A 57283-nucleotide genomic window follows, 5' to 3' on the forward strand; every position below is an offset into this window, starting at 1 on the left:
GACCTGGGGTCGTTGAAGGACGACGGGCTGGTGGTGTCGCCGGACGGCAAGACGGTCGAGCTGCGGCTGCCGGAGCCCCAGCTGGACAAGCCGAACCTGCACCACGACAGGTCGTACGTCTTCAGCCAGGAACGCGGACTCGTCAACGACCTGCAGGCGCTGGCCGGGCCTCCCGACCAGCAGCGGTTCTACGTCGCGGCCGAGGGGAAGCTGACGGAGGCCGCGAAGCAGTCGGAGCTGCTCGAGCGAGCAGAGGACAACACCCGCGTGATGCTCACCGGAATGCTGCAGTCGTTGGGATTCCAGGTGAAGGTGGTCGGGGACTAGCTCCGCGGACGGTCCGGACCACCGGGTCCTCCCCGTGCGAACTTCCAGCGGTGACCCCTTCGCTCCGGGATAGGATCCGCCGGTGGACGACGATCTGATGGCCTGGGCGCCCGCGCAGGGCGCCGCGCGGGCGCCCGAGATCGCGTTGCCCGGCTACAGCGGTTTCCGCGTGATCGCGCAGGGCGGGGAAGGCACGATCTACCGCGCCCGCCAGGACGGTCTCGGCCGCGACGTCGCGGTCAAGGTGCTGCAGGTGACCGACCCGGCGACGGTGACCCGCTTCCGCCGCGAGCTCGCCATCACCGTCGAGCTCGGCCGCCAGCACCCCCACATCGTCACGGTGCTCGACACGGGCACGCTGCCCGACGGCCGCCCGTGCATCGTCATGGAGTTCTACGAGCGCGGCTCGCTGCACGACCGTTTGCGCGCCATGGGCCCGTTGCCCGTGGCCGACGTGGTGGCGGCGGGCATCGCGGTGGCGGACGCGCTGGCGTTCGCGCACGGCCAGGGCATCCTGCACCGGGACGTCAAGCCGCAGAACGTCCTGGTGCTCCCGACCTCCTACGTGCTGGCCGACTTCGGCATCGCGCGCGGAGCCGACGCGGGTCACTCCGCGTCGCTGCAGATGGTCAGCTACCGGCACGCCGCCCCGCAGATGCTGGAAGGCGTCACGCCGTCGTTCGCCGACGACATCTGGTCGCTCGGCTCGACGCTGTTCACGTTGCTGGAGGGCAAACCGCCGTTCGCGTCGGACAACCCGGACGAGGACACGCTGTTGTCCTACGTCGGCCGGGTCGGCAGCGGGGAACCCCGTTCGCTCACCCGGTTCGACGTGCCGGCGCCGCTCGTCGCCGTCATCGACCGCTGCCTGCGCAAGGACCGCGCCGAGCGGTTCGGGTCGGCGCTGGAGCTGCGGGACGCGCTGATGGCGGCGAACTCCGGCACGACTCTGTCCACTGTGGACGCCGATGCGACGGCGATGCTGGGTGAACGCCCGCTGTTCTTCCCGGAGGGCCCGACCGAGGCTCCCGGCTTCGGTCCGCGCGGCTTCGTCCCGGAACCGGAACCGGAACCCGAACCGGAAGCCGAGCGCGACGACTCGTGGCGCGGGCGGCTCGAGGACCTGACCTACCGGCAGCACGACCTCGTTCCGCCCCCTCCTCCGCGTCCGGAACCGGTGGCCGTGCTGCCCGCGGTCGACCTGCCGCCCCCGGTCGAGCCGATGACCGGGCCTGTCCGCAGGCGCAGGCGCGGCGGCGTGCTCGCACTGCTGGCCGTGATCGCGGTGACGGGCGGTGTGGTCGCGGGCATGCTGCTCAACCGCGGTGGCGACGACCGGGAGCAGGCGCAACCTCCTGTGACGACAACGACACCGCCCGTGCCGACGTCGGAGTCGGTCGACGCGGGCCCGCCCCCGAACGCCGACCCGAGGTTCGTCCCGGTCCTCAAGCGCGCCGAGTACCGGGGCGGGGCGATCGAGCTGGAGTGGAGCGATCCGAGCGACGGCCAGGCCGAGTTCGTGGTGATCGACGTGACGGGCGCGAAGCCGACGGCCGTGACGAGGGTGACCGGCGGCGGCACGAAGTACGTGGTCGAGGACGGCGGCGGTGCGCGGCGTTGCTTCCAGATCGCCGCTTTCGGTTACAGCGGCGAACGTGGCAGCTCCGGGAAGGTCTGCGCCACCAAGAACTGACGGCGGCGAGGCCGCGTTGTTGCGGGTGCGCGCGCTGGCGTACGGTCCCCCGGTGCAAAGCGCTCGTTACGCCGGCCCACCGATGTTCGCCCGTGGAAGTAAGCGCCGTGCACTCGTGGCGTGGGCGGCGCTTCCCCTCGTCGTCGGCATCGGGATCGGCGTGCTGATCGGGGGCGACCTCACCCCTCCCGCTCCGGTGAACCCCACCCCCACCGCACCGGTGAACGAGCCCCCGCAACTGGAGTACACCGACATGCCCTGCGACCCCGGCTCGTCGGTGCTCGTCCTGCACTCGCTGGAGGGCGCCATGCCGGCGGCGGACGTCAAGGTGCTGCTGGACTACGAGACGTTGTGGGTGCGGTACCGGGAGAACGCGAACCCCGTCCTGCGCGGCCAGACTGCGTTGCTGACCAGGCGGGACGACGTCTGCGACGCGATCGTCCCGAACGACCCGAAGTTCACGCAGTTCGTGTGGATCGGGCCGTTCCAGTCGGACGTGGCGCCGTCGCTGTGCGAGGCGTTGCTCAAGGTGACCGGGAAGAACTGCATCCCCGCGCAGGTCGTCCGCTGATCGTTCCGGCCGGACAGCGGCCACCTGCCCGGGTCAGCGGCGGAACAGCGGACGCGGGTCGACCGCCCACAGCACCCTGCGCCACCGGGAAGCCTTGCGCCGCACCGCCTTCTCGACCTGCCGCGCCAGCCGCCAGCTGTCCTGGGCAGGTGCCGGTCGTGGCGCGAACGCGGCCTGGTCGACCATCGCCGCCAGCCGGGCACCCGCCTCGCCCCACTCGCGGCCGACGTCCGGCACCGTGCGACTCGGCTTCGGCCTCAGACCCGCGAGCTGCAGCGCGTCGAGCACCTCGTTCCACGCGCCCACCGGCCCTGCCGCGCGGAGCCTCAGGCGCCGCGAAGTCCGTGCCGCGTACAGCGCCACGAGCACCAGCAGCGGTGTGAACACCCAGAACGGGAAACCGCTGTCCGCCGGGGGCGCGGCCACCGCGTCGCCCCGCACGGCCGTCGGCTGCACCAGCGGCGGCACCGACGGCAGCGACGTCGGCGTCGGCTTCGCGGTCGTCGACGCGAGGCGGTTCAGCACCTCGCGCTTCGAGGCCGCGCTGGGCCCGCTCCCGTTGCCGGACACGGGATCGAACGCCACCCAGCCCCACCCGCTGAAGTACACCTCCGGCCACGCCGTGGCGTCCGCGGCCCGCACGATCCGTTCACCGTTCTCCTCGGGCACCGGCTGGAACCCGACCACCACCCGCGTCGGCAACCCGACGGCCCGCGCCAGCACCGCGTAGGCCGACGCGAACTGCTCCGCCGTCCCCGCTCCGGCACCGGACTCCCCGGGAGCCCCGAACAGGAACGTCTCCAGCCGCGCGTACGACGACCCGACCGGCGCCTCCGCGTCCGGACGCCGGTTGAGCCGCACGACCTGTTCCAGCGCAACGGCCTTCTCGTACGGCGTGCGCGCGTTCAGCGTGGCCTGCCGCGCGTAGTCCGCCAGCGTGAACGGCAACCGCGGCAACGCCGTGTACTTCGTCGCGTCCGCGGGCACCCGGGCCTCGGCGAGATCGGCGTCGGCCGGAGTCTCGACCACGCCGCGGACCGTGTAGCTCATCCCGGTCCTGAGCCCGTCCGCCACCACCAGCGACCCCGTGTCCGGGTCCACCATGGCGTTGCTCAGCGACACGGCCTGCGGCTTCCCGACACCGGGCAGCCACTCCCCCTGCAACCCGGTGATCCGCAGGTCGACGCTCGCGTCCTGGACCCTGCCCCCGGTCGGCAGGTCCGGCGGGTCCACGACGCCCAACGGCCCGTACGTCGACGCCGCCTCCCACGAGGCCCCCGTGTACCGGCTGAGCGTCACCAGCCGCACCGGCACCTCGGGCCCGCGCATCCGGAACAGCTCCGCCTCCCCCCGCGCGGCCCAGGCCGCGAGCTGCGGCAGCGGGTTGGAGATCGCGATGTCCGTGACCGGCGGCGTGACCAGCTTGCGCGGCTCGAACCCGTTGCTGGGCAACACGAACGCCACCAACGTCAAGGCCGCGAGCGCCGTCGCCGGCACCGCCGGCGGCACCACGGGCCCGCGCCGGTCGATGATCAGCCACCCCAACGCCAGCAACACGACCAACGTGAGCGCCACAAGTCCGTACTCGTCCGCACGCCCCGTGGTGAGCAACGCCGCCGACACGTACAGCGTGGCCGCTCCGAGCGCCGGCACGAACAACGCCGTGCCGCGCTTGCTCACCGACAGCACCGCGCCGGTCGAGACGCCGATGATCAGCAGAAGGCCCGGCACCAGCAGTTCCGGGGTCGCCGGGGCGGGACGCGCGGCCGTGAGGAGCCTCGGCACGGTGTCCAGCAGGACCCACGTGGGGTCGCGGTCCGGGGAGGCGCCTCTGGCGGCGAAGAAGCCGCCGGTCACGGCCACGACCATGACGGCGAGGGCGGCCAGGCCGGCGGGGACGAGCTTCTTGAGCGGCAGGGCGACGAAGCCGACGAGCGCGGCCAGTCCGAAGTAGAGGGTGGCGCCGTCCCAGGCCTGGGCCAGCTGGAGGGAGGCGACCAGGACGAGGGCGGCCACCCAGCCGTACTTGAGGAGTGAGCTGTTCACGCGGCCACCGCCGTCGCCGGCGCGCCGCACCGCTCCGTCCAGCGCCTCATCGCGCCACCACCGCGTTCCACGAGTCGACCAGGTCCTCCGCACGGCCGCCGCTGATCACCAGCACCGACCCCGCCGCGCTCACCGGGCGTTGTTCGTCCACCACGAGCACGACGCCGTAGGCGGCTCGTCCCGCCTCCAGGACCAGGGCCGGGACGGAGGTTCCGCTGACCACGGCCACCACGTCCAGGTCGCGCACGGGCACGGCCGGGCGGCCGTCGACGTCCCGCAGCTCCAGGTCCGCCAGGGCGGAGAGGATCGGGGCCGGGTCCTGCCGCTCCTCGAGGTCGGTGCCGCCGGAGGACGTCAGCAGGCGCACCGGGTGGCCCTGTTCCAGGGCCGAGGTGATCAGGGAGGCGGCCACCTCGACGGCCTCCTCGAAGCGCTGGGGGTCGGCGTACGAGGTGGTGCTGTCGTCGAGCAGCACGGCCAGGTGCGGGCGGGCCGGGTCGGCGTCCTCGCGGATCATCAGGGTGCCGGTGCGGGCCGAGGTGGCCCAGTGCAGTCGGCGGAGGTCGTCGCCCGGCACGTACTCGCGCAGGCCCACCAGGTCGGTGCCGCCGCGTTCCACCCGTTCGTCGGCGCCCACCTGGCCGCGGCGTGCGCCGGACGGCAGGCCGCGGACCGGGAGCACGCGCGGGACGACGCGCACCTGCACGACCTCGCCCAGCACCGTCCTCGCCTGCGCCAGACCGGCCAGGCCCCTGCGGCGCAACGTCAGCGGGCCCACGTCGAACACACCTCGGCGCTCGGTCGGGATGGCGTAGTCGACGGCCTCGACCGCTCCCGGCTCCAGCAGCGGCACGTCCACGGACATCGGGACCCCCGCCACCACGTCGACGGCGTCCAGGGCGACCGGCCAGCGGCCCACCGCGGACAGCTCCAGGCGGCCGTTGCAGCGGGCCAGGCGCGGAACGGTGCGGGGACGGACCGTGCGCGACACCGACAGCGGCGACGCGACCAGGACCGAGATCACCGACGCGACGACCAGGGCCGTCAGGGCCAGGCCGAACGCCGCCATGCCCGCGTAGCGCCACCACAGGCCGACGCCCAGCATCAGCACGCCCAGCACCGCTGTCCCGGTGCCGCGCACGGTGGGTCTCATTGGGCCGAGGGCTTGGGCACCGGCACGCGCGACAGCACGTCGGCCAGCACCTCGGACGTCGTCACGCCCGCCAGCACGCTCTCCCGCGTCAGCACCAGGCGGTGGGCCAGCACCGGGTCGGCGATGTCCTGGACGTCCTGCGGCACCACGAAGTGCCGGCCCTTCGACGCCGCGTACACCTGGGCGCAGCGGACCAGGGTCCGCAGGCCGCGGGTCGAGGCGCCGAGGCGCAGGCGCTCGTCGGACCTCGTACCCGCGCCCAGGCCCGAGATGTACTGCAGGATCGGGTCGGCCACGTGCAGCAGCGACAGGCGGCCGCTGAACGCGCTGATCTCCCGTGGCGACGACACGGTGTGCACGTCGGCGATCCGGCCGGCGCCGCTGCCGGGGCGCAGCACGTCGAGTTCGTCCTCGACCGACGGGTAGCCGATCGAGGTGCGCAGCATGAACCTGTCCAGCTGGGCCTCGGGCAGGCGGTACGTGCCGTCGAGGTCGATCGGGTTCTGCGTGGCCACGACGAGGAACGGGTCGGGCACCGCGTGCCCGACGCCGTCGATCGTGACCGTGCGCTCCTCCATCACCTCGAGCAGCGCGGACTGCGTCTTGGCCGCCGCGCGGTTGATCTCGTCCGCCAGCACGATGTTCGCGAACACCGGGCCCGGCCGGAACCGGATCTGGCCCGTCTGCGGGTCGTAGACCGAGGTGCCCGTGACGTCGGACGGCAGCAGGTCCGGCGTGAACTGCACGCGCCGCGACACCCCGCCGAGCGCGCCCGCGACGGCACGCGCGAGCGTCGTCTTGCCCGTGCCCGGAACGTCCTCGAGCAGCACGTGGCCGCCCGCGAACATGGCCACGAGGACCAGGTCGACCACGTCGCGCTTGCCGCGCACGGCGCCCTCGACCGCGTCACCGAGCCGGGTGTGCAGGTCGCGGAAGGCGGAAACCTCACCGGCGTCGATCACTTTTCCTCTTCTCTGCGAACACCGATGCGCAGCAGGAACGCACACGCCAGCAGGCCGAGACCCCCCGCGCCCATCGGCGCGGTCCCCGCTCCCGCCGGCTCCCTCCTGGGGATGCAACCGGGCTTTCCCTGGCACTCGTCGTAGGTGAACAACACGTTCCTCACCGCCGAGTCGACCTGGCCGGCACCGGTGGCCGCGTAGGCGCGCACCACGATCGCGTTGGTGCCCTCCTCCAGGTCGATCACGGCCGTCGTCGCGTTGCACGGGATGCCGGCGGAGTAGCCGTACGTCCTGTTCACGACCTCGCAGCGGCCGTTGTGGCTCGCCCAGTCAGCGGGCGGCGTCAAGGTCAGCGTGCGCCTGGGCAACGTCCGCCCACTGCTGACACCGGTGATCACCGTGACACCCGCGGTCGGCAGCGACGGCGGCGGTGGCGGCGGAGGAGGTGGGGGCGTGGTCGTGGTCGTCACGGGCGGCGGAGGGGGCGGCGGGGGCGGAGGTGTCGTCGTGGTCGTCACCGGCGGCGGGGGCGGAGGAGGCGGGTTGTTCGGCGGCGTCACCGTGAACGCCGCCATGCCCGCGGCACCCGCGGCCGACGCCGTGGACGCCCGCACCGTCACGTCGAGCCTGCCGCTCGTGCAGAACGTCGAACCCGCGCACGGCACCGACAGGTCCGTGGACGTCCCGGCCGTCTGCGCCGACACCGATCCGCCGGAGAACGAGCCGGAACCGGACACCGTGTAGCCCACGACCGGATCGGCCGACGTGGCCGCGTTCCAGCTCACCGTGACGACGAGAGCGGACGCGCTGCGCGACTTCTCCCGCACCGACACCCCGGCGGGCGCGGCGGGAGCCGTGCCACCCGTGGAGGACGGCACCGACGACGTCGTCGGCGGGGTGGAGACCTCCGTGGTCGGCCCGTGGCCGTTGTTGTCGCCGTTGTTGCCGTTGCCGGGGTTGCGCGGCGGCTTGGTCGGCTCGTTCGGGTTCGGTGGCGGGGGCGGCGGCACGGACGGCGGCGGCGAGCGGTCCGGGTCCTTCACCGGGAGCTCGGGGCTGCGGATCGTCAGCGAGCGCGTCGCGCCGTCCGGGTCGACCAGCACGCCCGTGGACGAGCCCGGCACGTTCACGAACAGCCGGCCGTCGTCGAAGACGAGCTCGGGGTCGGACCCGCCGGACGTCCGCACGTCGTCGCCACCGCGCCGGCCCCCGCGGTCGAGGACGACGACCTTGCCGGACCCCTTGCAGGGCACGTAGACCTTGTCGCGGAACACCGCGGGCCTGCCCGGCTTCGGGCACCCCATCGCGCCGACGTCGACGCGCAGGACGTCGCGGCCCACGACCAGCACCACGACCGAGGACGCCGGGACCGACGCGGGCACCAGGTCGAGCGGCGAGGACTGGGCGGCGATCACCTCGGCGTCGGAGCGGTCGGTCGACGAGTCGACGTCCTCCCCCGTGCCGTCGCGCACGACGACACCGCCGTCGAGGCCGATCAGCGTGACGCCCTGGTCGTGCGGCACGAGAACCGTGCGCGGACCGGCACCGCCGACCTGGCGCTGCGTGCGCTCCTCGAACCGCTCCTCGTCGTAGGACCAGTCGAGCGAGCGCAGCGTGCCGCCGTGGTCGACCAGCCACAGCACGCCCCGCTCGTCCACCACGGCGTCGGCGAGGGGCTGGCCCGCCTCCCACGTCTGGCCGACGTCGGCCAGCGTCAGCGGGTCGGCGGTGTGCACGGTGCCGCCGGCGCGGTCGACGACGAACACCATCCCGTTCGACACCAGCACCTTGCTCGTCGCACCGGGCGGCGCCTGCCGGCGGCCGGAGGCGAGCAGCGTGGCCAGGTCGATGACGGTGATCTCGCCGGTGCGGCGGTCGAGGACGATGAGCCGCCCGTCCTCCTGCGCGATCTCGAGCTGCGAGTCGGGGCCGCTGATCTGCAGGCGCGTCTGCGGCTTGCCCGACACGGGGTTGACCTGCACGACCTCACCCCGCTGGTCGTCGCCCAGCCAGGTGAGCCCGTCCGACACCGCGACCGACGTCCGGGAGATGCCCTGACCGAGCGCGGCGCCCGCGAGCACCAGGACACCCAGCAGTGCCGCGACGAAACTCGCCGATTCCCGCCCTCCACCGGAGATAATGCGTCTGATCCGGTGCCACCAAGACATAGTGCGCCCTCCCTCGCCCGCCGGGGATGCTAACCCCCGGCTCTGACCTGTTCGGGCGGCGCATGGTTCCCGGTTCGCCCGGTCAGCCGGCTGGCAGACATCAGGAACGGTAATCCGGAGGTCTGACAGTGTTGAAAACCGAATGGCGTTACCCCGAACCGACCAACGCTTAAGGCAGAGTGGACGCATGGAAATCCCCGGCATGGGACTTGCCAAGCAGGCGCTCGACACCGCCCTCGACACGACAGCGGCCGTCGCGGCCGTCCCCACCCGCTTGCTGGGTCTCATCACCGAGGTCGAGCAGCTCGTCCGCAAGGTCAACGGCACGATCGACGCCGTCGACGGCGTCGTGCGCAGGGCCGACGAGCTCGTCGGCCGCACGGCGGACGTCGTCGCGGACGCGGAGAAGGCGGTCGACGAGGTCCGCGCGATCACGGCGAGCGCCGGCGACGTCGCCCAGCGCGCCGGTCTGGTCGTCACGGCGGCCGGCCGGACCGCGGACACTGCCAACGAGCTCATCGGCATCTACGAACCGATCGCCAAGCAGGCCCAGCCGCTCGCGAAGCGGTTCGTGGAGGAGCTCTCACCGCACGAGATCGAGGCCGCGATCAAGCTGGTGGACGAGCTGCCGGTGCTGACCGAGCACCTGATCAGCGACATCCTGCCGATCCTCGCCACCCTCGACCGCGTCGGCCCCGAGGTGCACCAGCTGCTCGAGGTCACGAGCGACATGCGCCAGGCGATCCTCGGCATCCCCGGTTTCGGGTTCATGCGCCGCCGCGGGGAGAAAAAAGAGGAAGAAGAGGGTGTGAAGGAGGACGAGAACGGGTAACCCGGCCGCCATGACGGCCCACGCGCGCGAAGATCAACTCATCTGGTGGCTGCTGAGCGGCGTCTTCGGACTCCTGTCCGCGGTCAACGTCCTGCTCGCGGTCACCGAGAGCACGACCTGGCCCTACCCGCTCGCGGCGATGCTCCTCGCCGCGAGCGCGTGGTGCGGCAGACAGGCCCTCAGACCTTCCCCGTCCTCTGGTGGGTCAGGTTCGAGGGCGCCCCGAACCGGAACGCCCGCACCCGATAGGTCGCGGCTTTCTCGTCTGGGAGCGTGATCACCCCGTAAGACGTGGTGTCCGGGTCGAGCTGCACGGCGACGCGGTAGTCCGCCGCGCCCGCGGGCCTGACCTCGATCAGGTACCCGTCCTCGTCCGACGCCCTGTCCTGCCAGGTGAACAGGACCCCGTTGGCGTGCTTCACCTCCGCCTCGAGCTCGCGCGCCGCCGCCTCGGGTGACGCCACGGGGTGCGTGCCCCCGCCGCCCCCGCGCGGCGCCGTCCAGTCCGGCCCCTCGACCTCCGGCACGTCGTCCCCCGGTGGCAGAGCGACGTCCACGGTGGCCGAAGCGGTTCCCGTGTACGGCCGGACCCGGTAGTAGAACGGGGTTTCCGGGATCAGGTCCGGGTGCCGGTAGGAGTTCTTCGCCGGTGGGCTGAACTCCAGGACCGCGTACTCGCCGTCCGCCGCGTTCGCGTACTCGACCACCTGCCCGGCCGCCCCCGGCTCCGGACGCCAGTGCAGCGTCACGTCGACGGGCGAGGTCAGCTCGGACGTCAGCACGGGGTCCTGCTGCTCCCGGCCGCAGGCAGCCAGGAACAGCAGTTCCACCAGGGTCACCCGCCCGATCACTTGCGCCAGAACCGCACGTTGCTCCAGACGACCGTGGCAGGTCCTTGGCCGCTGGACGTCCTGTAAGCGCCGAACTTGTCGTAGAAGCTCGTACCCGAGCTCGCGTAGGTGTGCGCGCGCGAGCCGTTGATGTACGTGCGGTGTTCCGTGGCCGTGTTGTGCACGGTGTTCACGCGAACGGTCGTGCCCACGGTCGCGCCGGTGGAGATGGTGGCGCCCCCGTGCACGGCGTACAGGCGGCCGCCGCGTTCGACGGCGAGCATCCAGAACGGTCCCGCGGTGGGGGCCTCCCGGAACGTCTGCTTGAGACTGACGCGGGTGCCGCCGAGACTCGTGATCCGGAAGCTGCCCTCGAACTGGCGCGTGCCGCCGGTGTAGGTGGCGTAACGCCGCTCGGCACGCTGGTCACCGCTCGCGGTGGAGCAGGTGAGCCGGAACGTCAGGTCGCTGACCGTGCCGCAGCCGCGTTCCTGGACGGTGAACGACGGCGAGTAGCTCGTCCACGGTCCGGTTTCGACCTGGGCCCGCGCCGGGGAGACCGGCACGAGCAGACCGGCTGCCAGTGCGATCCCCGCGACGACGCGGAGTCGTTCGGACATACCGACACCTCCTCAAGACGTGCTGAGGACAGCACGTTTCTCAGGGGGCGGTAGCCGGACTGTACCGGATAATGATCCGGTGTTCGACCTCCACCGCCTGCGACTTCTGCGCGAACTCTCCCGAAGGGGGACGCTCGCGGCCGTCGCGCAGGCGCTGAACTACAGCCCCTCGTCGGTGTCGCAGCAGCTGTCGTTGCTGGAGAACGAGGTCGGCGTGCCGCTCCTGGAGCCCGTCGGTCGTCGTGTCAAGCTCACCCCGCAGGCCGAGATCCTGGTGCGCCACACCGAAGAGGTCCTCACCCGGCTGGACCAGGCCGAGTCGGAGGTCGCCGCCTCGCTGCACGAGATCACCGGCACGCTGCGCGTCGCGACGTTCCAGACGGCGGCCCTGGCGCTGATCCCGGCGACGCTGGCGCGCATGCGGGACGAGCACCCGTCGCTGCGGATCGAGTTCCAGGTGCTCGACCCCGCGGAAGCGCTGTCCGCCTTGAACGCCAGGGACTTCGACCTCGTCTTCGTGGAGGAGTGGCCGGACCAGCCGGAGGCGCGGTTCAGCGGTCTCGAGTACCGGGAACTGACCCGGGACCCGATCCGGCTGGCCGTCCCCCGCGGACTCCCGGTCTCCGAGATCGGCTCCCACCCGTGGATCATGGAGACCGAGGGCTACCCGCAGCGGATCTTCAACGTGAACTGGTGCCGCCACAACGGTTTCGAGCCGGACGTGCGCTTCTCCTCCACCGACGTGCTGGTGAAGCTGCGGTTCGTGGAGCGGGGTCTCGCGGTCGCGCTGCTGCCGGACCTCGTCTGGTACGACCGCGAGATCACCGTCGACCTGCACGAGCTGCCGGAACCGAGGTCCCGGCTGCTGTTCACGGCGGCACGGGCAGGACGAGGTCAGCATCCGGCCGTGCGGGCTTTCCGCGAGACGCTGGCGCTTTCCGTAGCGCCGCTCCGACCCCGGCCGTGATCACGAGCGCGATGCCGAGCAACGAGACCACACCGAGGTGCTGGCCGAGCAGCAACGCCCCGGCGAGCGCGGCGGCGGCGGGTTCGAGGGCGAGCACGACGCCGAACGTGCTGGGCTGCAACGTCTTGAGCGCCCTGATCTCCAGGGTGTAGGGAACCGCGGACGCCAGCAGCGCCACCAGCGTGCCGAGCAGCAGCATCTTCGGCTCGAACAACGCGGTGCCGGCCGTCGACAGCCCGTACGGCAACGTCAGCGCCGCCGCGATCACACTCGCGCCCGCCAGCCCGCCGGTGCCGAGCCCCGCCGTCGCGACCTCGCGCCCGGCGAGCACGTAGCAGGCCCAGAACGCGGCCGCGATCAGCGCGAGCGCCACCCCGACCAGGTCGAGCTCCGAGCCCGTGTACTCGCGCCACCCGAGGACCAGCACGCCCACGAGCGCCAGCCCGACCCACACGAAGTCCCGCGCCCGCCTGCTCAGCACCGCGGCGAGCCCGAGCGGCCCGAGGAACTCGATCGTCACGGCCACGCCGAGCGGGATCCGGTCGAGGGCGAGGTAGAACGTGCCGTTCATGCCGGCCATCGTCATGCCGAGCACGAGCGTCTCCTGCCGGAACTTCGGCCGTACCACCACCGCCAGCACCAGCGCCGCGATGCCGAGCCGCAGGGCCGTGGCGCCCGGTGCGCCGACCTGGCCGAAGAGCTGGTTCGCGAACGCCGCGCCGAACTGCAGTGAGATGACCGAGCCGAGGACGAGGAAGACCGACATGCGGCCAGTCTTCGTGCTGCCTTCTGTTCAGTACAGCGAATGTTAATGAGCGATGTCGTTCGGTTTCTCCGACGGATTAGACTGGTCGGGCGATGAGACGCAAACCCACCTCCCCCCTCCCCCAGCGCCACGGCCTGGACGCCGCGCGGCTGAAGCTGCCCTCGGAAGGCCCGTGGCTGTCGCTGCGCGACCACCTGGTGGAGCGCCTGCCGCGCGTGGCCTCCTCGCGCATCGACGAGATGCTGGCGGAGGACCGGATCTGGGGCGTCTCCGGACCGCTCGGCCTCGACGCGCCGTTCGTGCCCGACTCCTACATTTGGTTCCACCGAGACCTGCCCGCCGAGGTACCGGTGCCGTTCGAGATCGGGGTCGTGCACCGGGACGACGACATCGTGGTCGCGGACAAACCGCACTTCCTCGCGACGATCCCGCGCGGGCAGCACATCATGCAGACGGCACTGGTGAAGCTGCGCGACTCGCTCGGCCTGCCGGACCTCTCCCCCGCGCACCGCCTGGACCGCGTCACGGCCGGGCTCGTGCTGTTCGTCGCGCGGCGCGAACTGCGGGGCAAGTACCAGACGATGTTCCGCGACCGCTTGGTGCACAAGGAATACGAGGCCATCGCGCCGTACGACCCGGCGTTGTCGCTGCCTCGCGTGGTGCGCTCGCGGATCGTCAAGGAGCGCGGGATCATCACCGCGTTCGAGGTCGACGGCGAGCCGAACGCCGAGACGCACGTGTCCCTCGTGGAGCACCGCGACGGGTTGGGGCGCTACCGGTTGCAGCCGTTGACCGGACGCACCCACCAGCTGCGGCTGCACATGTCCGGGCTCGGGGTGCCGATCGTGAACGACGACTTCTACCCGGTGCTGCGGGACCGGCCGCTCGACGACTTCTCGTCGCCGCTGCAGCTGCTGGCCCGCGATCTGTCCTTCGTGGACCCGGTGTCCGGGGTGCGGCGGTCCTTCCGCTCCCGGCTGGAGCTGTCCGCCTGGTCATGAGACGTGTGTGCGCACGGTCCCGATCGGCCGCGGTTCCCACACCTGCCCCATCCGTTCGAGCAGTCGCGCCGCGAGCGCGCTCATCCGCGGGTGCGTCTCGGTGAACGTCGCGACCACCCGCGCGCGGTACATCAGCCGGCCGCGCGCCGTTGTGCTGTACCAGAACCAGTCCTCGTCCACGACCCTGGCGAGGTGGTCGGTGCCGTCGCGTTCGGCGCGCTGCACCAGGGCGTCGCCCTGCACGAACCACCGCAGGCACGCGTCTTCGAGCGGGGCCGTGAACCCGCGCTCCTCGAAGTAGGCCTGCTCGGCGGCTTCGCGCAGCTCACGGGGTGCCTCGGTGACCGTGGCGCAGGTCGGGAAGCCGATGCGGAGGTAGACGACCTCGGTCAGGCCGTCGCCCAGCGCGGCGCCTTCGAGGTCGACGAACCTCGCGCCCTGCGGTGAGTACATGTCGTTGCCGGCGCACGGGTCGCCGTGCAGGAGGTCGAACTTCCCGGTGTCCTCGAAGACCAGTTCCTCCTCGGCTCCGCCGATCTCGACCTCCATCGCCCGCACGAACCGCAGGAACGGCGTCGGGTCCGGGACCACCTGGCGCGGCAGCAGACCGGCGTGCTCGGGGCCGGTGGCGCCGTGCAGCCGGGCGAGACCGCGGGCGTAGTCGACCACCCAGTCCTCGCGCGGCGGATCGGAGCGCAGCTTCTCCAGCACCACGGTCCGTTCGGCGTGGTCCACGGACAGGACGCGCGGCACCACACCCGTGTGCGCGGCCAGTCGCAGCGCCGTCACCTCGCGCTCGAAAGCGGCCTGGTCCGCCACCACCTGCTTGACGATCCGGTCGCCGTCCGCCCACACCCGCGACCGCACACCGCTCGGAAGCCGTTCCACGGAACAACACTATTCCACACGTTCGAAGAATTGTGTAACAACGTCCGCGAACCATGCGAATCCACCGTCGTGCAGAATCATGGGGAGCAAGCGGGACGATTACCGTCGCTGACCGGCATGAGATTCATCGCCGCGTTCGCCGTGTTCGGGTTCCACATCAACGCGGCCGGCTTGTGGCCCTATCCGGACGTGCCCTTCCGCCAGGGCGCGACCGGGGTGAGCTTCTTCTTCATCCTGTCCGGTTTCGTGCTCACCTGGTCGGCGAGGCCGGGCACCCCGGCACCGGTGGTGTGGCGGCGGCGAGCCGCGAAGATCTTCCCCAACCACGTCGCGACCTGGCTCGTCGTCCTGCTCGCGGTGTCGGCGACGCCCGCGGCGGCGCTCGCGAACCTGTCGCTGCTGCAGGCGTGGTTCCCCAGCGAAAGCGTCTACTTCGGCCTGAACACACCCGCGTGGTCTTTGTCGTGCGAATTGGCCTTTTACGCGGCTTTCCCGCTGCTCGTCAAGTGGCGGATGCGCACACCCTGGCTGGTCGCGTCGGCAATGGTGGCCGCGATCACGGCAATTCCGGCAATCGCGCTGACGATGCCGGGACACGTCGAATACTGGCTCGTTTTCGTCTTCCCCCCGGTGCGCGCCCTCGAGTTCGTCCTCGGCATGGCGATGGCGCGGGTCGTGCAGCAGGGGAAGTGGATCGGGGTGGGGCTGTGGCCGGCGACGGCGCTGTTCGTCGTCGCGTACGTCGGGTCCTGGTACCTGCCGGCGTCGTTCCCGTACGTCGCCGGCACGGTGGTCCCGCTGGCACTGCTGGTCCCGGCCGCGGCGGTCGCGGACCTCACCGGCGCGTGGTCGCCGTGGCGGTCGCGGTGGATGGTGTGGCTCGGGACCGTGTCGTTCGCGTTCTACATGGTCCACCAGATCGTCATCCGGGTCGCGGAGAAGGCCTTCGACGTGCGCGCGTTCCCGCTCGCCGCGGCGCTCGGGATGTTCGCGGCGTCGACGGTCGCGGCCTGGCTGCTGCACCGGCTGGTCGAGGTGCCCGCGGAACGGTGGATCCGCGGGGCACCCCGACCGGCTCGGGTCAGGCGAGCGTCAGCGCGTACAGCTCCACCCGCGGGTCGTCGGGCAGCGTCACCGAGCGGACCGTCTTCGACGCGTCCAGCCTCAGCGACTGACCGAACAGCCGGACCGGTGGCCCGTCAACGCCCTGTCCTGCCTTGATGCGGTGCGGCATCTCCAGGACCGCCGGGCCGCCGCCCGCCCAGTCCGGCACCGACGCGGCGACCTCGGCCGAGGTGCCGTCGGTGTACCAGACGGTGAACGCGGCGGACACCGGTCCGTTGTGCGACGAGCCCACGACGTGCAGCCACGAGTACCGGCCGGCGGGCAGCAGCAGCCCCTGGCCCCTCGCCTCCACGAAGTTCGGCGCCGTGCCGGTCGGGTCCGGCGCCTGGTAGGTGATGCCGCCCCACGTCACGGGGCCGGCCGGGGGCAGCAGGGCGGCGTCGTAGCTCCAGCCGCCGCCGTCGAAGTTGCCCGCGGCCGAGTCCGCGACCGTGGCCGTGCCGTCGTGGTTGAGCTCCGGCGTGACGTCCACCGAGCACGTCGAGAGCGCGCACAGGGCGGCCGGTTTGACCTCGACCACCGCCTTCAGCGAGATCGACTCGACCTGCACGGAGATCTCGTACGACCCCGGCGCCACGCCCGCGGGCACCGTGAACGTCAGCGGCACCGTCTTCTGCGACGGCAGGTGCCGCGACACGATGACGAACGGCTTGGCACCGTTCACCTCCCACCCGGCGGGTGCCGTCACGGCGGGCCGCACCGAGGTGGCGCCCGGCGACTGGGCCAGCACGTCGAGCTGCACCGTCAGCGACTGCGGGGAGTCCGAGGTCGGCAGCACGACCTCGGTGTTGCGCAGCGACGCGGACAGGGCTCGGCGCGAGTCCTGCTTGCCGTCGTTGAGCGACGGCGGCTCGTCCGAGCGCCCCGTGCCCCACGACGAGGGCTTCGACGACACCTCGTGGGTCAGCTTGCCGCCGCGCTGCAACGACGACCACGTCAGGTAGGTCTTGCGGACGTCGCGGCCGCCGAACGACACGCTCTTGACGTACCGGTTGGTGTCCGACACGCCCTTCGCCGTCACGCTCAGCGTGCCGCCCTGCGCGCCGTGCTGTCCGATTCGGACGGTCGCGGACTCGAACTGCGGTGACGACAGGGCGAGGAAGTCCGCGCCGTTGAACGTCGGGTAGAGCCCCAGCGACGAGAAGACGTACCAGGCCGACATCGTGCCCAGGTCGTCGTTGCCGGTCATGCCGTCCGGGCCGGTCGTGAACAACGTCATGGCCGCCCGCACGACCGTCGCGGTCTTCGACGGCGCGCCCGCCCACAGGTACATGTACGGCGCGAGCAGGTCGGGTTCGTTGTTCGGGTTGTAGGTCGGCTTGCCGTAGTAGTCGTACGGCTCGGTGATCCAGTCACGCCGCGCGGTGCCGGCGGGGTCGACGAGCAGCTTGTCGTAGGCGAAGAACGAGTCGAGGCGCTTCTCGGTCTCCTTGCGGCCGCCCATCAGCGCCACCAGCCCGGCCGGGTCCTGCGGCACCAGCCACTGGTACTGGTACGCGCCGCCCTCGTGGAACTGGTGCGAGGCGTCGACCGGGTTGTACGGCGCCAGCCAGGTGCCGGCGGCGGTGCGCGGGCGGAACTGGCCGATCGAGGAGTCCCAGAGGTTGCGGTACCACTGGCCGCGGTCCGCGAACATCCGCGCGTCCGCCTTCTTGCCGAGCCCCTCGGCCATCAGCGCGAGCGACGCGTCCGCGGCCGAGTACTCGAGGGCCGCGGAGGCCGGGTGCACGCAGTCGTTGTCGCCGCCCTTGTGCGCGCAGTCCTCGCCCAGTTCGAGACCGGACGGGATGTACCCGCGGTCGGCGTAGTAGGTGACGCCGGAACGGCCGTTGTACGGGGATTCGGCGGGGGGCAACGACGTCGCGTTCGCGCGCAGGAGCCGGTAGGTCTCCTCCTCGTACCCCTTCAGCAGCCCCTTCGACCAGGCCTCGACGAGGAACGGCGTGACCGGGTCGCCGGTCATGATGTTCGTCTCGGACGACGCGAGCGCCCAGCGCGGCAGCCACCCGCCGTCCCGGCCGCTGGCCACGACCGACAGCGCGACGTCACGCGCGACACGGGGTTCGAGGATCTGCAGCAACTGGTTCTGCGGCCGGTAGGTGTCCCACAGCGAGAAGTTCTGGTACGGCGTGTAGCCCGACGCCGTGCGCACCTTGCCGTCGAAGCCCATGTACCTGCCGTCGACGTCGCCGGCGAGGTTCGGGTGCAGCACCGAGTGGTAGAGCGCGGTGTAGAACGCGACCTGCCGGTCTCGCGGTCCGCCGGACACCCGCACGGCGTCGAGCTGCTTCTTCCAGACGTCCTTCGCCGCGGCGACCGTGCCGTCGAAGTCGTAGGACGGCGCCTCGGCCGCGAGGTTCTTCCGCGCGCCCTCGATGCCCGTGTAGGACAGGCCGAGCTTCAGCACGACATCGCGGTCGGCGGTGGCGTCGAACGTCACCCACGCGCCGTTCCCGCCCGTGCCGGCGGCGTCCCGCGACCCCGGCGTGGGAACGTTGCCCCGCCACGAGCCGAAGGACGCGAACGGGCGGTCGAACGAGGCCGTGAAGTACACGGTGTGCTCGTCCTTGCCCGCGCAGAACCGGCCGTTGCGCACCCGGCCCTCGATCGTCCTGTCGCCGACGACGTGGATCTCCGAGTCGAGCACCGTCTGGTTGGAACGCCCGGTGTTGAACAGGACGTTGGCCGCCCCCGACGCCGGGAACGTGTAGCGCTGCCAGCCGGTCCGCTGCGTCGCCGTGAGCTCGGCGTTCACGCCGTAGCGGGACAGCCCGACGCGGTAGTAGCCGGGCTGCGCGGCTTCGTCCGAATGGCTGAAGTCGGACTTGTAACCGTTGATGTCAACGTTGTCAACAGACCCGACGGTGGGCATGACCGGCAGCTCGCCCATGACGCCGCACCCCACACCCGACAGGTGGGTCTGCGAGAAGCCGTAGAGGGATGTGGCCTTGTAGTCGTACCCGCCCTGACCACCCGTGTCAGGGCTGACCTGGACCATTCCGAACGGCAGCGAGGCGCCCGGGAAGGTGTTGCCGAAGTTCTGCGTCCCCACGAAGGGGTTCACCAGGGACGAGGGGTCCTCGTCCGCCTGAGCCGCTTGCACGGGGACCGTCAACCCTAGTAACAGCCCGACTACAACCAGTGTCCGCATGAAAGGCAGTATCGTCCGTTCACCGCCGCGCCGACACCGTCCGAGGCCTGCGATGCGCGTTTTTGTCGCGGTGCCGCCTGTTCCTGTCGTGTTTTGTCAATCGTGGTCACCGCGAGGCGCCTGCGGTAAGCAGGTGTCATGCCCGCACAGCTCAACCACACCATCGTCCACGCCAGCGACCAGAACCGCTCCGCCCGCTTCCTGACCGAACTGCTCGGCCTGCCGGATCCGGTGCGCTACGGCCCGTTCCTCGTCGTCGAGGTCGCGAACGGCGTCTCCCTCGACTACATGACCAGCCAGGGCCCCATCACCGGGCAGCACTACGCGTTCCTCGTGTCCGAGGAGGAGTTCGACGAGATCTTCGGACGCATCCGGGAACGCGGCCTCGACCACTGGGCCGACCCCTTCCACAGCCGGCCGGGACAGATCAACCACAACGACGGTGGCCGCGGCGTCTACTGGAACGACCCGGACGGCCACGCACTGGAGATCATCACGCGTCCGTACGGGTCCGGCGCCTGACGAACCGGCTCACGCACCCAAAAGGTATAGACCACCTCTTGTGCTCGGAGCCTCTGCCTGCCACCGTGAGAGCGGTAACACGCAGTGGGCGCGGATGCTCCGAGGTGTGGTCGCCATGGCCGGAACACGCGCCGCCGCGCTGATCGGCGTGGTCACGCTCGTCCAGCCGGCGACGGCGGCGCCGCACATCGTCAGCGAAGCGCGTGTTCTGTCCCCGCAACGGGTTCCGCATCCACAGCGGCTGCACTGCCGACGCGACAAAACAGGTCTAGACCCTTGACTGGTCTGGACCAATAGTGCCAACCTCGGCACTGTTCACATCCTCGATTCCTCGGATGCACCAAGACTCCAGGAGTGGGTGACCTTGCTGAAAAAACGCATCTTGGCGTCTCTCGCGGCAGGGGTGATGGCGGCTTCTCTGGCCGTCATCGCGCCGACCGCGTCCTCACAGGCAGAAGTGTCCGCGCAGGCCTGCACCTTCACGGACTGGGTCCAGGGTCAGTGGTACACCACCGGCTCGATCGTGAGATTCGAAGGCAGGTACTACGTCGCCGAGCACGACAACCCGGGCTACAGCCCGACGGTCTCCACGTGGTACTGGGAGCCGACGAGCTGTGACGGCGGTGGTGGAGGTGGCGGCGGCGGCACCTGCACCAGCGCCACCGACTGGGTCGCCGGACGGCAGTACTACACCGGCAACATCGTGCGCTACAACGGTTCCTACTACATCGCCGAGCACGACAACCCCGGTTACGACCCGACGGTCTCGACGTGGTTCTGGGAGCCGCACAACTGCGGTGGTGGCGGCGGCGGAGGTGGCGGCGGCAGCTTCGTCGTCAGCGAAGCCCAGTTCAACCAGATGTTCCCCGGCCGCAACGCCTTCTACACCTACCAGGGCTTCGTCGACGCGGCGCGCACCATCCCCGCGTTCGGCACGACCGGTAGCGACACGGTGAAGAAGCAGGAAGTGGCGGCGTTCCTCGCGAACGCGTCGCACGAGACCGGTGGCCTCGTGCACATCGAAGAGATCAACAAGAACAACGACCTCTGCGACGAGAGCCAGCCCTACGGCTGCCCGGCCGGCACCTACGCCTACTACGGCCGCGGCCCGATCCAGCTGTCGTGGAACTTCAACTACAAGGCCGCCGGCGACTACCTCGGCCTGAACCTGCTGCAGAACCCGTACCAGGTGGCGCAGAACTCCACGACCGCGTGGCGGACGGCGATCTGGTACTGGATGACGCAGCGCGGCCCCGGTTCGATGACGCCGCACGACGCGATGGTCAACAGCGCCGGCTTCGGCCAGACCATCCGCAGCATCAACGGTTCCCTGGAGTGCGACGGCCGCAACCCGGCGCAGGTCCAGAGCCGCGTCTCGAAGTACCAGCAGATCACCGGCATCATCGGGGTGACCCCCGGCGGCAACCTCTACTGCTAGTGGTCGGCCGGACCAGGACTCGAGCGGTCCTGGTCCGGTCACAGCTTCACTGCATGACCATGGAGCTCAACGACCTGCTGCACGAACTGAACGACCAGCGCCGGACCTTCCGCATCACGATGCGGGGGCTCTCCGCGTCCGACGCGGTGAAGCGCGCGACGGCCAGCGAGCTCACGCTGGGTGGGTTGCTCAAGCACCTCACCCGGTGTGAGCGCAGCTGGACCCACATCCTGACCGAGCAGCCCCTCCCCCGCCCGGGATGCTGGACTCCGACCAGTACACCTGGACGGGCACGGACTTCGAGGGGCTGCTCGCGTCGTACGACGAGGCGGTGCGCGCGACCGATGAGGCCGTGCGCGCCGCCTCGCTCGACAAGCTCGTCCCGCTGCCGTCCGCGCCGTGGGACACGGACCCGCAGCCCATGTCGATCCGCATGGTCGTGCTGCACCTGATCCGGGAGACCGCGCAGCACGCGGGTCACGCGGACATCATCCGGGAAACGCTCGACGGTCAGTCGACGACCGCGTCCCTTCGCGAGTCCTAGGCCGCGAGCTGTTCCTTGACCTGCGCCAGCGACGGGTTGGTGAGCGCCGCGCCGTTCGGGAAGTGGACGGTCGGCACCGTGCGGTTGCCGCCGTTCACGCTCATCACGAAGTCGGCCGCTCCCGGCGTCTCCTCGATGTTGATCTCGACGTACTCGATGCCTTCCCGGTCGAGCGAGCTCTTCAGGATGCGGCAGTAGCCGCACCACGAGGTCGAGTAGACGGTCAGCTGGTCGGGAGCCATCAGGCGCACTCCTCGTCGGGGTCGGACGGTGTCACCGGTGTCAACGCGCCGCCGCGCGCGGTTCTTCCCGGGGCCCGCCGGCCCCGATCGTCAGGCAATCGTCAGGTCGATTCCGCACGCCTTCGGCCAGCATGGTTCCCGCGCGTCCGAGAATTCCGGCCGTGCATTTCATCGTGCATTCGAGTCGTGACCACCACACAATTCGGTCACCCATTCGGCGGCCCGTCACCACGGACGGTTTCCGCTATCGTCTGCATTCCGCCGCCGCTACCGCACCGCACAAAAGAAAGGCTGGCCATGCTGAAAACGGTGGCGGCTGCTGCCCTCGCGCTGTCCGCGGTCCTGACCGCGCCTGCCGCCCACGCAGCACCCGATGTCCCCGACTTCGTGACGATCGACGTCGTCACCGTGAACGGTTCCGGTTGTCCCGCCGGCACCGCGGCGGTCGCGGCCGCGGACGACCGCACGGCGTTCACGGTCACGTACAGCCAGTACCTCGCGCAGGCCGGGCAGGGCTCCGGCCCCACCGACTTCCGCAAGAACTGCCAGCTCAACATCAGGGTGAGCTACCCGCAGGGCTTCACGTTCGGCATCGCCCAGGCCGACTACCGCGGTTTCGCCCACCTGCAGCCGGGCGCCACAGGGACGGAAAGAGGCAACTACTACTTCCAGGGCATGTCGCAGGGCGCGAGCCGCACCCACACGTTCAACGGCCCGAAGAGCGACAACTGGCAGGCCACCGACCGCGCGCAGGTGTCGGAAATCGTCTACGCGCCGTGCGGTGAGGTCCGTCACCTGAACATCAACACGGAACTGCGCGTGAATGCGGGAACCGCGTCGAAGGCGAACAGCTTCATGACGATGGATTCCACCGACAACAGCGTGAGCACGAAGTACCAGTTCTCCTGGAAGCGCTGCTGACCCCGGCACCGATCGCCGCCGCCCGTTCAGCGTTGACCCCCAGACGGAAAGGTGCCCCATGCTCACGACACTGGCCGCGGCCGCACTCGCGATGTCGACGATCATCATCCCGCCCGGCGGCGCCCCCGGCGACACCCCGCCGCCGGACCACATCACCATCGACGTCGTGACGATCAACGGATCGGGCTGCCGGGCCGGAACCGCCGCCGTCGCCGTCAGCCCGGACAACAAGGCGTTCACCGTCACCTACAGCGAGTTCATGGCGCAGGTCGGCCCCCAGGCCCTGCCGACCGACTTCCGCAAGAACTGCCAGCTGAACCTGCGCGTCAACGTGCCGTCCGGCTTCACCTACGGCATCTCGTCGACCGACTACCGCGGCTTCGCGCACCTCGAACGCGGCGCCACGGCCCTGGAACGCGCGAACTACTACTTCCAGGGCATGTCGCAGACCGAGTACAAGCAGCACAACTACCGCGGCCCGTTCAGCGACGACTGGCAGGCGACGGACACGACCGACGTGGCCGCCATCGTCTACCACCCGTGCGGCGAGAAGCGGAACTTCAACATCAACACGGAGCTGCGGGTCATGGCCGGCACCTCCGACAAGAAGCTGACCAGCTTCATCTCGATGGACTCGACGGACGGGTCGATCGAGACGACCTACCACTTCGCGTGGAAGGTCTGTCCCCCACGAGGCCGTAGTCGTCCCGCCAGGTGCCGGGCATTCCGCGAACGGGGTGCCCGGCACGCCCCTGTCCTGAGAAGATCGGTCCCTCACGACGTCTGGGGGACGACGATGAAGCTGCACGCACTGTCCGGAGTGGACCTGGGGCCGCAGTTCCACGCGATGGTGAAGACGATTCGCACGGGGATGCTCGAGCCGCGGTACCCGCGCATCCCGGTGCTGTTCGACGACCTGGTGAGCACGTCGGCACGAGTGGACCTGGTGCGCTTGGCCACGATCGTGGCGCTCGAACAAACCGGCGAGAGCGTCGAGCTCATGCCGGCCAGCGCACGCGGTCGCCATGTGGGGCGCGAGTGCATGATCGGTGTCGCCGACAACGATGACGGCACGGTCCGCGTCACCGCGGCCGGGGTGCGGACCGACGTCCGGCCACCCTCCGAGGAGGACTGCCACCGCCTGCTGACCTCCGGCGTGCGCGGCACGGCGATGCGGTTCCCCGTCTTCCCGAGCTCGTGTCCCTCGCTGGTCGCGCGCGGCGACGGGCCGGACGAGCTCGTGCTGTGGCGGTGCGGCCTGGCGCCGGCGAAGTTCCGGCTGCCCGGACCGGTGCTCGCGGCGATCCACATCTCCGACACGTCCCGCGAGGAGCTGCTCGCGTTGATCGAGTTCAACGGCGAGCTGGTGTACGTGGCACCCGGTGAGGACCCCGCGACGAGCGAACTGCGCATCCAGGTCAGCTTCAGCGTCGACGCGGAGGCCGAGCGCGACCTCTCCCCGCTCTACCTGGACATGGACGAGCCCTGGCGTTACGGCGTCTACTTCCGCCGCGCCGGCAAGTGGTGGAACCTCCACCGCCGCGGCGGCAAGAACACGCTGAAGCAGTCGTCCGGAACGACTCACCAGCCCGGTTCCTGGCCCTGGCACGTCAAGGTCTACGGCGGCGACCGGACGGTCTTCGGACCGGGCTACTCCCACGCCGAGCGCCGGCGCGGCACCGACTGGACGGTGTCGGGGACGGAGTGGGAGGAGCAGGTCATCACCGCTCCGCCCGGCGAGCACGTCCTCGGTCTCACCGAGGTCGAGGGACAACCGGCGCTGCTGACCCGGGAGGGCGAGGTCGTCCGAGCACGGCGGCAGCACGACGTGCGCACGGTCGTCGAGTTCGAGGGACCCGTGATCCAGCACCACGAACTGCCGTGGGTGGCGGTGCAGCGCTCGGCTCACCTCGTCGAGGTCGTCGACGTCGCGACCGGCGCGGTGCTGCACCGCGTCGACACCGCCTAGATCAGGAAGCGGTACGCCGTCGACCCCGGCTCCACGTGCTGGATCCTGAGCGGGGACTCCTTCATCCGCCCCCACAGCAGGTCGTAGTCCTCGCGACGGCCGAGCTCGATGCACACCAGCGCGGCGCCGGTCTCCCGGTTGTCGCGCTTGACGTACTCGAACCGCACGATGTCGTCGTCCTTGCCGAGCACGTCGTCGAGGAACCGCCGCAGCGCGCCGGGCTCCTGCGGGAACTCGACGAGGAACCAGTGCTTGAGGCCCCGGTGGATCATCGAGCGCTCGACGATCTCGGCGTAGCGGGAGACGTCGTTGTTGCCGCCGGAGAGCAGGCACACCACGGTCGAGTCGGGCGCGACGGAGATCTCCTCCAGCAGCGCGGCCGAGGCCAGGGCGCCCGCGGGCTCGGCGATGATGCCGTCGATCTGGTACAGCTCGAGCATCTCGCTGCAGACGGCGCCCTCGGCGACGGTGAGCAGCTCGGCGCCGCTGTCGCGCACCATCGGGAACGTCACGTCGCCCGCGCGGCGGACCGCGGCGCCGTCGACGAACGAGTCCACCTCGGGCAGCGTCACGGGGCCGCCCGCGTGGACAGCGGCGATCATGCTCGCGGCGCCGGCCGGTTCGACGCCGATGATGCGGGTGCGCGGGAAGCGCTCCCTGAACCAGGTGCCGACGCCGGAGAGCAGGCCTCCACCGCCGACGGGCACCACGACGACGTCGGGGGCGCCGCCGAGCTGCTGGACGATCTCCAGGCCGACGGTGCCCTGGCCCGCGACCGTGCGCGGGTCGTCGAAGGCCGGGACCAGGGTCGCGCCCGTGGTCCGCGCGTACTCCTTGGCGAGGGCCGCCGCGTCGTCGTAGGTGTCGCCGTCGACGACCAGCTGGACCATGCCCTGACCGAGCGCGGCGATGCGGTCGCGCTTCTGGCGCGGGGTGGTGCGCGGGACGTGCACGCGGCCCTCGATGCCGAGGCGGCGGCACGCGTAGGCCATGCCCTGGCCGTGGTTGCCCGCGGAGGCGCAGACGGCGCCGCCGAACGCGAGCTCGGTCTGGCAGAGCAGGTTGAACGCGCCGCGCAGCTTGTAGGAGCGGCCGACCTGGAGGTCCTCGCGCTTGAACCACACCCGCGCGCCGGTGCGCTCGGACAAGCGCTGGTTCACCTCGAGCGGCGTGGTGCGGGCGACTCCACCGAGCCGGGCTGCGGCCGCGGACACCTCATCAGCGAAGGACATGTCAGTACATCTTCCGTGAACGACTCGGGTCTGGCACGCGTACTCCTGGAAGGAAGGGGGCGGTGCCCGTGTTTCGCCTTGTGGGCGTGCTGACGCTGCTCATGCTGGTCTCCGGGGTGCCCGCGCACGCCCATGGCGCGCCGACCGACCCCGCGAGCAGGGCGTTCCTGTGTTCGCCAGGTCAGCCCACAGCATCATCCTCGCCCTGCCGCGGCGCCATCGCGGCGGGGTTGCCGTCCGAGGAGTGGGACAACATCCGCCTGGCGGACGTCCGGGGGCGTGACGCGGCGATGGTCCCCGACGGCAAGCTGTGCAGCGCGGGCCTGCCGAGGTACGCCGGGCTCGACGTGCCGTCGGCCGCCTGGCCCGCGACGAAGCTCGGGAGCACCGCCTTCACCTACCGGGCGACGATCCCGCACCGGGGGTCGTTCCGCTTCTACGTCACGCGCGACGGGTACTCGCCCGCCCGGCCGCTGCGGTGGGCGGACCTGGAGCAGTTCCTCACCGTGCCCGCTCCCCCGCTCGTGAACGGCTCCTACGAGTTCCGGGTGCGCCTGCCGGAGAACCGGACCGGCCGCCACCTGATCTACACGGTCTGGCAGAACACGGACACGCCCGACACCTACTACTCGTGCACGGACGTGGAGGTCGCCGCACCGGCGGCACAGGCGGCACCCGCTCCCGTCGCCCAGCCCGCACCGGCGACCGGAGCCCCGGCCACGGCGCGGGCCCCGGTGAGCGCGTCCCCCACGCCGTCCGCACCGAGGTCGAGCACCCCGGAACCCGTTCCGGTCGCGTCGAGCGCCGGACGACCTCCCTCGAACGCGACGCGCCCCGGTCTCTCGGCCGTGGTCGCCGCGCTGGGCGGTCTCGTGGTGCTCGGCGGAATCATGTTGTGGCGCGGAAGAATTCTGTGAACGTCCCGGTCCCCAACAGGTCTAGACCTTCCCTACGCTGATCTCCGGGCGCGCAACCCGCGAGACGAAGGTGTGCGTGAATGGCTCGAAAACTGTTGGCGTCGCTGGTGATGCTCGCCGCGGCCCTCGTCCCGGCACCGGCCCACGCTGCCCCGTTCAAGGTGCTGGCGTTCTACAACGGCACGTTCGACGCGGCGCACGTCGCGTTCGTGAACGAGGCGAACCCGTGGCTCACCCGTGCCGGTCAGGAGAACGGCTTCACCTACGAGGCGACACGGGACTGGAACCGCCTGAGCACCCTCACCCCGGCCCAGGCGCAGGTCGTCGTCTTCCTCGACGACGCGCCCACCGGAGCCTCCGCACGCGCCGGGTTCCAGCGGTACGTGGAGCAGGGCGGCGCCTTCTTCGGCTTCCACGTGAGCGCGTTCACGCAGAACGCGAACGAGTGGTCCTGGTACCACAACACCCTGCTGGGCAAGGGGAACTTCGTCGGCAACACCTGGGAACCGACCACCGCGGTGCTGAAGGTGGAGAACCGGACGCACCCCTCGACCCTGCGCCTGCCGGAGCGCTTCACCTCGTCGGTCAGCGAGTGGTACAGCTGGTCGCGTGACCTGCGCACGAACCCGGACATCCAGGTCCTGGCGAGCGTCGACCCGTCGAGCTTCCCGCTCGGCACCGACCCGGACCAGCAGTGGCGCAGCGGGTACTACCCGATCATGTGGGCCAACCGGAACTTCAAGATGATCTACGCGAACTTCGGCCACAACGCGATGGACTACGTCAACAACGTGCCGAAGTCGTCGACGTTCGCGAGTCCCGCGCAGAACGACTTCCTGGTCGACAGCCTGCTCTGGCTGGGCGGCGGCACCCCGCCGCCGCAGGACGGGTGGAAGACCGCCACCAACCGCGGCAACGGCAAGTGCGTCGACGCGCGGGCGGCGGGCACCGGCAACGGCACGGTCGTCCAGCAGTACACCTGCAACGGCACCACGGCGCAGAACTTCCGCGCGGTGGCGACGACCGACGGCTACTCCCGGCTCGAGTACCGCAACAGCCCGGCCAAGGTGCTCGACGTGAGCGACGTGTCCACCGCGGACGGTGCCGGCGTCCACCTGTGGGACCACGTCGGCGGCGCCAACCAGCAGTGGCGGGTCACCACGGGTGCGGACGGCCACTCGACGCTGACGGCACGCCACTCCGGCAAGTGCCTCTCCGCCCCGCCGAGCGGCGCCGACGGCGTGCAGCTGGTCCAGGCGACCTGCGACGGGTCGGCGGCTCAGTCGTTCCGGCTGGCCTGAGGCCCGGTCACGACCACGCGTTCGCCCGGTCTCCCGGTGAAGGAGGCCGGGTCGGACGCGCCCAGGAAGCCGTACATGTCGTTGAGCTGGTGCAGCGCCTGCACCGCGTCCCGCCACACCGGGCACGGCCACGCCCGGTGGCGCCCGTACCAGGCACGGCACGACTTGCACCGGTGCCGCTCGTTCGGCTCGTGCACCCGCAGCAGTCCCCGCCACCACGGCAGCGCGTCACGAAGGCGCTCGCGCAGTTCGAAGACCTCGTGGGGCGACTCCGTCCGGGCGAGCTGGTCCATGGTCTCGTAGACGACGTCGACCACGGCCCGGTGGAAGGCTTCCTGTCGTTCAGCCAGTGCCATGTCCCGAACCCTCCGCGGCCTGGTGAGCGGGTGGACTGCCATGACCGTGCCCACTCGCGCGGACACCCTCCGCAGTTGAGACAGGCACGGGTGGGAGTCTATGTTGGGCAAGAGCGGAGTTTCAACTGGCGAAAATCCACATTCCAGGTCTTCATTTTCTTGGGTGGAGACCACGGCAAGCGCGACGGAGGCCAGGCGATGGCGGGGGAACGGTCCCTGGCGGACAGGCTCAACCACCTCTTCGCACGCCACACCACCCGCTGCGGCCAGGAGTACAGCAACGAGCAGGTCGCGGCCGCGATCGCCGGCACCGGCGTCACCATCTCCCAGAGCTACATCTGGCAGCTGCGCAAGGGCAAGAAGGACAACCCGACGTTCAAGCACCTGCAGGCACTGGCAGGCTTCTTCGGTGTGCCCGTGAGCTACTTCTTCGACGACGAGGTCACCGACCGCGTCGACGAGCAGCTGAAGTCGTTGCAGGACGAGCAGTCGCGTCTGAACGAACTCACCTCGGGCAGCGACGCACAGCTCATGGCGATGCGGGCGGGCGAGCTGTCGCCGGACCGCCGCCGCCTCGTCATGGAGCTGCTCGACGTCGTCTACCGACAGGAACAGGCCGAGCGCGGCGAGGGATGACCCGTGGCAGAACGCGATCTGCGCAGGCGGTGCCGCCGCCTGCTGAACGAACTCGACATCCAGCCCCCGCTCGACGTCTCGGAGCTCTGCCGCCGGGTCGGTGACCAGCGCGGCAAGCCGATCCGGCTGATCGCGCACCCGATCCCGGTGCCCGGCCCCTACGGCGTGTGGATCGCCACCGCCAAGGCCGACTACATCCTGTACCAGCAGGAGACGTCGAAGGCGCACCAGAACCACATCATCCTGCACGAGCTGGGGCACCTGCTGGCCGGTCACACGAGCGACGAGCAGGACGACGACCTGCTCACGGGCCTCTACCCGGACCTCGCGCCGGACGCGGTGCGCAGGGCGTTGCGGCGCACCTCCTACGACTCCGAGCACGAACGCGAAGCCGAGACGGTGGCGACGATCATCCTGGAGTGGGCGTCGGTGCTCGACAAGGTGGCGCCGCGGGCCTCGGAGGGCCCCGCCCGGCGCATGTCGTCCTCGCTCGCCGACCGGCTGGGGTGGCTCTGACGTGGAGTACCTGAAGGAGACCCAGGGCATCGTCGCGTTCTCCGCGCTCGCGGTGGCGCTGTACCTGCTGGTCCGCCGGCCGCGCGACCCCCGCCTGCGGTCGGTGACGGGTCTGGTCGCCGGCTGGGCCGTCGGCTACCCGTTCGGGCGGGCCGCGGCGAGCGGGCGGTGGTTCCTCGGCCTCGACCCGATGGTCTGCCAGCTCGTCCAGCACTCGATGCTGCAGATCGGCGTGTACGGCCTGATCTGCTTCTTCATCTTCTCCGCGCTCGACGACGCGAGGGCGAAGCGCCAGGCGTTGCTGCAGCTCGTGCCGTTGGCGCTGTGCATCAGCGTGATGACGTGGGCGGTGCTTGCGATCCCGGACGACCTGCGCGTGGCGGCGGCCCGCGTGCCGAACTCGCTCGGCGGCGGGCCGACCGGCGTCCTCGCGATCACGGTGTTCTACGCGCTGGGCAACGGGTTCCTGCTCTACGGCTTCGCCACGATGTTCGTGTGGTCGCGGCGCTACGCCCGCGGCGCCGAGCCGAGGCTGCGCCGGGGCCTGCTGATCACCTCGACCGGCCTCGCGCTGCTGGTGCCCGCCGACGCGATCTTCGTGGCGTCGAACGTCTCCCGCTACTTCGGCGAGCCGCTCCCCCGCTGGCTGCTGACCACCGCGGTGTGGTTCCTGCTGCCGGGCGTGCTGTTCTGCGTCGTCGGCGTCATCTACCCGATCATCGCGATGCGGATCGCCGCCACGAGGCTGTGGCTGCGCCACCTGCGCGCCTACCACCGCCTGGCTCCACTGTGGAGGCTGCTGCACGAGTCGTTCCCCGAGGACGCCCTGCACCGCGTGCCGTCGCGGCGGGACGCGTTCTCGCTGCGGGGCGTGCACCGGCGCTACTACCGGCGCGTGGTCGAGTGCCGCGACGGCCTGGTGCGGATCAGCCCGTACGTCGCCGAGACGCCGGAGGAGCTGCCGTTGTCGGAACGGCTGCGGGCCGGGCTGGAGGCGCGCCGCACGGGTGCGGTGACCCTGCGGCGGCCCATCGCGCTCGCGATCCCCGAGGACGACGGCATGGACGCGGACGTGCGGGAGCTCGAAAAGCTCGCGGTGTCCCTGCGCTGAGCTTATGGTCCCTCCGTGGACCTGCCCGTGATGCCGCCGGTGAAGCCGATGCTCGCGAAGTCCGTGCCCGAGCTGCCGTGCGGGGACGGCCTCGCCTACGAGCCCAAGTGGGACGGCTTCCGCTGCATCGTGTTCCGCGACGGTGACGAGGTCGAGCTGGGCTCGCGCAACGACAAGCCGCTCACCCGCTACTTCCCCGAGGTCGTCGAGCTGCTCAAGCGGGCGCTGCCGCCGCGGTGCGTGGTCGACGGCGAGATCGTGCTGGTCACGCCGTCCGGGTTGTCGTTCGACACGCTGCAGCTGCGGCTGCACCCCGCGGCCTCGCGCGTCCGGAAGCTGTCGGTGGAGACGCCGGCGAGCTTCGTGGCGTTCGACCTGCTGGCCCTGGGCGACGCCGACGTCAGCGGGCTCCCGCTCGCCGAACGCCGCACGATGCTCGAGGACGCCGTCATCGAGGTCCCGGGCTTCTACCTGACACCGTCCACGGCGGACCCGGACGTGGCGCGGGACTGGTTCACGCGGTTCGAGGGCGCCGGGTTCGACGGGGTGGTGGTCAAAGCCCTGGACGGCGTCTACGAGCCCGACAAGCGCGTGATGTTCAAGGTGAAGCACGAGCGGACGGCCGACTGCGTGGTCGCGGGCTACCGGCTGCACAAGGACGGCGAGTCGGTCGGGTCGCTGGTGCTCGGGCTCTACCGCGACGGCGAGCTGCACAACGTGGGCGTGGCCAGCAGCTTCACCGCGGCCCGGCGGCGCGAGCTGGTCGAGGAGCTCGCACCGCTGCTCAACCCCTCCGAGCACCCGTGGAGCACGTGGGCGACGTACGAGGGTCCCGGCATGAACAGCCGGTGGAACCCCGACAAGCAGCTTCAGGTCGTGCTGGTGGAACCGAGCCGGGTCGCCGAGGTGCGGTACGAGCACGTGCAGGGCGGACGGTTCCGGCACACGGCGCGCCTGGTGCGGTTCCGCCCCGACAAGGAGCCCGCCGACTGCACGTACGAGCAGCTCGAGGAGGTGCCGCCCGCCGAGCTGGACGCCCTGTTCGGCGAGGCGGAGAGGCGGCGGACAATCGAGTCGTGAAGGTGATCAGGCGGGACGGCACGCACGAGATCGAGATCCAGCGGTCGCGGTTCCTGTGCCACGTCGCCCGCGTCACCTCCGACGCGGAGGCCTCGGAGTTCTTCGCCCGCGTGCGCAAGGAGCACTGGCAGGCCACGCACAACTGCACGGCGTTCCGGACGGCGGACACGCAGCGCTCGTCCGACGACGGCGAACCCGCCGGGACCGCCGGTGTGCCGATGCTGGAGGTGCTGACGCGGCGCGACCTGGTCGACACCGCGGTCGTCGTCACCCGCTACTACGGCGGGATCAAGCTGGGCGCCGGTGGCCTGGTCCGGGCCTACGGACGGGCCGTGTCGGAGGCCATCGACTCGTTGGGCACGCTCACCCGCGAACGGCACGAGAGCGTCCTTCTCGCCGTGGAGCACGATCAGGCGGGGAAGCTCGAGAACGCGTTGCGCGCGGCCGGGTACCACGTCGCCGACACGGACTACGGCCATGACGTCACCTTCACCGTCCTCACGAAGGACCCGGACGGTTTCGAGGCCTGGCTCGCCGCTGCGACGGGCGGTGCGGTGACCGCCATCAGGGGCGAGCCCGTGGACCTCGACGTCGCCGACTAGGACCGGGACCCCGTCGTGCACCACCGGAAGTCCGGCGTGCGCCTGCCGGAGCCCCGGACGAGAACGAGCCCCGCCGGCGGGGTGCCGGCGGGGCTCGTCGCGGTGGTGCCTTACGTGCAGGGAACGACGTCCGGGTCGGCGCCCGCCTTGGGCACCCACCGCACGTTCGCGAACGAGGCCTGGAACGCGCCGTCCGTGTAGACGAGGAACGGCGTGTTGACCAGCTCCAGGTCCAGCCCCTTGTCGGTGAAGCAGGAGACCGGCACCTTGACGGTCGCCTTCTGCCCGATCGGCAGGTTGCGGAACGCCTGCGTGGCGTCGATCTCCGCCAGGCACGGGTACACGCAGTGCGCGCTGATGACCGTGCGGTTGGCCGGGGCCTGGTGCACGATCACGTCGAACTGGATGGCCGCGTTGGCGTTGCCGTAGCCGCGCAGGTCGCTGGGCGCGGGGCTCTGCAGGTACACCTGGGCGGGGCCGGTGCCGGTCCACGTCGTCTTGAGCGCGTCCTGCTGGACGTTGACGTCGGACTGCACGACGTTGATCTCGGCGTGCGAGGCCTGGCCGTCGGGGCCGACCGCGGTGCCGCCCCAGTTCTCCGCCGAACCGATCATGCTCTGGTACGGCGCGATGTCCGTGCGGTTGAAGATCTCCAGGTCGTCGGTCGCCGTGCCGCCGCCACCACCGGAGCACAGGGCGCCGGGGCTGGTCTCGTCGAGCGTGCCGACGTTGCCGGTCTGCCAGTCGCGCAGGCCGTAGCCGAGCTGGAACAGCGGCTTCTTGGCGGGCTCACCGGGCAGCGCCGGGCAGGCCTCGCCCGGCCACGAGTAGGACAGCTTGCCGCTGAAGCCGTTGTGGCGGCCCTTGATCAGCAGGTCCGCGATGCCCTGGCCCTCGGTGCCCGGCAGCCAGGCGGCCACGAACGCGTCGGAGCGGTTGAGCTCCTTGTTCATGTAGAGCGCGCGGCCACCGACGTAGACGGTGATGACCGGCTTGCCCTTGCCCGAGACCTTGTCGAGCACGGCGAGGTCCTGCGGGTGCAGGCGGGCGGCCTCGAACGACCGCTTGCCGAGGTCGCCCACGCCCTCCGCGTACGGCGTCTCACCGATGACGGCGATGACGGCGTCGAACTGCGCCGGGTCGACCCCGTCCGCGGTCTCGGCGAACGTGACGTTCGCGGCGCCCAGGGTGTCCTGGATGCCCTTGAGGATGCTGGTGGCGTTCGGGAAGTCGGCGTTGGTGTTGCCGGTGCCCTGCCAGGACAGCGTCCAGCCACCCGTCTGGTTCGAGATGTTGTCGGCGCTCTTGCCGACCACGAGGACCTTGCTGCGCTTGGACAGCGGCAGCACGCGCTTGTTGTTCTTCAGCAGCACGGCGGACTCGCGCACGGCCTCACGGGCCAGTTCCTTGTGCAGCAGCGCCTTCTGCTCACCCGCGTGCTCGCGCAGCGAGGGCTTGGGGGCCTCGAACACACCGGCGCGCAGCTTGACGCGCAGGATGCGGGTGACGGCGTCGTCGATGCGGGCCATCGGGATCTCGCCGGCCTCGACCTGGGCGATCGTGTTGCTGATGAACGCCTTCCAGTCGTTCGGCACCATGATGATGTCCATGCCGGCGTTGATGGCCTGCGCACAGCTGGAGTTGGTGCAGCCGGTGACCTGGCCGATGCCGTTCCAGTCGGAGACGAGCAGGCCGTCGAAGCCCATCTTCTCCTTGAGGATGCCGGTCTGCACGTACTTGCTGCCGTGCACCTTGCCCTCGTTGATGACGTCGTTCGTCCAGCTGTTGAACGAGATCATCACCGTCTGCGCACCGGCGGCGAGGGCACCGTAGTAGCCCTGGCCGTGCACGTTGATCATCTTCTGCTCGCTGGACGGGTTGACGCCCTGGTCCTTGCCACCGATCGTGCCGCCGTCACCGAGGAAGTGCTTGGCGGTGGCGATCACGCCGTCCTCGCCGATGCGCTTCTTCGCGTTGTCCTGCAGGCCCTTGACGGCCTCGTAGCCGTAGGCGCGGGTGATCCGCGGGTCCTCGGAGAAGCCCTCGTAGGTGCGGCCCCACCGGTCGTCCTCGACGACCGCGAGCGTCGGCGCGAACGCCCAGTCCTGGCCCGTGGCCCGGATCTGCTCGGCGGTCGCGGCGCTGATGTCGCGGACCAGGCACGGGTCGTGCGCCGCACCGAGACCGATGTTGTGCGGGAACACCGTCGAGCCGAAGACGTTGTTGTTGCCGTGCACCGCGTCGATGCCCCAGATGACGGGGATCTTGGTGCGCGACTGCTTCGAGGCCTCGAAGTAGGCGTCGGCCAGCGCGAGCCAGTCCTGCGGGGTGGCGCGCTTGTTGCCGCCGGGGAAGCTGCCGCCACCGTTGAGCACGGAGCCGAACCCGTAGGTCTTGACGTCCTCCGCCGTGATCGCGGCGATCTCGGGCTGCGTCATCTGGCCGACCTTCTCGGCCAGCGTCATGTCCTCGAGGATCGCCTTGATGCGGGCCTCGTCCTTGCGGTCGCCCTTGAGCTGGCTCTCGACCTTCGGCCAGTCCTTCAGCGTGGGCAGGGACTTCTCGATGCGGGCGCACCCGTGCTCGGTCTTGGGCTGCCCGATGACCGTCTGCTTCGGTCCGTGCCGCTGCGCTTCCTGCGCGACGGCGGCCGAGGTCGCGCTGGCGGCGAGCGTCAGCCCCAGCACTGCGGCGAGAGTGCTTCTCCATTGCATGCCGCCGATCCTCAACGGCGTGTTACGTCCACGTCAATGGGAACGCTCTCACGACTTTGTTCCGGAACCGTTCAGGAGGAAGTTCCCCTATCGGGCTTGTTCGGTCGTGTGCGGTTTTGGTGGCGGGTGCGGGGTGGTGTGAGTGGGCACGTGTGCGGCCGGGCGGGTCGGCTCGCGTCGGCCGGTTCCTGTTCCGGCGGAGGAGTCAGCCGCAGGTCGAAGCCGTGTCATCGGACGGGCTCGGTCAGGACTGGCTCGTCGGTTCGGCGGACGACCATCCGCCCGTCCCCGGTCTCGTCGATGCAGACGTCGTCCGGGGTTTCCTCTGTCCCGGCGGGAAGTATGCGTGCCCGATGAGAAGACGTCGCGCGGATGACGACGGCCCCCGGCTCCGTGTGGAGCCGGGGGCCGTCGAGGAGGTGGTCAGCCCGCGAGGGCGCGGACTCGGCGCAGGACCTCGTCGGCGCCGAGGGTGCGGGCCACGGCGTGCAGGTCCGGGCTGGCCTTCGAGCCCGTCAGGGCGACGCGGATCAGCTGTGCGGCCTCGCGGATGGAGCCCGGGTAGGCGTCCGGGTTCTTCTTGTACTCCTTGGGGTTCGGCGCGAAGCCGTGCTTGGTGGCGAGTTCGCGGATCTGGCCGAACCACTCCTGGCCGTCCTCGAGGTCGGCGTAGCCGTCGGCGAAGTCGGAGGCGAAAGCGGCGATCAGCTCCGGGGACAGGCCGCCGAGGCGCTCGTCGGTGCGGTCGGAGACCAGCGGGAAGAGCGACGGGAAGAAGAAGCCGTAGGCCGTGCGGAAGTCGGACCACTTGCGGAGGTCCTTGCGCGGGTTCGCGACCTCCGGGCCCCGCTCCACCCGCAGGGCGGCGAGGGCGGCGTCGCGCTCGGTCGCGAGGACCGTCACGAGCTCCGGGTCGTAGGTCCGCGCCCACTCCGAGACGCGGGAGATGATCTCCTCGCCGGAGAGGGTGGCCACGTAGTCGGCGCAGATGTCGTCGAGCTTCACGAGGTCGACCAGGGGGCCGGCCACGCCGCACTCGGCGAGCGAGATCGGGGCCTGCAGGGCCTCGGCCAGCGGCAGCTCGGCCAGGCGGGCGTTCACCAGGCCGCGCATGTAGTACCGCACGGCCTCGGCCGGGAAGCCCGCCTCGATGAAGAACTCGACGGAGGCCTCGGGGTCCTTGCGCTTCGAGAGCTTGCGGCGGGAGCCGCCCTGCTGCTTCATCAGCGGCGCGATGTGGGCGTACTCGACGCGCTCGAAGCCCAGGGCGTCGAAGAGCTGCAGGTGGGTCGGGACCGAGGAGATCCACTCCTCGCCGCGGATCACCAGGTTCACGCGCATCAGGTGGTCGTCGACGGCGTGCGCGAAGTGGTACGTGGGCAGGCGGGGCGACTGGTCGGACGCCTTGAGGATGACGACGTCGTTGCGGTTGGCCTCGTGCTCCAGCTCGCCGCGGATCGCGTCGGTGAACTTCGTGCGCTCCCCCGCCTTGCCCGGCGAGCGGAAGCGGACGACGTACGGACGGCCCGCCTCGAGCGCCTCGGCGACGTCCTCGGCCGTCTTGTCGCGCCAGATCGCCCAGCGGCCGTAGTAGCCGGTGGGGAGCTTCGTGGCCTGCTGGCGGGCGGTGATGTCCGCGAGCTCGTCCTTCGTCGCGAAGCAGAGGTACGCCTTGTCCTCGCGGAGCAGCTCGCGCACGTACGTCAGGTAGATCTGCTCGCGCTGCGACTGGTGGTACGGGCCGTACGCGCCCACGGCGTCGGCCTCGTCGGGCTCGATGCCGAAGTAGGCGAACGCCCTGGTGAACTGCTCGACGGCACCCTCGACCTCACGCGCCTGGTCGGTGTCCTCGACGCGCACGATGTACGAGCCACCGGAGTGGGACGCGACGTCGCGGTCGATCATGCCGACGTACAGGCCGCCGATGTGCAGGAACCCGGTCGGCGACGGGCCCAGGCGGGTGACCTTCGCGCCGTCGCCCAGGCCGCGGGGCGGGTACTGCTCCTCCCAGTGGGACGGCTCGGGCAGGTCCGAGGGGAACAGGGCGTCGACGACGGCACGGTCGAGCATCGCTGAGGGTCTCCAAAACCGGGGAAAGAAAGTCCTCCCAGGTTATCAATGCCGACGGCCGGGGAAAGCCACTGGGCATGAAGGCAGTCACTTGGCACGGCAAACGAGACGTCCGGGTCGACAGCGTGCCCGACCCGATCCTCAAGGAGCCCGAGGACGTCATCGTGAAGATCACGTCCAGCGGCATCTGCGGGTCGGACCTGCACCTCTACGAGGTCCTCGGCCCGTTCCTGACCGAGGGCGACATCCTCGGGCACGAGCCGATGGGCATCGTCGAGGAGGTCGGGCCGCAGGTCACCGACGTCAAGCCCGGCGACCGGGTGGTCATCCCGTTCAACGTCTCCTGCAACACGTGCGCGATGTGCACGGACGGCCTGCAGAGCCAGTGCGAGACGACGCAGGTGCGCGAGCACGGCTCGGGGGCCGCGCTGTTCGGCTACACGAAGCTCTACGGCCAGGTCCCCGGCGGGCAGGCGGAGTACCTGCGGGTCCCGTTCGGCAACACGCTGCCGATCAAGGTGCCGGAGGGCCCGCCGGACGACAGGTTCGTCTACCTCAGCGACGTGCTGCCCACGGCGTGGCAGGCGGTCGAGTACGCGGACGTCCGCCCCGGGTCGACGGTCGCCGTCCTCGGTCTCGGCCCGATCGGCGACATGGCCTGCCGGGTCGCGCGGCACCGCGACGCGCGCGTCATCGGCATCGACCTCGTCCCCGAGCGCTTGGCCCGCGCGAAGGCCCGCGGCATCGAGACCGTCGACCTGCGCGGCGCCGGCAAGCGCCTCACCGAGGTCGTCCGCGACCTCACGAAGGGCCGCGGACCCGACGCCGTGATCGACGCGGTCGGCATGGAGGCCCACGGCGCGCCCGCGGCCAAGATGGCGCAGCAGCTCACGGGCCTGCTGCCGGACGCGGTGGCGCAGCGGTTCATGAAGGAGGCCGGCATCGACCGCCTCAGGGCCCTCTACAGCGCGATCGACATGGTGCGCCGCGGCGGCACGATCTCGATCGTGGGCGTCTACGGCGGCATGGCGGACCCGATGCCGATGCTGACCATGTTCGACAAGCAGATCCAGCTGCGCATGGGCCAGGCGAACGTGTGGCGCTGGGTGCCGGAGATCCTGCCCCTGCTCACCGACGACGACCCGCTGGGCGTGGACGACTTCGCGACGCACCGCCTGCCGCTCGACGACGCCCCGAAGGCGTACGAGACGTTCCAGAAGAAGAACGACGGCATGGTCAAAGTGCTGCTCAAACCTTGATCGGCATATCCTGCCCCGCATGGCCAAGTACCTGGACGTCCACCCGGTCAACCCGCAGAAGCGCGCCATCGACCAGGCCGTGCGGATCCTGCGGGAGGACGGCCTGATCGCGTACCCGACGGACTCCTGCTACGCGCTCGGCTGCCGCCTGGGCAACAAGGACGGCATCGACCGCATCCGGGAGATCCGCAAGCTCGACGACAAGCACCACTTCACGCTGATGTGCGAGAACTTCGCGCAGCTCGGCCAGTTCGTGGTGGTGGACAACGCCGTGTTCCGCGCGGTCAAGGCCTCCACACCCGGCAACTACACGTTCATCCTGCCCGCGACGAAGGAGGTGCCGCGCCGCATGATGCACCCGAAGAAGAAGACGGTGGGCGCGCGCATCCCCGACCACCCCGTGACGCGGGCGCTGCTCGAGGCGATGGGCGAGCCGCTGCTCACGTCGACGCTGCTGCTGCCGGACGAGGCGGAGCCGCTCGTGCAGGGCTGGGAGATCAAGGAACGGCTCGACCACGTGGTGGACGCGGTGATCGACTCCGGGGAGTGCGGCACCACGCCCACCACGGTGGTGGACTTCTCGAGCGGCGAGGCCGAGATCATCCGCTACGGCGCGGGCGACCCGGACCGCTTCGAGTAGCGCGTGGACTGTCGTGCGACGGGAACGGTGGCGGCTTCGGCCGCCACCGTTCCCTGTGGACGGAGCTGCGGCTACGACACGACGAGCGCGTAGTCCGCGTCCGTCGCCGCCGTCTCCACGTGACCGTCCACGTTGACCGCGGTCGCGATGACCTCGACGGTCCACGTGCCCGCCGCGGCCGTCTGGACCAGCACGTTCTCCACGGTGTCGACGGTGTTCGCGGAGCCGCCGGACGTGGACCAGTTCCCGGCCAGCAGACCGTTGTTGCCCCAGTAGACGGTGCCGTTCGGGGCCGTGACCTTGAGCGTCAGGTCGTTGACGGTCGCCTTGGCCGCGGTCGGCGAGCCGGCCGGGTCGGTGTAGGCGAGCGTGGCGCGCAGCGGCGTCTGGCCGTTGGACGTCACCGTGTACTTGCGCGTCTGGCCGGTGGTGACGAGGTCGGTCTCGTTCACGAGCACCGGCAGCTTCCAGCCGCCCGCCTTGGCGCGGTCGTAGAGGTTGCGGACGGACGCGGTGCCCCAGCCCTGGTGCGTGCGGGTCTGGTCGTGCGTGGTGCCGGAGAACGCGTGCTGGTCCGCGGTGTTGATCAGCAGCGCCTTGGCGGTCGCGGCGTGCGGGCGCGCGGCGAAGACGTCGCGGCCCTTGCCGGGGCCGCCGTCGAACACGCCGTCGGCCCACATCTGGAACAGCAGACCGGCGTTGCCGCAGGTGATCGGCGTGGCGCCGGAGGTGCCGCCGAACGACGTGGTGTAGGCGGTGTCGCTGGTGGAGGTCGTCGTGTCGATGCGGTCGTAGAAGTTCGACAGCTCCGGCTTGATGCGGCCGTCCGCGGCGGGGCCGATCGACGCTCCGCCGTTCCACCTGTCATCGGTCCGCGAGGCGGTGTTGTAGTGGTAGTGGCCGCCGACCGAGAGCACGTTCTTCGCCCACGCCTGCGGGCGCGAGCTGCGGGTGCCCGCGTTGCTCTGCGACTGGCAGATCAGGATGTCGTGGTCGAACACGATCCGGTCCATCTGCTGCGAGATCGAGTTGTACGACGTGGTCAGCGCGTCGCCCCAGCTGTTGCTCTGGAACACCGCGCGGTACTGGCCGGCCGGGTCGACGAGCTGCCGGGTGTGGGCGTAGCGGTCACCGGAGCCGTAGATCGCGAAGATGCCCTGCGCCTCGGGCAGCAGGCCGCGGTGCGCGGACGAGACGCCGGACGCGAAGATCTGCCCGTACGTCGACGTGCCGTGCGAGGTGCTCGTGGAGTTGCCGGTGTGCATCAGCGGCGGACGCGCGCGGAACTCCTGGTGCGTGGTGCGCAGGCCGCCGTCCATCACCTCGCCCCGCACGCCCCTGCCCCGGTAGCCACCCACGCTCTCGACGTAGTTGGCGCCGGAGGACTCCCGCGAGATGGCCATGTCGGTCTGCGGCGCCGACACGGGGTCGATCGCGATCACGGCGGGGAACTTCGCGAGTTCCGCGGCCTGGCCCGCGTCGAGCGTCGCCATGAGGTGCTCGCGGCTGGCGGAGATGGAGTTCACCTTGCCGCCCAGCGACTTCACCCTGTCGGCGACGGCCCTCTGGTCGCGCTCGTCCTGCTCGACCAGGGTGATCAGGTAGTCCGACGCCCCGCCCAGGGCCATGATCCGCGGCTGGGCCTGGAACGGCTTCACCTCCCGCACGTAGCTCAACCGGGCGACACGAGCGGTGGTCGTCATGCGGGCGAGGTAGGTGCCGTCCTGGACGAACGCGCCGAGCCGCACGCCGAGGCCTTCGAGCTGGTGGCGCTGGGCGTCGGACAGGGTGTCGCGGAACTGCAGCAGGTAAGCGCTCTCAGCCGGGGCCGCCACGGCGGGAACGCCGCTGATCAGCGCGAACGCCGACACGACTGACAAGATTGTGCGCAGCACGAATACAACCTCCATCGGCAGGGATGGCGATGACCGGAGGAAGTCACCGCCCGTGACCAGCACATTACCGCGAAACACCTGGTCAGGACATCAGTCGTTCGGCGGTGATCATGCAGCGGGACGGCTGGGAGAATCCTTTCGGCCGCCGGAATTCGCGTTCACCCGGATGGTGCACCCGGAGTAACGTCCGATCAGGTAAGCCCGACATGCCCGGCAAAGCATTTCCGCGCGGAGGACGGATGCCTGTCTCACCTGAGCAGCTCATGGAAGAACTGCGCACCCTGTGCCGGGGGCGCGGTGTGCAGACCCCCGGTGTCGACTTCCACGTCGGCCCGGCGCTGCGCCAGGTGTGCGGCATCGTCGAGACCGACGGCGCGGAAGCCGTGCGGACGAGGCTGCGCGACTGGGTCGTGAACGCGGTGCGCGGTTTTCCGGCCGAGGTCCGCAACGCCGTTCTGGCACCTCTCGGGCTGCACGACGAAGCGCAGTTCCGGTTCCTCAACGAACGCATCGAATGGCTTGCGCGGCAACAGGACCGCGGGGCGCGCACGGTGCGCAGGAGGATGGATGCCGGGCTGCAGCGCTTGGTGGAGGTAGCGCTGCAGCCGGCCCCTTCGACGACGCACGTGACGCCGTCGGAACTGTGGCACGTCAAGGAGTTCGACGCGCTGTTGAAGCTGGACGGCCCGACGCCCGCGTGCACCGAGCGCCGGACCGTCGTGGCGGACACCGATGGTGTCAACGAGATCGCGTGGTCGATCACGATCCCCGCCCCCACGCCCGACGGCGCTCCAGGTGACCTGGACGTGGAGGTCTTGCACGGGGTGGAGCTGATCGGCCACGAACGTCCGTCCCCACGGCGTTTCCTGATGAAGCTGCGGTTGCCCCGACCCCTCAACGCGGGACAAACGCACCAGTTCGCACTCGAGGTGCGGGTGCCACGAGGACAGTCCATGCGTCCGACCTACGTGTTCTGGCCGGAGCGGATGTGCGAGTCGTTCCGGTTGCGCGTGCGCTTCGACCGGGACGACCTCCCGGCGTCGGTGTGGCGCGTCGAGGAAGCCCTCGCGCGCGACACCGATGACCTGACGCCTTGGCCGCAAACGCTGCCGCTGGACGAGATCGGTGAGATCGACGTGCAGTTCCCACACCCTCGTCAGGGCCGCGGCTACGGCGTGCAGTGGACGCCACGCGGATAGCCGGAGACGGTCAGATCATCTCGGTGCAGAAGTGCGGTTCCACGGCTGACACCTCCCTCCGATGGTCAGGGAGAACCGCAGTCCGATGTCGAGTCAGAGCACCGTCGCGATGAAGACACTGCCGGCCATGAATCCCACTAAAAGGCAGATCGTGGCAACTTTCACGACGGTGGCGAGTGAGCAGATCATTCTCATCGAGAAATTCACCTCCTCATTCTGACTGGCTTATCGGGCTGATGTTCTCGCCGATGCACCAAGAGTGGCTTTCCGCCAGTCGAATGAGAACGGGTTTCCTGTTTCCTCCGCAATGAGGAAACCCTGGAAACGCTATTTCTGAGCAGTGCGGCGCAGTGCCATCACGAGCAGCGCGTGCGCGCTGCCGGCGTGCGGGAGCATGCCCTGCCGGACCAGGTCGAGGGCGTGGCAGAACGGCATCGTCCGCACCCTCAGGTCGGCCTCGCCGGGCTCCAGCGACGGCTCCCCCTGCGTGAGGTCCGTGGCCAGGAAGATGTGGTCGACGTGGTTGCTGAGGCTGTCGGCCCCGTGGATCTGCCCGAGCCGCTCCCAGGTGGCCGCGCGCAGGCCGGTCTCCTCGGCGAGTTCGCGCCGTGCCGCGGCCAGCGGGTCGTCGTCCGCCTCGTCGACGGCACCCCCCGGCAGGCGCCACTCGGTGCCGCCGTGCGTGTAGATCCACTGGCGGGTCAGCACGACGTGGTCGTCGTCCTGGATCGCGAGGACCGTGACCGATCCCGGCGCCACCACGTGCGTGTACGTGCCGTGCCCGCCGTCGGGTCTGACGACGCTGTCGGAGCGAACCTCGAACCACTGCGACCGGTGGACCACGTTGGTCGCCAAGCGCTGCCAGACCATCACCACACCAGCCGCCTCGTCGGACCGCGTCATCACCATGACTCACATGGAACCACCGGCAACCGCTCCGATTGCTCCCAGTTGATCGTCAATCAACGGCCAAAAAATGGACATTGCGCATTCGGGTGTTTGACGGCCCCCACACTTCCGGGCGGAGGGGGTGAAGCCGTTGTCGCCCACGTTCGCCCAGGAGGTTCGCCGCCTGCGCAACGAGCGCGGGTACTCGCTGAGCCAGATGACCGGCCTCGTACCGTACAGCAAGGGACACCTCAGCAAGATCGAACGCGGTCACGTTCACCCGAATCCCGAAATGGCGAAGCTGTTCGACGCGGCCCTCGAAGCCGGCGGCCGTCTGATCGAGCTGGCCGACGCCCCGGCCCGGCCGGTCCAGAGCGACCACAGCACCCTGCTGACCTTCGACTCGATGTTCGACCACCACCGCGCCCTCGGCCACCGCCTGAGCCCCGAATTGGTCCTGGCGAGCCTGCGCCCCCAGGTGGAGGCCCTGAGCGCCCTCGCCCGCTCCGCCGACGACCCGGCCCTCGGCCGGGGCCTGTGGCTGCTGGCGGCGAAGTACGCGGAATACGCGGGCTGGATGGAACAGGAACGCGGCGACGACGCCTCGGCGGCGGAACTCACGAAACTCGCCGTGCACTACGCGCACAAAGGCGGCGACCTGGACCTGGAGGCCTACGCCTACGTGCGGGCCTCGGAATTCGCCCTCTACCGGGGCGACGCCCACGCCACCGTCCGCTACGCGCGCAAAGCGGCCAAATCCCGTTCCACCGCGGTGAAAGCGGTCGCCGCCCAGCGCGAAGCCCAGGGATTCGCCCTCGCCGGAGTCGCCGACCGCTGCCAGGAAGCCCTGGACCGGGCAGCGGAACTGCAGCGGACCGTCAGCGAATCGCCCTACGGCACAACCAGCCTCGTCGACCAGGTGGCCATCGCCCGCGCCTGGTCGTTCCACGACCTGGGCCGGCACGCCGAAGCGGCGGCCATCCTCGACGCCCAGATGCCGTTGATCGCACCCGCGGCCCTGCGCGCCCGGACCCGCTTCGGCCTGCGCCGCGCCCTGGCCCACGCCGAGGCGGGCGACGTGGACCACGCCTGCTCACTGGTCGTCGAGCTGCTGGACGACATCCGGCAGGTGCGGTCCGCCACCGTCCACATCGACCTGACGGCGTTCAGCAGGTTGTTGTCCCGCCTGCGTCCCGCGGCGGGGCGCGAGGTCGCCGGTGAGATCAGCGAGATCCTCTTCGCCTAGAGCGCGCAGGTCCGGCCCGCGCCTACGCCGCCGGCTCGGGCCGCTCGGGCAGCCTCTGGCGCCGTTCCGGGAAGGCGGGAACGGCGACCTTCGCCCACGCGACGAGGGCTAACCGCCGTTGATCGGCCTGCACGGCGACGCCACCGGGGACCTAGACCGCGGTCCGCCGTCCTTCCTGCTCCAGCGCCTCCGCCATCTCCACCCACGCCTCGGCGCACCCGCGAGCCATGTCCGCCACCAGCTCCCGGCAGTGCGAGGGCACCCCGGACACCACGGCGGCCCACTCCCCCGACGACACCGCGTGCGCCTCCAGCCACCGCAGCACCAGCCGCCCGTGCTCGTTGAAGCGCAGCGAGGGGTCCCGGCGCAGGATCGGCAGGGTGGCCCCGGGATCGCGGACCTCGGTCCGTCCCGCGGGCAGCACCGCCTCGGCCCGTTCGGCGGCCCGCATCCGCTCCGGCACGGGGTCCAGTCCGGCGCTCAGCCGTCGCCGGACGTCACGCACGGTTCCCGGTGACACCCCGGCCGCACGGGCGATGTCCCGCAACGACGCGTCGGGCCGTTCGGCGACGAGCCGCCCGGCCAGGCGACGGCCGGCGGCGGAGTTCACGGGCCGCGACTTGCCGTCCCGGCCCACCCGGACGGCGGCCTGGCCACCGACGGCCCGGCGCAGGACGCCGACCGACTTGGCTGCCAGGCCGGTGACGGCGGCGATCGCGCGGTCCGACCACTGCGGGTGCGAGCGCAGCAGGCGTCGGGCGGCGGCCTCGCGGTCGGCGGTGGAGAGCGTCGCCAGGTTCAGCGACACGGAGAGCCCGAACAGGTCCTCCACGGCGCCGTCGACGTACTCGACCTCGACGGAGCGGCAGCCGCGCAGGACGGCGGCCTTCAGGCGGTGGGTTCCGTCGACGACCTTCATCGTCGAGCGGTGCACCACTATCGGTGGCAGCTGGGCGCCGGACGACGCCAGCGAACGGATGAAGTCATCGTTGTGGCCACGAGTCCGCGGCGAGTCCGCGGGTCGCAGCGCCGTGATGTCGACGAGCATGCGAAACCAAGCCCCCCAGGCTGATTCGGCCCTCGGAACCCCCAGGTGTCCGAGAACTACCCGGGCAGGTTAGCCAGTTGTTCAACGGGAGCGCCACTCGATCGCGGGACAAACGTCCATCACCATGCGCAACCCCGCGGCGCGGGTGCGCTCGTACGCCTCGTCGTCCACCACGCCGAGCTGGAACCAGACGGCCTTCGCGCCGATGGAAACGGCCTCGTCGGCGAACTGGCCCGCGTCCTGCGAGCGGCGGAACACGTCCACCACGTCGACCTCGAACGGGATCTCGGCCAGGGACGCGTAGCCCGGCTCGCCGTGCACGGTCTCGGCCGACGGGTGCACCGGCACGATCTTCTTGCCGCGTTGCTGCAGGAAGCGGGCCACGCCGTGGGCGGCGCGGGACGGGTTGTCCGAGAGCCCCACGATGGCCCAGACCTGGCAGTTCTCGAGGATCCAGTCGACGTCTTCGCGCATGCCTTCCACACTAACCCTGTGACGCCGGTCACATATCCGGTCCGCCGGTCGAAACAGCCGGGCCGCCGATCGACGCGTGGGTAGAAACGCACCGGACGCACCAGGCAGAGGAGATCGAGATGCGGTTCATGGTCATCGTCAAGGCCACCCCGGAGACCGAGGCCGGCGTGATGCCGACGACCGAGGAGCTCGCCGCGATGGGCGACTTCAACGAGGAGCTCGTCAAGGCCGGCGTGATGCTCGCGGGCGACGGCCTCTACCCCAGCTCGAAGGGCGCGCGGGTCGCGTTCGACGGCAAGGGTGCGACGACGGTCGTCGACGGGCCGTTCACCGAGAGCAAGGAGCTGATCGCGGGCTTCTGGATCTGGGAGCTGCCGAGCCTGCAGGACGCCGTCGAGTGGCTCAAGAAGGCCCCGTTCGTCAACGGGGAGGTCGAGATCCGCCAGGTCCACGGCGACGAGGCGTTCGGCGAGGCGCTCACGCCGGAGCTCAAGGCCCAGGAGGACCGCCTGCGCGAGCAGATCTCCGCCCAGAACCAGTAGTCCGGCGGCTGCGGACCCGGTGGTGCCGGCTCAGCGGCCCCGGCGGGGTTTCGCGCGCTTGGCCTGCTGCTTCTGCTTGGGCTGGGACGCGGCACCCCGCCGCTGCTGCTTGGCCGGCTGCCGGGGAGCCTGCTGCCGCTTCCCGGCGGGCTCCGGCGCCGGTCCGCGGGTGCTGTTGACCGTGCGGCCGCGCACGATGCCGATCATGTGCTCGACCAGCTCGGGGTTCTCGTCGCGGATCGGGAACGACAGCGCGACGCGGGACTGCGGCGCGTCCGTCAGCGGCACGTGCTTCAGGTCCTTGCGGTGGTGCAGGCGCGCCAGCGACTGCGGCACGACCAGCAGCCCCACGCCCGCCGCGACGATCTCGACCGCGTCCGCGGTGGACTCCGGCCGTTCGACGGGCGCCTGTCCGGGCACCACGTCCCACTCGAGCGTGTCGTCGAGCGGCTGCCACAGCACGTGCTCCGCGAGGTCCACAAGGGACAGTTCGTCGGCGGCCGCGAACTCGTGGTCCTTCGGGAACACGACGACGGTCGTCTCGGTGTAGAGCGGGATCGCGTGCAGGTCCTCCCGGTCGCCGGGGAGCCTGAGCAGCGCGGCGTCGGCCTCGCCCGCCCGCACCCTGCCCGCGGCCTCGGCGGCGGGCACCTGGACGAGGGTCAGCTCGGTCTCCGGCAGGCGGTCCTGCCAGACCCGTGCCCACTTGCCCGGCGTCACGCCTGGGACGTACGCGAGCGTGAACGATCCGGTCACGTGCTGAGGCTACCGGACGAGCCCGTTACCCTTTCCGCATGAAGTCGCAGCAGACCATGAAGCCCGCCACCGCCGCCAAGAAGCTCGGCGTGTACCTCGAGGCGACGCCCGAGGAGTTCCAGGCGGGCGTCGTGTCGCGCGACGAGCTGAACGAGTTGCAGGCGAACCCGCCGCAGTGGCTGGCGGACCTGCGCCGCAACGGCCCGCACCCCAAGCAGCTCATCGCGCAGAAGCTCGGCATCTCGACGTCGGGCCTCGTGCGCGGGGGCATCACCGAGGCGCTGACCACCGACCAGATCAACGCGATCAAGGACGAGAACCCGGACTGGCTGGTGCGCGAGCGCGCCACCTACAAGGAGTTCAAGGCCGAGGAGGCCCGCCTCGCGGAGAAGGCGCGTCTCGAGGAGCAGGAGAGCTGACCGGGCGCCCGTCGCGCTAGCCGAGCACGTACGGGATCCGCCGCTCCCCCAGTTCGGCGCGTTCCGCGGCGGTCGCGGGGCGCCGTCCCGTTCCCACCAGCAGCACGTCCACGTCGGACCACGTCGCGGGGAACGCCCCGGCGACCCGTTCGAGCACCTCGCGGCACCTCGCGAGCGCGTCGGCGGGCGGTCCGGGAACGTGCGGCAGGTGCGCGACCAGGTCGAGGTGGTGCAGCGTCCACTCCCAGACGTAGGCGTTCAGGTAGCCGGCCGTGCACAGCACCATGTCCTGGGTGCTCACCTTGAGCGTCGGGTCGGCGAGGCCGGCCGCGCGCAACGCCGCCTGTCCCACGTCGTCGACGTGGTGCTTCAGCATCCACGGCTCGCCGTACGCGGCGGCGAGCCGCACGGTCAGCGCGGCCAGCGGGTCGTCGTCGGCGGGTTCGTGCGCGACCTTCCAGTACGTCACCTCGTCGTGCGTGACGGGGTCCGCGGTGGGCGTCACCAGCGTGATCAGCACGTCCTGGGCGTCGGTCACGAGGTGGCACACCAGGTCGCGCACCAGCCAGCCGTCGCAGCCGGACGGGCGGGCGAAGTCGTCGTCGCCGAGGTCGCGCACCGCTCCGAGAAGCGCCCCCAGCGCTCGCGAAAAGAGATCCACACCGGCAAACTACCCACGTCCGGCCGGTGCAAGCGTCGTTTGCGCTGAGGAAACGCCGCGCAACGGTTAGGTTGGGGGCATGGGCAAGTCCCCGGCTGTGGAGCTCGAGGTGGAGGACCGCGTCGTGCGGATCTCCAACCCCGACCGCGTCTACTTCCCCGCTCGCGGCGAGACGAAGCTGGACCTCGCGCACTACTACCTGTCCGTCGGCGACGGCATCGTCCGCGCCCTGAGGGAACGGCCGTGCATGCTGCACCGCTTCCCCGAGGGCGTCACGGGCGAGAAGGTGCACCAGAAGAGGCTCCCGAACGGCGCTCCGCCGTGGGTGCGGACCGTGCGCGTGCACTTCCCGCGCTACAACCGCCACGCCGACGAGCTCCGCGTCACGCACCTCGCCGACGTGATCTGGGCCGTGCAGATGTCCACTGTGGAGTTCCACCCGTGGAACTCGCGCGCGGCGGACACGGAGAAGCCCGACGAGTGGCGCATCGACCTCGACCCCGGACCCACGTGCACGTTCGACCGCGTGCGCAGGGTCGCGGGCGTCGTGCGGGAGGTGCTGGCGGAGCTGGGGGCTGTCGGGTTCCCGAAGACGTCCGGGTCGAAGGGCCTGCACGTCTACGTGCGGATCAAGCCGGACTTCGGCTTCCAGGACGTGCGCAAGGCGGCGCTGGCGTTCGCGCACGAGGTCGAACGCCGCGCGCCGGACGACGTGGAAACCACGTGGTGGCGCAAGGACCGCGACCCGGCGCTGGTCTTCGTGGACTACAACCAGAACACGCGCGACCGCACGATCGCGAGCGCGTACTCGGTGCGCGGCTTCCCCGAGGCGACGGTGTCGACGCCGATCCGCTGGGACGAGATCCCGGACGTCGACCCGCGCGACTTCACGATCGCCACCGTGCCGAAGCGCTTCGCCGAGCTCGGCGACCTGCACGCCGGCATCGACGACGCCGTGTGGTCGATAGAGCCGCTGCTGGAGTGGGCCGCCCGCGACGAACTCGAGGTTCCCGATGAGCACTAGTCCGCTGAAGTTCTCGTCGCTCGACCAGCCGCTCTTCGGCGGCCTGCTCAAGGGCGACCTGGTGGAGTACCTCGACTTCGTCGCCGACAGGTTCGTGCCGGTGCTCGCCGGCCGGCAGCTGTCGGTGTGGCGGATCCTGCGCGGGCAGGACCCGTTCATGCAGAAGAACGTACCCAAGTACACACCGGGCTACGTGCGGACCGTCGAGGTCTGGGCGGAGGCGTCGCACCGCAAGATCCGCTACGCCGTGTGCGACGACAAGCAGACCCTGATGTGGTTCGCGAACCAGCGCGCCGTCGAGTACCACGTGCCGCTCTACCTCGGCGACCACTTCGGCGACGACCACCACCAGACCCACATGGTGCTCGACGTGGACCCGCCCGAGGGCGCCGGCTTCGACGTCGTGGTGTCGTCGGCCCTGCTGATCCGGGAGGCTCTGGCGGCCGCCGGGCTGGAGGGCCTGGTGAAGACCAGCGGCGCCAAGGGCGTGCACGTCTTCGTGCCGCTGGAGGAGCACTCCCCCGACGACGTGGCCGCCGCGACCCGTGCCGTGGCTGCCCGCGCGGAGAAGCTGGACCCGGACCTCGCGACCACGGCTTACATCCGTGCCGAGCGGGGCGGGAAGGTGTTCCTCGACTCGACGCGTGCCTGGGGTGCCACGGTCGTCGCTGCCTACAGCCCGCGGTTGCGCGAGGGCCTGCCCATCTCGTTTCCGGTGCCTTGGGAGTCGTTGCGGGACGTCACGCCCGCTGATTTCACCGTCCGGTCCCGGTTCGAGGGGGATCCTTGGCGTGAGCTGATGCCCGGGGCGCAGCGGTTGCCCGCGGACCTGATCGCCGAGGGGCACACGATTCCGGTGGCTCGGGTTGTGGCCATGCACGAGGGGAAGCGGCGGAAGCGGGAGCGCGAGGGGCAGGGGTAGGAGCAGGGGCGGCTCGGCGTCGCGCGGGTGGGGCTGCGCCAGGGTGCACGACCACGCGTGATGGCGGTCGTGCACGCGATGTCCACCGTGCGCGCAGCGCCAGCCGTGCGCGCAGCGCCAGCCGTGCGCGCAGCGCCAGCCGTGCGCGCAGCGCCAGCCGTGCGCGCAGCGCCAGCCGTGCGCGCGACACCTGCCCACCACCCACCCGAGCTGCGCACGCGACGCCGACCCACCACAGCTCCCAGCCCAGCCACCACCCCCCACTCAGCGGCCACGCGCGAAGTAAGCGATCACCGCCGCCGCCAAAGGCAACGTCACGTGCGCCACGCTGACGAACGTCGGCTCCGAAGCGGACACGAAGTCGTTGGCCCGCACCACCAGCCCGGCCGCCACGGCAGCACACGCGGCGAACCTGGCCACCCCAGCCGTCAGGACCACGATCAGCGGAACCACCACCAGCCCCGCCAGGCTCGCGTGCGTGACGTACGGCGGCACCTCGGCCGTCAGCATCAGCACCGCGTCCAAGAGCAGGAGCCCCGGCGCGACACCTCCCAGCCACGTCCGGTCACGCCACAGGCGGAACACCGCGAGACACGTCAGAGCCACCGCCAGCACGACGAGGGCCACGTCCACGGCGTCGCCGTTGATCGACACGAGATCCGAAGCCGACGCCGCCACCACGTAGACGCCGACCGCACCCAGCCCGCCTCCGGCGATCCCGTGCCACGACGGCAGGGCGGCGGCGACTGCCGGCACCACCGCGGCCAGGCCGAAGGCGATCCACGTGAAGGCCTCGGTGCCGCTGAGCAGTCCGGTCACGCCGGTCAGCAGGCCGAGGGCGGCGCCGGATACCCACGGGTGGTCGCGGCACGTCATCGCGAACACCGCCGCGACCAGCGCCCACGGCCACACGGCGGCGAACACGAAGGTGTGCGGGCTGGAGTCGCCCAGGTTGCCGAGGACGCCTCCGGACACCGCCACCAGGCCGATGACCAGCAGCACCAGGGCGAGGCCCGCACCGAGGCGCGGCAGCACGGCGAGGAGCTGTCCGGCAGCGGGCGCGACCGGTTCCGGTGTGCCGGTGCGGGAGGGCGGTGGCGACGCGACGGGCAGGGGCGTCACGGGCGGGGGTGCGACCGGCCTCGGCTTCTCGGGCGTGGGGCGGGACGCCGCGGGTTTCCGCGGTTTCTCCCCCAGTGCCTCGGCCGCGGCGGCCGCCACCATCCGGCTGTCGTCCTCCGTCAGCCGCCGCAACGCCAGGCGCGCGGCCAGCACGCGGCCCTCGTGCGCCACCGAGAGCATCCGCCGCAGTTCCGGGACGGCGCCCGCGCGCACGCCCGGCAGCGCGTGGTCGAGGGCGTCCTGCAGTTCGGCGGGGAGGGCGGCGGGGACCGAGACCGGGCGGGCGCGGCGGGCTATGCGCAGGTCGCCGCGGACGTCGAGCATCCACTTGCCCGGGGTCTGGTGCGGGGTCACGCGGCGGACGCGGTCGTAGACGTACTCGTAGAGCTCGTCGAGGCCCACGTGGCCGTCGTTGTCGCGGTCGGCGTCGCCGGACTCCAGGCCCTCGACCAGGGCCGCGGTGAACACGGACGGTTCGCCCTCGGAGGTGTCGGCGACGGTGGCGCCCTCGAAGGCGTACTCCATGGACGACGAGGCGGTGATGACGGCTCGGCCGCGGCCTCCGAAGTGTTCTTCGAGGCTCACCGCGCCGCCCGCCCTCGCGACCATGCCGCGGCCGAACGCGCCGGAGTAGCAGCAGTCCAGCAGGAGCACGATGCGGCGCGAACGGGAGCGGTTCATGCGGCGGGCCACGAAGTCCGCGGCCACGGCCGTGCCCGCCAGGCGGGCGAGCTTGGTGCTGGAGGTGGCGAAGTGCAGCTCTCCGGCCTCGTCCTTCACGCCGTGGCCGGAGAAGTGCAGGACCAGGAGGTCGTCGGGCTCGCGGTCGGCGAAGAAGTCGTCCACCGCCTCGGTGATCTCCGAGGCCGTGGAGTTGATCAGAGTGCGCACGTGGAAGCCGCCCACGTTCGGGTCGGCCAGCACCTCGCCCAGGCGCGCGGCGTCGTGGGCGGGCGCGCGCAGCGAGGACAGGCCCGGGTCGGCGAACTCGTAGCTCGCGATGATCAGCGCGTAGCGGTGCAGGTGGCGGCCGAGCCACGCGGAACGGCGCGCCAGCTCCTCCTCGGTGGGCGCGCCGGTGAGCTCCAGCGCGTCGCCGTCGGCCTCGACGGTCACCGAACGTTCGCGGCGCTGGCCGAGCCACGCTGACACGGCGTTGATCAGCGCCGCTAGGACCGTGGACTGGGACACGGTGGTGAGCAGCGTGCCGAGCTCGTTCCAGTCGACGGCCTTGGAACCCTCGGGAGCCTCGCCGGCGGCTCCGGGAACGGGTGCGAAGTCCTGGAGCTCCGACCGCAGGAAGGCGGTGAGCTGCTCGATGCGCTCGTCGTCGGCGCCGTCTTCGTGGATGCGCAGTGTGACGTGGGTCATAACGGCCTCCTATGAGAGGAGGTCGTTCGTCAGGGGTGAAGCATTACGACGGGTCGGAACCCCGGAACGCCGCCCACCACAGCCCCAGCGCGGCGGCGACCACCGTGGCGGTGATCCAGCCGACGAACCCGCTGCCGTCGACGTACGCCCAGAACAGGCCGACGAACGGCGCGGGCACGATGAACACGGCGTCGACGCGCAGCTGCGCGAGCAGCCCGCGCGGCGCCCGCGTCTCCGGGTCGGGCCGGGCGGGGTTGTCGAGACGGCGGCCGCGCGGGTGCTTCGTCACCGGGCGGCCGGACGGGTAGAGCGTCACCCCGCCGGCCACGGCGACCCGGCCGCCGCGCAGCTCCACCGACACCGGCGACGGCAGCGTCACGAGCACCGGGTCGTAGTAGACGGGCAGCCAGCGTTCGACCGGCCCGTCGATCTCCAGCCACGACCGCACCATCAGACCCGACCGCAGCCGGATCCGCCGCACCGACGCGGTGACGGGCGCGGCACGGGCGGCCCGCGCCGACAGCACGACCCGCACCGCGCCGGCGACCAGCACCAGCAGCACCACCGCGACGGCGAACGTCACGCCGCCCAGCGCCCTGTCGGTCTCCACCAGCACGTCCGCGCCGGGGATCACCGCGCGGGAGGGGTTCGCCGGGTCGAACGCCACCTGCGTCTGCCTCCCGACGATCCGGTCACCGTTCTCGTGGGCGACCCGGGCGGTCCCGGACGGCCAGCGCACCTCGACCGCACCGTCCGAAAAGGACACGACCTCGCCGACCTCGCGGGAGGTGAGGGACGACAGGAGCGCGCGATCCTCCGAATAGGACAGCCACGAGAGCACGGCGACCACGAGGCACACGAACAGCACGACAGCGGTCGCGAGAGCACCGTGGCGGAGTGCGCGAACGGGCTGGGAGGTCTGGGAGGTCATCGCCCGGCCATCGTAACCGAGACGCGGAACGGCCCGGCAGGCGTGAAGCCTGCCGGGCCGTTGCGGAACTGCCGGAGGAGCTACATCACTCGGTGAAGCCCATGTGGATGTAGTCGTACGGACGGTTCGCGTACGCGACGGCGCCGAAGTTGGCGACGTTGCTCTTCACCGCGACCGCGCCGGGCAGCTGGTAGAGCGGCAGCTGGTGGCCCAGCTCCCAGATCTTCTTGTCGGCCTCGTTGGCGATCTCGAGGCGCTTGGTGTCGTCGAGCTCGCCGACGGCCTGCTCGAGCAGCTTGTTGACCTCTTCGGAACCGATGCGGCCGTAGTTCTGGTTGGTGCTGGCCGGGTCCAGGTAGTAGATGCCCTTGCTGTCCGAGACCGGCGTGGCCGAGGCCAGCCAGCGGAAGCCGGTCATGTCGAAGTTGCCGACGTTCACGTACTGCTTGAAGAAGTCGGTCGACGGCACGGCCTGGATCTCGACCTTGGCGCCGATCTCCTTGAGCTGCGACTGCGTCAGCTTCGCGATCTGGTCGGAGATGGGGTTCGGCGTCGGGATGACGTACCGGACCAGCAGCTCCTTGCCGTCCTTCTTGCGGGTCTCGCCCTCGAGCTTCCAGCCCAGCTCGTCGAGCTGCTTCTTCGCGGCTTCCTTGTCGAACGCGGCGACGGCCGAGTTGTCCTTGTAGCCCGCGGAACCCAGCAGGAAGAAGTGGTTGCCGGTGACCTGCGCGTCACCCTTCAGCATCTGGCCGAGCAGGGCCTTGCTGATGACCTTGGTGTCGATGCCCTTCATCAGGGCGACGCGGAGCTTCGGGTCCTTGAGGATCGAGGACTCCGCACCGTTGAAGGTGATGTGCGAGTAGTCCGGCGTGATCGCCTGGCGGATCGTCACACCCTGCATGGACTTGGCGCGCGTGAAGTTGTCGACGCTCGAGCCGATGTCGAAGAAGTCGATCTGGCCGTTGGCGAGCGCGTCCGCGAGCGCGGGGCGGTCGACCTGGCGGAAGGTGATCTTCTCCAGCTTGGGCTTCTCACCCCACCAGGCGGGGTCCTGCACGACCGTCACGAGCTTCGCGGTGCGGTCGATCGTGCCGACCTTGAACGGACCCGCGGTGACCTTCGGAGCGTCCGCCCAGCCCTTGTTGAACTCCTCGGCGACCGAGGACATGGACTTCGGGTACAGGGGTGAGAACATGCCCTTGTACTCGGCGAACTTCTTCTTGAAGGTGACCTTGACCTCTTGGTCGGTCGCGCCCTTCTCGACCTTCTCGATGTCCTCGTAGCCGGTGGTGCCGGCGACCTCGAAGGCCTTGTCGGTGCCGCTCAGCGACTTCCACATGGCCTCGAAGTCCTGCCACGACAGCGCGGTGCCGTCGGACCACTTGGCCTTCGGGTTGATCTTGAACTCGAGGACCTGCGGCTCGGAGGAGGCGAGCTTCGCGTCCTCGAGGTAGTCCTTGTTGATCTCGAAGGTCGCGTCGGCCTTCTGCTTCCACAGGTTCGGCATCATCGTGTCGATCATGCGGCGGCCGTCGGCGTTGGTGCCGTCGAGCTGGTTGTAGTTCCAGTTGTCCGGCAACTGGTCGACCGGCCAGCGGAACTCGCCGCCGTCCTTGACCTTCGACGCGTCCTGCGGGTTGATGTCCGCCTGGCCGATCGCGTTGTCCGCGCCCTTGAGGCCGGAGTTGCCGTTGTTGTTGCTGGGCCCCCCACACGCGGTAAGCGTGAGGACGACCGCGGCCAGCGCGGACACTCCCACCGTGGTACGTCGACTCACTGTCGTGAACCTCCCTCGTGCCCGGACACCAGTTGCCGGGGACACTGTTCCTTCGTAGGTCCTCTGCTGCGACGGATGCATCAGAGGACCTGACGGACTTGGGCGAAGTGGCAGGCGGCCTCGTGGTCGGGGGCCTGGACCTCGCGCGGTGGTTCCACCTCGATGCACGTGCGCTGCTTCTCGGGCGGCAGCGACGCGTGCAGGAAGCACCGGGTGCGGAACCGGCAGCCGGACGGCGGGTTCGCCGGGCTCGGCAGGTCGCCGGTGAGGATGATCCGCTCCCGCTGGCGTTCCTTCACGGGATCGGGGATCGGGATCGCCGACAGCAGCGCCTGCGTGTACGGGTGGCGCGGCTGTTCGAACACCGAGTCCACCTCGCCGATCTCGATGATCTTCCCGAGGTACATGACGGCCACCCGGTCCGCGATGTGCCGCACCACCGACAGGTCGTGCGCCACGAACAGGTAGGCCAGGCCCAGCTTGGACTTGAGCTCCTCCAGCAGGTTGATGACACCCGCCTGGATGGAGACGTCCAGGGCCGACACCGGCTCGTCGAGCACGACGAGCTTCGGTTCGAGGGCGAGCGCCCGCGCGATGCCGATGCGCTGGCGCTGACCGCCGGAGAACTCGCCGGGGTAGCGCGAGAGCTGCTCGGGGCGCAGGCCGACGAGCCGCATCAGCTCCGGCACGCGCCGGTTGATCTCGCTCTTGGAGTAGCCGTGGACCTGCATCGGCTCCGCGATGCAGTCGTGGATCGTCAGGCGCGGGTCGAGCGACGCCATCGGGTCCTGGAACACCACCGACATGTCGCGGCGGATCGCGAAGCGGCGCTTGCTGTCCACCTCGGACGACTTCGTGCCGAGCACGGAGATCTCGCCGCTCATGGGCTTCTGGAGGTTGAGGATCTCCATCAGCGTCGTGGTCTTGCCGCAGCCCGACTCGCCGACGAGGCCGAGGGTCTCGCCCTCGCGGATGTCGAACGAGATGCCCGCGACGGCGTGCACCGTGCCGACGCGGCGTTTGAACACCACGCCCTTGTTGACGGCGTACTCCTTGACGAGCTGGTCGAGCTCGAGCACGGTCTCGCGCTGCTCGCGCGGGATCTTCGCGACCTCGGGGTCGTCCGCCACCTCGGCGCCGAAGATCTCGACCGCGGCCTCGGCGCCCTCGGCGTCGGTCGCGGCGATCTCGTTGGTGCGGATGCACGCGGCGCGGTGCTCGGCCGAGCCGTCCACGTCGAACAGCGGCGGCTCGGCGGTGTGGCAGGCGTCGACGACCATCGGGCAGCGCGGCGCGAACGGGCAGCCGGGGGGCAGGTCCGTGAGCGACGGCGGCTGGCCCTTGATCGGCACCAGCGCCTGCTTCTCGCTGACGTCGAGGCGCGGGATCGAGCCGAGCAGGCCGAGCGTGTAGGGCATGCGCGGCTGCTGGTAGATGTCGTCGACCAGGCCGGTCTCGACGGCGCGGCCCGCGTACATGACCATCAGCCGGTCCGCGAACCCGGCGACGACGCCGAGGTCGTGGGTGATGATCACGATGCCCGCGCCGGTGACCTCCTGCGCGGTCTCGAGCAGCTGCAGCACCTGTGCCTGCACCGTCACGTCGAGCGCGGTGGTCGGCTCGTCGGCGATGATCAGGTCCGGGTCGTTGGCGATCGCCATCGCGATCACCGCGCGCTGCCGCATGCCGCCCGAGAACTCGTGCGGGAACGCCTTGGCGCGCTCGGCGGCGTTCGGGATGCCGACGAGGTCGAGCAGCTCGACCGCCCGCTTGGCCGCGGCGGCCTTGGACACCGAGCCCTTCTTGTGGACCAGGATCGCCTCGGCGATCTGGTC

The 57283-nt window shown here is 70.6% G+C and carries 48 protein-coding genes and 3 pseudogenes (2 of these 51 only partly in view); 27 read left to right on the forward strand and 24 right to left on the reverse strand.

Annotation, left to right across the window (positions count from 1 at the left end; all coding sequences use genetic code 11):
* From V1227_RS15605 to V1227_RS15615, 3 genes are all read left to right on the forward strand, one after another.
* Positions 1–327 carry the 3' portion of a DUF4230 domain-containing protein gene (locus V1227_RS15605; RefSeq protein ID WP_329793283.1) on the forward strand. 285 nt of this gene lie to the left of the window's left edge, so the window shows 327 of its 612 coding nt (coding positions 286–612); its start codon lies off the left edge, out of view; it ends in the stop codon at positions 325–327.
* 82 nt (positions 328–409) lie between these two features.
* Entirely contained in the window at positions 410–2020 is a 1611-nt protein-coding gene (locus V1227_RS15610) for a serine/threonine-protein kinase (protein ID WP_329793284.1), read from the forward strand.
* 52 nt (positions 2021–2072) lie between these two features.
* The gene (locus V1227_RS15615) at positions 2073–2591 is read left to right on the forward strand and encodes a hypothetical protein (protein ID WP_329793285.1); all 519 of its coding nucleotides are present in this window, start codon (positions 2073–2075) and stop codon (positions 2589–2591) included.
* A 33-nt stretch (positions 2592–2624) separates the two neighbouring features.
* Here the strand turns inward: V1227_RS15615 and V1227_RS15620 are convergent, their stop codons facing one another.
* The 4 genes from V1227_RS15620 to V1227_RS15635 are packed head-to-tail and all read right to left on the reverse strand — an operon-like array spanning position 2625 to position 8920.
* Positions 2625–4637: a transglutaminase domain-containing protein gene (locus V1227_RS15620; RefSeq protein ID WP_329793286.1), complete on the reverse strand. Its 2013-nt coding sequence runs from the start codon at positions 4635–4637 to the stop codon at positions 2625–2627.
* Positions 4638–4683: 46 nt separating this feature from the next.
* On the reverse strand, positions 4684–5790 hold the full coding sequence (locus V1227_RS15625; RefSeq protein ID WP_329793287.1) for a DUF58 domain-containing protein: 1107 nt from the start codon (positions 5788–5790) through the stop codon (positions 4684–4686).
* The gene (locus V1227_RS15630) at positions 5787–6752 is read right to left on the reverse strand and encodes an AAA family ATPase (protein ID WP_329793289.1); all 966 of its coding nucleotides are present in this window, start codon (positions 6750–6752) and stop codon (positions 5787–5789) included. The genes V1227_RS15625 and V1227_RS15630 overlap by 4 nt, the downstream gene beginning before the upstream one ends.
* Positions 6749–8920, reverse strand: coding sequence for a hypothetical protein (locus V1227_RS15635; RefSeq protein ID WP_329793291.1), 2172 nt, complete (start codon positions 8918–8920; stop codon positions 6749–6751). Before V1227_RS15635 ends, V1227_RS15630 begins: the two co-directional genes overlap by 4 nt.
* A 187-nt stretch (positions 8921–9107) precedes the next feature.
* Here V1227_RS15635 and V1227_RS15640 point away from each other — a divergent pair, with 187 nt between their 5' ends.
* The gene (locus V1227_RS15640; protein ID WP_329793292.1) at positions 9108–9752 is read left to right on the forward strand and encodes a hypothetical protein; all 645 of its coding nucleotides are present in this window, start codon (positions 9108–9110) and stop codon (positions 9750–9752) included.
* A 179-nt stretch (positions 9753–9931) separates the two neighbouring features.
* Here V1227_RS15640 and V1227_RS15645 read toward each other — a convergent pair whose 3' ends face one another.
* Both V1227_RS15645 and V1227_RS15650 read right to left on the reverse strand, forming a co-directional pair.
* Positions 9932–10582, reverse strand: coding sequence for a fibronectin type III domain-containing protein (locus V1227_RS15645; RefSeq protein ID WP_329793293.1), 651 nt, complete (start codon positions 10580–10582; stop codon positions 9932–9934).
* Between the two features lie 17 nt (positions 10583–10599).
* Positions 10600–11202 carry a hypothetical protein gene (locus V1227_RS15650; protein WP_329793294.1) on the reverse strand — a complete coding sequence of 201 codons (603 nt, stop codon included), beginning with the start codon at positions 11200–11202 and terminating at the stop codon, positions 10600–10602.
* A gap of 79 nt (positions 11203–11281) precedes the next feature.
* Between V1227_RS15650 and V1227_RS15655 the strand changes: the two genes are divergently transcribed.
* Positions 11282–12169 (forward strand): LysR family transcriptional regulator, encoded by an 888-nt coding sequence (locus V1227_RS15655; RefSeq protein WP_236219807.1) that lies wholly within the window; start codon positions 11282–11284, stop codon positions 12167–12169.
* On the opposite strand, the gene V1227_RS15660 is transcribed toward V1227_RS15655, so the two are convergent.
* On the reverse strand, positions 12072–12935 hold the full coding sequence (locus V1227_RS15660; protein WP_329793295.1) for an EamA family transporter: 864 nt from the start codon (positions 12933–12935) through the stop codon (positions 12072–12074). The genes V1227_RS15655 and V1227_RS15660 overlap by 98 nt on opposite strands.
* 92 nt (positions 12936–13027) lie before the next feature.
* Here V1227_RS15660 and V1227_RS15665 point away from each other — a divergent pair, with 92 nt between their 5' ends.
* Positions 13028–13936: an RluA family pseudouridine synthase gene (locus V1227_RS15665; RefSeq protein WP_329793296.1), complete on the forward strand. Its 909-nt coding sequence runs from the start codon at positions 13028–13030 to the stop codon at positions 13934–13936.
* On the opposite strand, the gene V1227_RS15670 is transcribed toward V1227_RS15665, so the two are convergent.
* Entirely contained in the window at positions 13931–14824 is an 894-nt protein-coding gene (locus V1227_RS15670; protein WP_329793297.1) for a hypothetical protein, read from the reverse strand. The two genes, V1227_RS15665 and V1227_RS15670, sit on opposite strands and share 6 nt — an antisense overlap.
* A 117-nt stretch (positions 14825–14941) precedes the next feature.
* Here V1227_RS15670 and V1227_RS15675 point away from each other — a divergent pair.
* Positions 14942–15835, forward strand: a pseudogene (locus tag V1227_RS15675) (acyltransferase family protein); the annotation flags it as partial.
* 70 nt (positions 15836–15905) lie between these two features.
* Here the strand turns inward: V1227_RS15675 and V1227_RS15680 are convergent.
* Positions 15906–19100 carry a GH92 family glycosyl hydrolase gene (locus tag V1227_RS15680; protein ID WP_442916497.1) on the reverse strand — a complete coding sequence of 1065 codons (3195 nt, stop codon included), beginning with the start codon at positions 19098–19100 and terminating at the stop codon, positions 15906–15908.
* 138 nt (positions 19101–19238) lie between these two features.
* Between V1227_RS15680 and V1227_RS15685 the strand changes: the two genes are divergently transcribed.
* From V1227_RS15685 to V1227_RS15700, 3 genes and pseudogenes are all read left to right on the forward strand, one after another.
* Positions 19239–19622: a VOC family protein gene (locus V1227_RS15685; protein ID WP_329793299.1), complete on the forward strand. Its 384-nt coding sequence runs from the start codon at positions 19239–19241 to the stop codon at positions 19620–19622.
* 406 nt (positions 19623–20028) lie between these two features.
* The gene (locus V1227_RS15690) at positions 20029–21060 is read left to right on the forward strand and encodes a glycoside hydrolase family 19 protein (RefSeq protein ID WP_329793300.1); all 1032 of its coding nucleotides are present in this window, start codon (positions 20029–20031) and stop codon (positions 21058–21060) included.
* Between the two features lie 119 nt (positions 21061–21179).
* Positions 21180–21604, forward strand: a pseudogene (locus tag V1227_RS15700) (DinB family protein).
* Here the strand turns inward: V1227_RS15700 and V1227_RS15705 are convergent.
* Positions 21601–21846, reverse strand: coding sequence for a mycoredoxin (locus tag V1227_RS15705; protein WP_089919660.1), 246 nt, complete (start codon positions 21844–21846; stop codon positions 21601–21603). The pseudogene V1227_RS15700 and the gene V1227_RS15705 sit on opposite strands and share 4 nt — an antisense overlap.
* Positions 21847–22143: 297 nt before the next feature.
* Here V1227_RS15705 and V1227_RS15710 point away from each other — a divergent pair, with 297 nt between their 5' ends.
* Both V1227_RS15710 and V1227_RS15715 read left to right on the forward strand, forming a co-directional pair.
* Positions 22144–22767: a DUF4360 domain-containing protein gene (locus tag V1227_RS15710; RefSeq protein ID WP_236219798.1), complete on the forward strand. Its 624-nt coding sequence runs from the start codon at positions 22144–22146 to the stop codon at positions 22765–22767.
* 58 nt (positions 22768–22825) lie between these two features.
* Positions 22826–23455: pseudogene (locus V1227_RS15715) on the forward strand (DUF4360 domain-containing protein); the annotation flags it as partial.
* A 1277-nt stretch (positions 23456–24732) separates the two neighbouring features.
* Here the strand turns inward: V1227_RS15715 and ilvA are convergent.
* Positions 24733–25968: a threonine ammonia-lyase IlvA gene (ilvA, locus tag V1227_RS15720; protein WP_329793303.1), complete on the reverse strand. Its 1236-nt coding sequence runs from the start codon at positions 25966–25968 to the stop codon at positions 24733–24735.
* An 86-nt stretch (positions 25969–26054) separates the two neighbouring features.
* Between ilvA and V1227_RS15725 the strand changes: the two genes are divergently transcribed.
* Positions 26055–26885: a lytic polysaccharide monooxygenase auxiliary activity family 9 protein gene (locus V1227_RS15725; protein WP_329793304.1), complete on the forward strand. Its 831-nt coding sequence runs from the start codon at positions 26055–26057 to the stop codon at positions 26883–26885.
* A gap of 80 nt (positions 26886–26965) precedes the next feature.
* On the forward strand, positions 26966–28186 hold the full coding sequence (locus V1227_RS15730) for a ThuA domain-containing protein (RefSeq protein WP_329793305.1): 1221 nt from the start codon (positions 26966–26968) through the stop codon (positions 28184–28186).
* Here the strand turns inward: V1227_RS15730 and V1227_RS15735 are convergent.
* Positions 28165–28542, reverse strand: coding sequence for a hypothetical protein (locus V1227_RS15735; protein WP_236219791.1), 378 nt, complete (start codon positions 28540–28542; stop codon positions 28165–28167). The genes V1227_RS15730 and V1227_RS15735 overlap by 22 nt on opposite strands.
* Before the next feature lie 159 nt (positions 28543–28701).
* Between V1227_RS15735 and V1227_RS15740 the strand changes: the two genes are divergently transcribed.
* Genes V1227_RS15740 through V1227_RS15760 form a run of 5 tightly spaced genes read left to right on the forward strand, consistent with a single transcriptional unit; the run spans position 28702 to position 32487 of the window.
* Positions 28702–29178 (forward strand): helix-turn-helix domain-containing protein, encoded by a 477-nt coding sequence (locus tag V1227_RS15740; RefSeq protein ID WP_329793306.1) that lies wholly within the window; start codon positions 28702–28704, stop codon positions 29176–29178.
* A 3-nt stretch (positions 29179–29181) separates the two neighbouring features.
* Positions 29182–29694, forward strand: a complete 513-nt coding sequence (locus V1227_RS15745) for a hypothetical protein (RefSeq protein WP_329793307.1) — start codon at positions 29182–29184, stop codon at positions 29692–29694.
* A gap of 1 nt (position 29695) precedes the next feature.
* Complete coding sequence (locus tag V1227_RS15750; protein ID WP_329793308.1) at positions 29696–30805, forward strand: MAB_1171c family putative transporter; 1110 nt, start codon at positions 29696–29698, stop codon at positions 30803–30805.
* 15 nt (positions 30806–30820) lie between these two features.
* The gene (locus tag V1227_RS15755; RefSeq protein WP_329793309.1) at positions 30821–31885 is read left to right on the forward strand and encodes an ATP-dependent DNA ligase; all 1065 of its coding nucleotides are present in this window, start codon (positions 30821–30823) and stop codon (positions 31883–31885) included.
* Positions 31882–32487 carry a YigZ family protein gene (locus tag V1227_RS15760; protein WP_329793310.1) on the forward strand — a complete coding sequence of 202 codons (606 nt, stop codon included), beginning with the start codon at positions 31882–31884 and terminating at the stop codon, positions 32485–32487. The genes V1227_RS15755 and V1227_RS15760 overlap by 4 nt, the downstream gene beginning before the upstream one ends.
* Before the next feature lie 110 nt (positions 32488–32597).
* Here V1227_RS15760 and V1227_RS15765 read toward each other — a convergent pair whose 3' ends face one another.
* Together V1227_RS15765 and V1227_RS15770 are read right to left on the reverse strand one after the other, a co-directional pair.
* Entirely contained in the window at positions 32598–35201 is a 2604-nt protein-coding gene (locus V1227_RS15765) for an exo 1,3/1,4-beta-D-glucan glucohydrolase (protein ID WP_329793311.1), read from the reverse strand.
* 423 nt (positions 35202–35624) lie between these two features.
* Complete coding sequence (locus tag V1227_RS15770; RefSeq protein WP_329793312.1) at positions 35625–37271, reverse strand: glutamate--tRNA ligase; 1647 nt, start codon at positions 37269–37271, stop codon at positions 35625–35627.
* Between the two features lie 77 nt (positions 37272–37348).
* On the opposite strand from V1227_RS15770, the gene V1227_RS15775 reads away from it, so the two are divergent.
* A complete protein-coding gene (locus V1227_RS15775; protein WP_329793313.1) occupies positions 37349–38530 on the forward strand; it encodes a zinc-dependent alcohol dehydrogenase in 1182 nt (393 codons plus the stop codon).
* Between the two features lie 19 nt (positions 38531–38549).
* Positions 38550–39170, forward strand: a complete 621-nt coding sequence (locus tag V1227_RS15780) for an L-threonylcarbamoyladenylate synthase (RefSeq protein WP_329793314.1) — start codon at positions 38550–38552, stop codon at positions 39168–39170.
* 71 nt (positions 39171–39241) lie between these two features.
* Here the strand turns inward: V1227_RS15780 and V1227_RS15785 are convergent, their stop codons facing one another.
* Positions 39242–41065, reverse strand: coding sequence for a S8 family serine peptidase (locus tag V1227_RS15785; protein ID WP_329793315.1), 1824 nt, complete (start codon positions 41063–41065; stop codon positions 39242–39244).
* 239 nt (positions 41066–41304) lie between these two features.
* Here V1227_RS15785 and V1227_RS15790 point away from each other — a divergent pair, with 239 nt between their 5' ends.
* Entirely contained in the window at positions 41305–42264 is a 960-nt protein-coding gene (locus tag V1227_RS15790; protein WP_329793316.1) for a hypothetical protein, read from the forward strand.
* A 327-nt stretch (positions 42265–42591) separates the two neighbouring features.
* On the opposite strand, the gene V1227_RS15795 is transcribed toward V1227_RS15790, so the two are convergent.
* The gene (locus V1227_RS15795) at positions 42592–43173 is read right to left on the reverse strand and encodes an NUDIX domain-containing protein (RefSeq protein ID WP_236219779.1); all 582 of its coding nucleotides are present in this window, start codon (positions 43171–43173) and stop codon (positions 42592–42594) included.
* Between the two features lie 130 nt (positions 43174–43303).
* On the opposite strand from V1227_RS15795, the gene V1227_RS15800 reads away from it, so the two are divergent.
* Complete coding sequence (locus V1227_RS15800) at positions 43304–44398, forward strand: helix-turn-helix transcriptional regulator (RefSeq protein WP_329793317.1); 1095 nt, start codon at positions 43304–43306, stop codon at positions 44396–44398.
* Positions 44399–44549: 151 nt separating this feature from the next.
* Here the strand turns inward: V1227_RS15800 and V1227_RS15805 are convergent, their stop codons facing one another.
* Both V1227_RS15805 and V1227_RS15810 read right to left on the reverse strand, forming a co-directional pair.
* Entirely contained in the window at positions 44550–45446 is an 897-nt protein-coding gene (locus V1227_RS15805) for a ParB/RepB/Spo0J family partition protein (RefSeq protein ID WP_329793318.1), read from the reverse strand.
* Positions 45447–45527: 81 nt separating this feature from the next.
* A complete protein-coding gene (locus V1227_RS15810; protein WP_236219776.1) occupies positions 45528–45920 on the reverse strand; it encodes a CoA-binding protein in 393 nt (130 codons plus the stop codon).
* A gap of 119 nt (positions 45921–46039) precedes the next feature.
* Between V1227_RS15810 and V1227_RS15815 the strand changes: the two genes are divergently transcribed.
* On the forward strand, positions 46040–46462 hold the full coding sequence (locus tag V1227_RS15815; RefSeq protein ID WP_329793319.1) for a YciI family protein: 423 nt from the start codon (positions 46040–46042) through the stop codon (positions 46460–46462).
* 30 nt (positions 46463–46492) lie between these two features.
* Here the strand turns inward: V1227_RS15815 and V1227_RS15820 are convergent, their stop codons facing one another.
* A complete protein-coding gene (locus V1227_RS15820) occupies positions 46493–47218 on the reverse strand; it encodes a LysR family transcriptional regulator substrate-binding protein (RefSeq protein ID WP_329793320.1) in 726 nt (241 codons plus the stop codon).
* 56 nt (positions 47219–47274) lie between these two features.
* Here V1227_RS15820 and V1227_RS15825 point away from each other — a divergent pair, with 56 nt between their 5' ends.
* Complete coding sequence (locus tag V1227_RS15825; RefSeq protein WP_329794043.1) at positions 47275–47637, forward strand: DUF5997 family protein; 363 nt, start codon at positions 47275–47277, stop codon at positions 47635–47637.
* 16 nt (positions 47638–47653) lie between these two features.
* Here V1227_RS15825 and V1227_RS15830 read toward each other — a convergent pair whose 3' ends face one another.
* Positions 47654–48298, reverse strand: coding sequence for a maleylpyruvate isomerase N-terminal domain-containing protein (locus V1227_RS15830; protein ID WP_329793321.1), 645 nt, complete (start codon positions 48296–48298; stop codon positions 47654–47656).
* Positions 48299–48377: 79 nt separating this feature from the next.
* Here V1227_RS15830 and ligD point away from each other — a divergent pair, with 79 nt between their 5' ends.
* Positions 48378–49322 carry a non-homologous end-joining DNA ligase gene (gene ligD, locus V1227_RS15835; RefSeq protein ID WP_329793322.1) on the forward strand — a complete coding sequence of 315 codons (945 nt, stop codon included), beginning with the start codon at positions 48378–48380 and terminating at the stop codon, positions 49320–49322.
* Positions 49312–50244, forward strand: coding sequence for a DNA polymerase domain-containing protein (locus V1227_RS15840; RefSeq protein ID WP_329793323.1), 933 nt, complete (start codon positions 49312–49314; stop codon positions 50242–50244). The genes ligD and V1227_RS15840 overlap by 11 nt, the downstream gene beginning before the upstream one ends.
* A gap of 264 nt (positions 50245–50508) precedes the next feature.
* On the opposite strand, the gene V1227_RS15845 is transcribed toward V1227_RS15840, so the two are convergent.
* The 4 genes from V1227_RS15845 to V1227_RS15860 all read right to left on the reverse strand — a co-directional run.
* The gene (locus V1227_RS15845; protein WP_329793324.1) at positions 50509–52737 is read right to left on the reverse strand and encodes a caspase family protein; all 2229 of its coding nucleotides are present in this window, start codon (positions 52735–52737) and stop codon (positions 50509–50511) included.
* Between the two features lie 43 nt (positions 52738–52780).
* Positions 52781–53668, reverse strand: a complete 888-nt coding sequence (locus V1227_RS15850; protein WP_329793325.1) for a hypothetical protein — start codon at positions 53666–53668, stop codon at positions 52781–52783.
* Between the two features lie 85 nt (positions 53669–53753).
* The gene (locus V1227_RS15855; protein WP_329793326.1) at positions 53754–55448 is read right to left on the reverse strand and encodes an ABC transporter family substrate-binding protein; all 1695 of its coding nucleotides are present in this window, start codon (positions 55446–55448) and stop codon (positions 53754–53756) included.
* Positions 55449–55528: 80 nt separating this feature from the next.
* Positions 55529–57283 carry the 3' portion of an ABC transporter ATP-binding protein gene (locus V1227_RS15860; RefSeq protein ID WP_329793327.1) on the reverse strand. The gene runs 375 nt beyond the window's last position, so 1755 of the gene's 2130 nt are visible here — the last part of the coding sequence; its start codon lies beyond the right edge, outside the window — the gene reads right to left on this strand; its stop codon occupies positions 55529–55531.

The sequence above is a fragment of the Lentzea sp. DG1S-22 genome (assembly GCF_036321065.1).
GTDB lineage: Bacteria > Actinomycetota > Actinomycetes > Mycobacteriales > Pseudonocardiaceae > Lentzea > Lentzea jiangxiensis.

What these genes read in the sequence shown, in the direction of transcription:
- V1227_RS15625 (WP_329793287.1), bottom strand. Translation starts at nt 5,790, where the DNA reads ATGAGACCCACCGTGCGCGGCACCGGGACAGCGGTGCTGGGCGTGCTG.
- V1227_RS15635 (WP_329793291.1), bottom strand. Translation starts at nt 8,920, where the DNA reads ATGTCTTGGTGGCACCGGATCAGACGCATTATCTCCGGTGGAGGGCGG.
- V1227_RS15640 (WP_329793292.1), top strand. Translation starts at nt 9,108, where the DNA reads ATGGAAATCCCCGGCATGGGACTTGCCAAGCAGGCGCTCGACACCGCC.
- V1227_RS15650 (WP_329793294.1), bottom strand. Translation starts at nt 11,202, where the DNA reads ATGTCCGAACGACTCCGCGTCGTCGCGGGGATCGCACTGGCAGCCGGT.
- V1227_RS15660 (WP_329793295.1), bottom strand. Translation starts at nt 12,935, where the DNA reads ATGTCGGTCTTCCTCGTCCTCGGCTCGGTCATCTCACTGCAGTTCGGC.
- V1227_RS15665 (WP_329793296.1), top strand. Translation starts at nt 13,028, where the DNA reads ATGAGACGCAAACCCACCTCCCCCCTCCCCCAGCGCCACGGCCTGGAC.
- V1227_RS15680 (WP_442916497.1), bottom strand. Translation starts at nt 19,100, where the DNA reads ATGCGGACACTGGTTGTAGTCGGGCTGTTACTAGGGTTGACGGTCCCC.
- V1227_RS15685 (WP_329793299.1), top strand. Translation starts at nt 19,239, where the DNA reads ATGCCCGCACAGCTCAACCACACCATCGTCCACGCCAGCGACCAGAAC.
- V1227_RS15690 (WP_329793300.1), top strand. Translation starts at nt 20,029, where the DNA reads ATGGCGGCTTCTCTGGCCGTCATCGCGCCGACCGCGTCCTCACAGGCA.
- V1227_RS15705 (WP_089919660.1), bottom strand. Translation starts at nt 21,846, where the DNA reads ATGGCTCCCGACCAGCTGACCGTCTACTCGACCTCGTGGTGCGGCTAC.
- V1227_RS15710 (WP_236219798.1), top strand. Translation starts at nt 22,144, where the DNA reads ATGCTGAAAACGGTGGCGGCTGCTGCCCTCGCGCTGTCCGCGGTCCTG.
- ilvA (WP_329793303.1), bottom strand. Translation starts at nt 25,968, where the DNA reads ATGTCCTTCGCTGATGAGGTGTCCGCGGCCGCAGCCCGGCTCGGTGGA.
- V1227_RS15730 (WP_329793305.1), top strand. Translation starts at nt 26,966, where the DNA reads ATGGCTCGAAAACTGTTGGCGTCGCTGGTGATGCTCGCCGCGGCCCTC.
- V1227_RS15735 (WP_236219791.1), bottom strand. Translation starts at nt 28,542, where the DNA reads ATGGCACTGGCTGAACGACAGGAAGCCTTCCACCGGGCCGTGGTCGAC.
- V1227_RS15765 (WP_329793311.1), bottom strand. Translation starts at nt 35,201, where the DNA reads ATGCAATGGAGAAGCACTCTCGCCGCAGTGCTGGGGCTGACGCTCGCC.
- V1227_RS15770 (WP_329793312.1), bottom strand. Translation starts at nt 37,271, where the DNA reads ATGCTCGACCGTGCCGTCGTCGACGCCCTGTTCCCCTCGGACCTGCCC.
- V1227_RS15775 (WP_329793313.1), top strand. Translation starts at nt 37,349, where the DNA reads ATGAAGGCAGTCACTTGGCACGGCAAACGAGACGTCCGGGTCGACAGC.
- V1227_RS15780 (WP_329793314.1), top strand. Translation starts at nt 38,550, where the DNA reads ATGGCCAAGTACCTGGACGTCCACCCGGTCAACCCGCAGAAGCGCGCC.
- V1227_RS15790 (WP_329793316.1), top strand. Translation starts at nt 41,305, where the DNA reads ATGCCTGTCTCACCTGAGCAGCTCATGGAAGAACTGCGCACCCTGTGC.
- V1227_RS15795 (WP_236219779.1), bottom strand. Translation starts at nt 43,173, where the DNA reads ATGGTGATGACGCGGTCCGACGAGGCGGCTGGTGTGGTGATGGTCTGG.
- V1227_RS15805 (WP_329793318.1), bottom strand. Translation starts at nt 45,446, where the DNA reads ATGCTCGTCGACATCACGGCGCTGCGACCCGCGGACTCGCCGCGGACT.
- V1227_RS15810 (WP_236219776.1), bottom strand. Translation starts at nt 45,920, where the DNA reads ATGCGCGAAGACGTCGACTGGATCCTCGAGAACTGCCAGGTCTGGGCC.
- V1227_RS15815 (WP_329793319.1), top strand. Translation starts at nt 46,040, where the DNA reads ATGCGGTTCATGGTCATCGTCAAGGCCACCCCGGAGACCGAGGCCGGC.
- V1227_RS15825 (WP_329794043.1), top strand. Translation starts at nt 47,275, where the DNA reads ATGAAGCCCGCCACCGCCGCCAAGAAGCTCGGCGTGTACCTCGAGGCG.
- ligD (WP_329793322.1), top strand. Translation starts at nt 48,378, where the DNA reads ATGGGCAAGTCCCCGGCTGTGGAGCTCGAGGTGGAGGACCGCGTCGTG.
- V1227_RS15840 (WP_329793323.1), top strand. Translation starts at nt 49,312, where the DNA reads ATGAGCACTAGTCCGCTGAAGTTCTCGTCGCTCGACCAGCCGCTCTTC.
- V1227_RS15845 (WP_329793324.1), bottom strand. Translation starts at nt 52,737, where the DNA reads ATGACCCACGTCACACTGCGCATCCACGAAGACGGCGCCGACGACGAG.
- V1227_RS15850 (WP_329793325.1), bottom strand. Translation starts at nt 53,668, where the DNA reads ATGACCTCCCAGACCTCCCAGCCCGTTCGCGCACTCCGCCACGGTGCT.